The 56359-nt window shown below is 65.0% G+C and carries 50 protein-coding genes and 2 pseudogenes (2 of these 52 cut by a window edge); 26 read left to right on the top strand and 26 right to left on the bottom strand.

What is annotated here, in order from left to right:
• Positions 1 to 23 carry the final stretch of a quinoprotein relay system zinc metallohydrolase 2 gene (locus ACVIJ6_RS21185; protein ID WP_456774281.1) on the top strand. 904 nt of this gene lie to the left of the window's left edge, so the window shows 23 of its 927 coding nt (coding positions 905–927); the start codon falls outside the window, past its left edge; the stop codon is at positions 21 to 23.
• Positions 24 to 79: 56 nt separating this feature from the next.
• Positions 80 to 916, top strand: coding sequence for a quinoprotein dehydrogenase-associated SoxYZ-like carrier (locus ACVIJ6_RS21180; RefSeq protein WP_456774280.1), 837 nt, complete (start codon positions 80 to 82; stop codon positions 914 to 916).
• Positions 917 to 939: 23 nt separating this feature from the next.
• On the opposite strand, the gene ACVIJ6_RS21175 is transcribed toward ACVIJ6_RS21180, so the two are convergent.
• Complete coding sequence (locus tag ACVIJ6_RS21175; RefSeq protein WP_456774279.1) at positions 940 to 1299, bottom strand: hypothetical protein; 360 nt, start codon at positions 1297 to 1299, stop codon at positions 940 to 942.
• Positions 1300 to 1385: 86 nt separating this feature from the next.
• On the opposite strand from ACVIJ6_RS21175, the gene ACVIJ6_RS21170 reads away from it, so the two are divergent.
• From ACVIJ6_RS21170 to ACVIJ6_RS21155, 4 genes are read left to right on the top strand one after another with little or no spacing between them, the layout of a single operon-like run.
• Positions 1386 to 2381, top strand: a complete 996-nt coding sequence (locus ACVIJ6_RS21170; RefSeq protein WP_456774278.1) for an ABC transporter substrate-binding protein — start codon at positions 1386 to 1388, stop codon at positions 2379 to 2381.
• Positions 2381 to 3118, top strand: a complete 738-nt coding sequence (locus ACVIJ6_RS21165) for an ABC transporter permease (RefSeq protein WP_456774277.1) — start codon at positions 2381 to 2383, stop codon at positions 3116 to 3118. Before ACVIJ6_RS21170 ends, ACVIJ6_RS21165 begins: the two co-directional genes overlap by 1 nt.
• The gene (locus tag ACVIJ6_RS21160; RefSeq protein WP_456774276.1) at positions 3108 to 3818 is read left to right on the top strand and encodes an ABC transporter ATP-binding protein; all 711 of its coding nucleotides are present in this window, start codon (positions 3108 to 3110) and stop codon (positions 3816 to 3818) included. Before ACVIJ6_RS21165 ends, ACVIJ6_RS21160 begins: the two co-directional genes overlap by 11 nt.
• Positions 3819 to 3854: 36 nt before the next feature.
• Entirely contained in the window at positions 3855 to 4205 is a 351-nt protein-coding gene (locus ACVIJ6_RS21155) for a hypothetical protein (protein WP_456774275.1), read from the top strand.
• A gap of 22 nt (positions 4206 to 4227) precedes the next feature.
• On the opposite strand, the gene ACVIJ6_RS21150 is transcribed toward ACVIJ6_RS21155, so the two are convergent.
• Positions 4228 to 4440 carry a hypothetical protein gene (locus ACVIJ6_RS21150; protein WP_012045850.1) on the bottom strand — a complete coding sequence of 71 codons (213 nt, stop codon included), beginning with the start codon at positions 4438 to 4440 and terminating at the stop codon, positions 4228 to 4230.
• Positions 4441 to 4650: 210 nt separating this feature from the next.
• Here ACVIJ6_RS21150 and ACVIJ6_RS21145 point away from each other — a divergent pair, with 210 nt between their 5' ends.
• On the top strand, positions 4651 to 4959 hold the full coding sequence (locus tag ACVIJ6_RS21145; protein WP_012045851.1) for an EthD family reductase: 309 nt from the start codon (positions 4651 to 4653) through the stop codon (positions 4957 to 4959).
• A gap of 296 nt (positions 4960 to 5255) precedes the next feature.
• On the opposite strand, the gene pqqA is transcribed toward ACVIJ6_RS21145, so the two are convergent.
• Together pqqA and ACVIJ6_RS21135 are read right to left on the bottom strand one after the other, a co-directional pair.
• On the bottom strand, positions 5256 to 5336 hold the full coding sequence (gene pqqA, locus ACVIJ6_RS21140; RefSeq protein ID WP_009031067.1) for a pyrroloquinoline quinone precursor peptide PqqA: 81 nt from the start codon (positions 5334 to 5336) through the stop codon (positions 5256 to 5258).
• Between the two features lie 355 nt (positions 5337 to 5691).
• A complete protein-coding gene (locus ACVIJ6_RS21135; RefSeq protein ID WP_456774274.1) occupies positions 5692 to 6084 on the bottom strand; it encodes a hypothetical protein in 393 nt (130 codons plus the stop codon).
• A 263-nt stretch (positions 6085 to 6347) separates the two neighbouring features.
• Here ACVIJ6_RS21135 and ACVIJ6_RS21130 point away from each other — a divergent pair, with 263 nt between their 5' ends.
• The 3 genes from ACVIJ6_RS21130 to ACVIJ6_RS21120 are packed head-to-tail and all read left to right on the top strand — an operon-like array spanning position 6348 to position 9310.
• A complete protein-coding gene (locus ACVIJ6_RS21130) occupies positions 6348 to 8012 on the top strand; it encodes a methanol/ethanol family PQQ-dependent dehydrogenase (protein WP_456774273.1) in 1665 nt (554 codons plus the stop codon).
• 24 nt (positions 8013 to 8036) lie between these two features.
• Complete coding sequence (locus tag ACVIJ6_RS21125) at positions 8037 to 8375, top strand: c-type cytochrome (RefSeq protein WP_456774272.1); 339 nt, start codon at positions 8037 to 8039, stop codon at positions 8373 to 8375.
• Entirely contained in the window at positions 8372 to 9310 is a 939-nt protein-coding gene (locus ACVIJ6_RS21120) for a substrate-binding periplasmic protein (RefSeq protein WP_456774271.1), read from the top strand. The genes ACVIJ6_RS21125 and ACVIJ6_RS21120 overlap by 4 nt, the downstream gene beginning before the upstream one ends.
• Before the next feature lie 20 nt (positions 9311 to 9330).
• Here ACVIJ6_RS21120 and ACVIJ6_RS21115 read toward each other — a convergent pair whose 3' ends face one another.
• The gene (locus tag ACVIJ6_RS21115; protein ID WP_172235756.1) at positions 9331 to 10278 is read right to left on the bottom strand and encodes a helix-turn-helix domain-containing protein; all 948 of its coding nucleotides are present in this window, start codon (positions 10276 to 10278) and stop codon (positions 9331 to 9333) included.
• 406 nt (positions 10279 to 10684) lie between these two features.
• On the opposite strand from ACVIJ6_RS21115, the pseudogene xoxF5 reads away from it, so the two are divergent.
• The 6 genes and pseudogenes from xoxF5 (at position 10685) to ACVIJ6_RS21085 (ending at position 18021) form a co-directional block, all read left to right on the top strand.
• Positions 10685 to 12491, top strand: a pseudogene (xoxF5, locus tag ACVIJ6_RS21110) (lanthanide-dependent methanol dehydrogenase XoxF5).
• 129 nt (positions 12492 to 12620) lie between these two features.
• Entirely contained in the window at positions 12621 to 13100 is a 480-nt protein-coding gene (locus ACVIJ6_RS21105; protein WP_012045859.1) for a c-type cytochrome, methanol metabolism-related, read from the top strand.
• 66 nt (positions 13101 to 13166) lie between these two features.
• The gene (locus ACVIJ6_RS21100; RefSeq protein ID WP_012045860.1) at positions 13167 to 14276 is read left to right on the top strand and encodes an S-(hydroxymethyl)glutathione dehydrogenase/class III alcohol dehydrogenase; all 1110 of its coding nucleotides are present in this window, start codon (positions 13167 to 13169) and stop codon (positions 14274 to 14276) included.
• Between the two features lie 33 nt (positions 14277 to 14309).
• Positions 14310 to 14873: an S-(hydroxymethyl)glutathione synthase gene (gfa, locus tag ACVIJ6_RS21095; RefSeq protein ID WP_456774270.1), complete on the top strand. Its 564-nt coding sequence runs from the start codon at positions 14310 to 14312 to the stop codon at positions 14871 to 14873.
• A 359-nt stretch (positions 14874 to 15232) separates the two neighbouring features.
• Entirely contained in the window at positions 15233 to 15685 is a 453-nt protein-coding gene (locus tag ACVIJ6_RS21090) for a (2Fe-2S)-binding protein (RefSeq protein WP_012045862.1), read from the top strand.
• Between the two features lie 2 nt (positions 15686 to 15687).
• Positions 15688 to 18021, top strand: coding sequence for a molybdopterin cofactor-binding domain-containing protein (locus tag ACVIJ6_RS21085; protein ID WP_456774269.1), 2334 nt, complete (start codon positions 15688 to 15690; stop codon positions 18019 to 18021).
• A 71-nt stretch (positions 18022 to 18092) separates the two neighbouring features.
• Here ACVIJ6_RS21085 and ACVIJ6_RS21080 read toward each other — a convergent pair whose 3' ends face one another.
• Entirely contained in the window at positions 18093 to 18467 is a 375-nt protein-coding gene (locus ACVIJ6_RS21080; protein WP_456774268.1) for a transposase, read from the bottom strand.
• 307 nt (positions 18468 to 18774) lie between these two features.
• Here ACVIJ6_RS21080 and ACVIJ6_RS21075 point away from each other — a divergent pair, with 307 nt between their 5' ends.
• Positions 18775 to 19713 carry an acetamidase/formamidase family protein gene (locus tag ACVIJ6_RS21075; protein ID WP_456774267.1) on the top strand — a complete coding sequence of 313 codons (939 nt, stop codon included), beginning with the start codon at positions 18775 to 18777 and terminating at the stop codon, positions 19711 to 19713.
• An 8-nt stretch (positions 19714 to 19721) separates the two neighbouring features.
• On the opposite strand, the gene ccoG is transcribed toward ACVIJ6_RS21075, so the two are convergent.
• Entirely contained in the window at positions 19722 to 21227 is a 1506-nt protein-coding gene (ccoG, locus tag ACVIJ6_RS21070) for a cytochrome c oxidase accessory protein CcoG (protein ID WP_456774266.1), read from the bottom strand.
• Between the two features lie 456 nt (positions 21228 to 21683).
• Positions 21684 to 22481: a fumarylacetoacetate hydrolase family protein gene (locus ACVIJ6_RS21065; RefSeq protein ID WP_456774265.1), complete on the bottom strand. Its 798-nt coding sequence runs from the start codon at positions 22479 to 22481 to the stop codon at positions 21684 to 21686.
• Positions 22482 to 23569: 1088 nt separating this feature from the next.
• Here ACVIJ6_RS21065 and ACVIJ6_RS21060 point away from each other — a divergent pair.
• Complete coding sequence (locus ACVIJ6_RS21060; RefSeq protein WP_456774264.1) at positions 23570 to 24184, top strand: SOUL family heme-binding protein; 615 nt, start codon at positions 23570 to 23572, stop codon at positions 24182 to 24184.
• Positions 24185 to 24440: 256 nt separating this feature from the next.
• Here the strand turns inward: ACVIJ6_RS21060 and ACVIJ6_RS21055 are convergent, their stop codons facing one another.
• Together ACVIJ6_RS21055 and ACVIJ6_RS21050 are read right to left on the bottom strand one after the other, a co-directional pair.
• The gene (locus tag ACVIJ6_RS21055) at positions 24441 to 25217 is read right to left on the bottom strand and encodes a cyclase family protein (RefSeq protein WP_456774263.1); all 777 of its coding nucleotides are present in this window, start codon (positions 25215 to 25217) and stop codon (positions 24441 to 24443) included.
• Positions 25218 to 25276: 59 nt separating this feature from the next.
• Positions 25277 to 26266: a fumarylacetoacetate hydrolase family protein gene (locus tag ACVIJ6_RS21050; RefSeq protein WP_456774262.1), complete on the bottom strand. Its 990-nt coding sequence runs from the start codon at positions 26264 to 26266 to the stop codon at positions 25277 to 25279.
• Positions 26267 to 26362: 96 nt separating this feature from the next.
• On the opposite strand from ACVIJ6_RS21050, the gene ACVIJ6_RS21045 reads away from it, so the two are divergent.
• From ACVIJ6_RS21045 to ACVIJ6_RS21025, 5 genes and pseudogenes are all read left to right on the top strand, one after another.
• Positions 26363 to 27298, top strand: a complete 936-nt coding sequence (locus ACVIJ6_RS21045) for an ABC transporter substrate-binding protein (RefSeq protein WP_456774261.1) — start codon at positions 26363 to 26365, stop codon at positions 27296 to 27298.
• Entirely contained in the window at positions 27298 to 28005 is a 708-nt protein-coding gene (locus tag ACVIJ6_RS21040; protein ID WP_456774260.1) for a GntR family transcriptional regulator, read from the top strand. Before ACVIJ6_RS21045 ends, ACVIJ6_RS21040 begins: the two co-directional genes overlap by 1 nt.
• Before the next feature lie 201 nt (positions 28006 to 28206).
• Positions 28207 to 28675: pseudogene (locus tag ACVIJ6_RS21035) on the top strand (ATP-binding cassette domain-containing protein); the annotation flags it as partial.
• 332 nt (positions 28676 to 29007) lie between these two features.
• A complete protein-coding gene (locus tag ACVIJ6_RS21030) occupies positions 29008 to 29775 on the top strand; it encodes an ABC transporter permease (protein ID WP_456774259.1) in 768 nt (255 codons plus the stop codon).
• Positions 29772 to 30539 (top strand): ABC transporter permease, encoded by a 768-nt coding sequence (locus ACVIJ6_RS21025; RefSeq protein ID WP_456774258.1) that lies wholly within the window; start codon positions 29772 to 29774, stop codon positions 30537 to 30539. Before ACVIJ6_RS21030 ends, ACVIJ6_RS21025 begins: the two co-directional genes overlap by 4 nt.
• A gap of 6 nt (positions 30540 to 30545) precedes the next feature.
• Here the strand turns inward: ACVIJ6_RS21025 and ACVIJ6_RS21020 are convergent, their stop codons facing one another.
• From ACVIJ6_RS21020 to ACVIJ6_RS20970, 11 genes are all read right to left on the bottom strand, one after another.
• Positions 30546 to 31925 (bottom strand): FAD-dependent oxidoreductase, encoded by a 1380-nt coding sequence (locus ACVIJ6_RS21020; RefSeq protein ID WP_456774257.1) that lies wholly within the window; start codon positions 31923 to 31925, stop codon positions 30546 to 30548.
• A gap of 188 nt (positions 31926 to 32113) precedes the next feature.
• Complete coding sequence (locus ACVIJ6_RS21015) at positions 32114 to 32728, bottom strand: cysteine hydrolase (protein WP_456774256.1); 615 nt, start codon at positions 32726 to 32728, stop codon at positions 32114 to 32116.
• Positions 32725 to 34782, bottom strand: coding sequence for a hydantoinase/oxoprolinase family protein (locus ACVIJ6_RS21010; protein ID WP_456774255.1), 2058 nt, complete (start codon positions 34780 to 34782; stop codon positions 32725 to 32727). Before ACVIJ6_RS21010 ends, ACVIJ6_RS21015 begins: the two co-directional genes overlap by 4 nt.
• The gene (locus tag ACVIJ6_RS21005; protein WP_456774254.1) at positions 34779 to 36512 is read right to left on the bottom strand and encodes a hydantoinase B/oxoprolinase family protein; all 1734 of its coding nucleotides are present in this window, start codon (positions 36510 to 36512) and stop codon (positions 34779 to 34781) included. Before ACVIJ6_RS21005 ends, ACVIJ6_RS21010 begins: the two co-directional genes overlap by 4 nt.
• Entirely contained in the window at positions 36509 to 37387 is an 879-nt protein-coding gene (locus ACVIJ6_RS21000) for an isocitrate lyase/PEP mutase family protein (protein WP_456774253.1), read from the bottom strand. The genes ACVIJ6_RS21005 and ACVIJ6_RS21000 overlap by 4 nt, the downstream gene beginning before the upstream one ends.
• A gap of 43 nt (positions 37388 to 37430) precedes the next feature.
• Positions 37431 to 38132 (bottom strand): ABC transporter ATP-binding protein, encoded by a 702-nt coding sequence (locus ACVIJ6_RS20995; RefSeq protein ID WP_456774252.1) that lies wholly within the window; start codon positions 38130 to 38132, stop codon positions 37431 to 37433.
• Positions 38125 to 38868, bottom strand: coding sequence for an ABC transporter ATP-binding protein (locus ACVIJ6_RS20990; protein ID WP_456774251.1), 744 nt, complete (start codon positions 38866 to 38868; stop codon positions 38125 to 38127). Before ACVIJ6_RS20990 ends, ACVIJ6_RS20995 begins: the two co-directional genes overlap by 8 nt.
• Entirely contained in the window at positions 38868 to 39839 is a 972-nt protein-coding gene (locus tag ACVIJ6_RS20985; protein WP_456774250.1) for a branched-chain amino acid ABC transporter permease, read from the bottom strand. The genes ACVIJ6_RS20990 and ACVIJ6_RS20985 overlap by 1 nt, the downstream gene beginning before the upstream one ends.
• Positions 39836 to 40708, bottom strand: a complete 873-nt coding sequence (locus ACVIJ6_RS20980; protein WP_456774249.1) for a branched-chain amino acid ABC transporter permease — start codon at positions 40706 to 40708, stop codon at positions 39836 to 39838. Before ACVIJ6_RS20980 ends, ACVIJ6_RS20985 begins: the two co-directional genes overlap by 4 nt.
• A 301-nt stretch (positions 40709 to 41009) precedes the next feature.
• Positions 41010 to 42233 carry an ABC transporter substrate-binding protein gene (locus ACVIJ6_RS20975; RefSeq protein WP_012045885.1) on the bottom strand — a complete coding sequence of 408 codons (1224 nt, stop codon included), beginning with the start codon at positions 42231 to 42233 and terminating at the stop codon, positions 41010 to 41012.
• Entirely contained in the window at positions 42230 to 43054 is an 825-nt protein-coding gene (locus tag ACVIJ6_RS20970; protein ID WP_456774248.1) for a GntR family transcriptional regulator, read from the bottom strand. Before ACVIJ6_RS20970 ends, ACVIJ6_RS20975 begins: the two co-directional genes overlap by 4 nt.
• A gap of 156 nt (positions 43055 to 43210) precedes the next feature.
• Between ACVIJ6_RS20970 and ACVIJ6_RS20965 the strand changes: the two genes are divergently transcribed.
• From ACVIJ6_RS20965 to leuD, 3 genes are read left to right on the top strand one after another with little or no spacing between them, the layout of a single operon-like run.
• Positions 43211 to 45214, top strand: coding sequence for an oxidoreductase (locus tag ACVIJ6_RS20965; RefSeq protein ID WP_456774247.1), 2004 nt, complete (start codon positions 43211 to 43213; stop codon positions 45212 to 45214).
• 36 nt (positions 45215 to 45250) lie between these two features.
• Complete coding sequence (gene leuC, locus ACVIJ6_RS20960) at positions 45251 to 46672, top strand: 3-isopropylmalate dehydratase large subunit (RefSeq protein WP_456774246.1); 1422 nt, start codon at positions 45251 to 45253, stop codon at positions 46670 to 46672.
• Positions 46669 to 47289, top strand: a complete 621-nt coding sequence (gene leuD / locus ACVIJ6_RS20955) for a 3-isopropylmalate dehydratase small subunit (RefSeq protein WP_456774245.1) — start codon at positions 46669 to 46671, stop codon at positions 47287 to 47289. Before leuC ends, leuD begins: the two co-directional genes overlap by 4 nt.
• Positions 47290 to 47502: 213 nt before the next feature.
• Here leuD and ACVIJ6_RS20950 read toward each other — a convergent pair whose 3' ends face one another.
• The 5 genes from ACVIJ6_RS20950 to ACVIJ6_RS20930 all read right to left on the bottom strand — a co-directional run.
• Positions 47503 to 47778 carry a DUF892 family protein gene (locus ACVIJ6_RS20950; RefSeq protein ID WP_456774244.1) on the bottom strand — a complete coding sequence of 92 codons (276 nt, stop codon included), beginning with the start codon at positions 47776 to 47778 and terminating at the stop codon, positions 47503 to 47505.
• A 97-nt stretch (positions 47779 to 47875) separates the two neighbouring features.
• On the bottom strand, positions 47876 to 48103 hold the full coding sequence (locus ACVIJ6_RS20945; RefSeq protein ID WP_456774243.1) for a hypothetical protein: 228 nt from the start codon (positions 48101 to 48103) through the stop codon (positions 47876 to 47878).
• A gap of 272 nt (positions 48104 to 48375) precedes the next feature.
• On the bottom strand, positions 48376 to 52056 hold the full coding sequence (gene putA, locus ACVIJ6_RS20940) for a trifunctional transcriptional regulator/proline dehydrogenase/L-glutamate gamma-semialdehyde dehydrogenase (RefSeq protein WP_456774242.1): 3681 nt from the start codon (positions 52054 to 52056) through the stop codon (positions 48376 to 48378).
• Positions 52057 to 52273: 217 nt separating this feature from the next.
• A complete protein-coding gene (locus ACVIJ6_RS20935) occupies positions 52274 to 55429 on the bottom strand; it encodes a multidrug efflux RND transporter permease subunit (protein ID WP_456774241.1) in 3156 nt (1051 codons plus the stop codon).
• Between the two features lie 31 nt (positions 55430 to 55460).
• Positions 55461 to 56359: the 3' portion of an efflux RND transporter periplasmic adaptor subunit gene (locus tag ACVIJ6_RS20930; protein ID WP_456774240.1), read on the bottom strand. It continues 238 nt past the right edge of the window; 899 of the gene's 1137 nt are visible here — the last part of the coding sequence; its start codon lies beyond the right edge, outside the window; the stop codon is at positions 55461 to 55463.

Raw genomic sequence — 56359 nt, 5'->3', positions numbered from 1 at the left:
TCTCGGAAATGGAATGGGAATGAGGCCGAGGACGCGTTATGATCATTAGCTCAGCAGACCACTCTCGGAGGATTGTGCCATGATCGGGCTACGCCTGCCGTCCCTATCGTTTCTCAGCGCCGGGCTTCTTGGCGCAAGTCTCGCGTTCGCCTTCGCACCTGCGAAGGCCGCTGAGGGATACGATCCCTGGCCGGGGCTGGTCCAGGACGTCTTCAACAACAAGCCGATGCAGGACGGCGCCAATGTGCTGTCAATCGAGATGCCGGCCCGCGCCGAGGATGCCTCGGTGGTGCCGGTGACCCTTCGCAGCAAGCTGTCGCCTGCCGATGAGCGCCGCATCAAGACCATCACGCTGGTGATCGACCAGAACCCGGCACCGATGGCAGCCAAGTTCACCCTCGGCGCGGATGCCAATGTGACGGCGATCTCGACCCGCGTGCGCGTCAACAACTACACGGATGTGCATGCTGTGGCAGAGCTGACCGACGGCCAGCTCTATGTCGTCAAGACCTTCGTGAAGGCCTCCGGCGGCTGCTCGGCGCCGGCCGCGAAAAACCCGGACGAGGCCAAAGCCCGCATCGGGCAGATGCGCTACCGGCAGTTCACGCAAGCAGGCGACGGCGCCACGAGCGGCATCCGCGAAGCACAGATCATGGTCGGGCATCCCAACAATTCCGGGCTGCAGATGGACCAGCTGACGCAGCTCTACATCCCCGCCTTCTTCGTCGATCAGCTGACCCTGTCGCAGGATGGCAGCCTGGTGCTGTCGGTGGAGGGCGGCATCTCGATCTCGGAGGATCCCAACATCCGCTTCACCTATGTGTCGAACGGCGCCAAGCACTTCCGCGCCGAGGCCAGGGACACCCAAGGCCATGTGTTCGAGCATGAATGGCCGGCGGAGGGCTCAGGCACCTGATGGCATCGCATGGCCGCAAGGCGTCAGAAGCACCTCACCTCGGCTTCGGCCTGGGCACGGCGGAGATCGTTGAGCGCGTTGGCTGCCTGCTCAGAGGTGCGGAACTGGGTGCCAAGAGTGCTGTGCACCTGGGACATGCTGAGAACGGTCTCCGCGGTGACATAGCGCTCATAGGGAATGATCGACGCGATCACGTCGATAGAACAGGAGCACTGCGTGATCGATTGGCGGGATTCGCCATTGGCCTTCATGCAGCCGAACACATATTCGGCGCGCGCGGAGGTCGGATAGTCGTTGAGCTCGTCGGCGCGCGCCGGCCCGCTCACGCCAATCCACGCAAGACAAACGGCGACAATCGGTCCTACCTGAACAGCATAACGCATCACAGTCCTCCGCAGCATGGCAACCAAAGCTATGCTAAGGAAACCAGACTGAAAAGAACACATCTCGAGGAAATGCAGACGGGCTCATGAGGCGGATCAATCAATTGCGGATCAGTCATTTGTTGATCGCATTACTTGCCTGCGTCGGGCTGCAGGTCTCCGCAGGCTGCGCCACCGAGACCGTCAAGGTTGCAGTGCAAAAGACCGGAACCTTTGCCTGGGAGCTGGCCGTCATCCGAGCCCATCAACTGGACAAGCAGGCCGACATTTCGATCGATGCCGTGGAGCTTGCAAGTCCCGAAGCCGGCAAGATCGCGTTACGCGCCGGCAATGCCGACATCATGGTATCGGACTGGTTATGGGTGTCACGCGAGCGCGCACTCGGCGCGAAGCTGACCTTCACGCCCTATTCGAGTGCGCTCGGCGCCGTGATGGTACCGGCGAACTCGCCGATCAAGAATTTGTCCGATCTCAAGGGGCGCAAGCTGGCGGTGGCCGGCGGTCCGCTCGACAAGAGCTGGCTGTTGCTGCAGGCCACTCTCAAACGTGATGGCATCGATCTGAAGTCGCAGACCACGATCAGCTATGGCGCACCACCGCTGCTGGCCGCCAAACTGGCAGACGGCGAGATGGATGCGGGCTTGAACTACTGGAATTTCTGCGCCGCGCTGGAAGCCAAGGGCTTCCGCCGTCTGACCGGCGTCGAGGATCTCCTGGCTCCGTTCGGCGCCAAGGGCCGCACGGCCATGATCGGCTACGTCTTTGACGAGGACTGGGCCGGCAAGCATCGCGATCTCGTGGCCCGCTTCCTCTCCGTCACCACCAAGGCCAAGGAGATCCTGGCGGCGTCCGATGCCGACTGGCAGACGATCGCGCCGCTGACCGGCGCGCCTGATGAGACCACCTTGCGCGTCTATCGCGACCGCTACCGCGAAGGCATTCCACGCCGCCCCGTGGCCGACGAAGAGGCCGATGCCCGCATCCTCTATGGGGTGCTCGCCTCGATCGGCGGACGCGACCTGGTCGGCCCTTCTCCCGAGCTTAGTCCCGGCACCTATTACAGGGCGGATGCGAGGGATTAGTGCTGCGGCTGTTGTCTTTTGCGCTTCTGCTGGCCACCTGGTGGATCGCCGCCGCCATAGCAGGCAGCGTCAAGCTGCCATCGCCATCGGCCGTGCTGGCGGTCGCGATCGCAGAAGCGCAGTCCGGCGCCTTGTTGCTGCATCTCGGCGCCACGCTGGCCCGCGTCACCCTCGCCTTCACGCTGTCGATGGCGATCGGATCGGCGATCGGCTACTGGATGGGGCGCAGCCGGCTCGCCAACCGGCTCGGCGATCCCTGGCTGATCCTGCTGCTCAACCTGCCCGCCCTGGTGGTCATCGTGCTCGCTTACATTTGGGCGGGGCTGACCGAGGTCGCCGCCATCGCGGCGATCGCGATCAACAAGCTGCCGACCGCCGTGGTGACCTTGCGCGAGGGCGCCCGCGCGCTCGATCCAGCGCTCGATGAAATGGCCAAGGTCTTCGCCTTTCCGCGCGGCCGCATTCTGCGCCATGTCCTGCTGCCGCAGCTCGCCCCCTACATCGCGGCGGCGGCGCGCTCCGGCCTGTCGCTGGTGTGGAAGATCGTGCTGGTTGCCGAGCTGCTCGGACGGCCCAATGGCATCGGCTTCGAGATCGGCGTCGCGTTCCAGCTGTTCGACATTCCGCTGCTGCTCGCCTACTCCCTGAGCTTTGCCGCTGTAGTGCTGGTGATCGAAGCTGTCATTGTCCAGCCGTTTGAGCGGCGCGCATCAAGGTGGCGGCTCCGTGCAGCTTGATGTCGATATCAGCGCGAAGAGCTACACCAGCGCCAATGGCAAACGGCAGCAGGTGATCGCCGGAATGACGTTCACGCTGCGACGCGGCGAGGTCGGGGTCGTGGTCGGCCCATCCGGCTGCGGCAAGAGCACGATGCTGCGGATCCTCGCGGGCCTCGATTCCGATTATCAGGGCAAGGTATCGCAACCCGCCGGTGCGCGGCTCGCGATGGTGTTCCAGGAGCCTCGGCTGCTGCCGTGGCGATCGGTGGAGGACAATATCCGGCTGGCGGCGCCTGACGTTGCGGAGGACAGGCTGTCTGCCATCTTCGCAGTGCTCGAACTCGAGGGGCATCGCAGCCATTTTCCCGGCGAGCTGTCGCTCGGCCTCGCACGCCGGGCCGCGCTGGCACGGGCGTTCGCGGTCGAGCCGGATTTCCTGATTCTCGATGAGCCGCTGGCCTCGCTTGACGATGCCCTCGCCGCGCGGCTGCGCGAGGAAATTGCGACATTGGTGGCCTCGCGGCCGATGATCACGCTGCTGGTCACGCACAGCATGGATGATGCGGTACGGCTTGGGGATCGAATCTTCCTGCTGTCCTCACGACCGGCCCGGCTGCTCCACACGGTCCCGATCGCCGTGCCACGTGCGCAGCGCAGCAACGAACTCATTGCCGCGATCAAGGCCGATCTGGCGCGATTGGATTTTTCCGTGTCATAGTCATGGCAATGATCGCCATCGACCAGGGAAAACGCCATGAGAGCCGCAACTGCCGTCACGGCAATCACCATTCTGTCGAGCCTGCCGGTCGCGGTGCTCGCGCAGAGCAAGGGCATCCGGCTGTGGAATCTGACGACAGCAACGATGACCGGCTTCCAGCTTTCACCCGCGGGCGAGAACAAGTGGGGGCCGAATCAGACGCTGAACGACAAGGACAAGGAACTCGATCACGACGAGCGGCTGAAGCTGACCGGGGTCGAGCCGGGCCGCTATGATGCCAAGGTCAGCTATGCCGGCGACCGCCAATGCATCGTACGCGGCCTCGACATCAAAGCCGAAGCCGTGATCTCGGTGGCCGACAAGGACTTGAAGGAGTGCACGAAGTAGGCAGGCAACGCGCGAGCCGGCGTCAGGCCTTGTCGTTGCTGTGCGGGTACTCGCAGCGCCAGCGCACCGCGGTCCATTTCGGGTGTTCGCCGATCCATTGCGCGATATAGGGCGGCGCCTTCATCGCACATTGCTGCAGGGATGCGCCGCCGTCGGCGAAATGGAGATGTTGCTCTTCGCATGTCGTCGGCGAGAGCACCGCGCAGACGGTAATCACGAGATCTATCGGGCTCATGGCTCGGTCCTTCGATAAGCCTGATGCACACTACCTCAAAATACGACATCCGGCCGCATCGGTTTCTCTTTGCGCCACAATTTGTCGAGGGAACCGCGGCAGAAGCGACCTTCAAGCGGCGGATCCGGTCCCGGCGCTTGATCCGGGCGTGCGGATCGGCTGCAATGGCGACGGTCGATCGACCTCAAGAAACGATTTTGGAGGAAGCAGATGCCCAAGGTTCTCGTGCTCTACAAGACCCCGAAGAGCGCCGAAGCATTCGACAAGCACTACATGAATGTCCACGTACCGCTGGCGAAAAAGATTCCTGGCCTCAAGACCTACGACATCAGCCGCGGCCCGGTGAATGGACCGGCGGGAGCCACCAACATTCACCTCGTGGCGACGCTGACATTCGATTCGATGCAGGCGTTGCAGGCGGGCATGGGCTCCGCCGAGGGAAAGGCTGCCGCGGGAGATCTGCCTAATTTCGCCGATGGCGGCGTCGACCTTTACATCTTCGACACCCAAGACGTTTAGGCGAACCGAACAGGACATTTGGGCGAACGGAGATCGTCTGGGCGCTGGGCCGTTGATTGTTCTTCGGTCCAGATGCCCGTCCCAGCGGACCGGAGGAGGAGTTCAAAACTGCTGGGCCGGTCTCATGAACAGTCCCAGACCGCTGAGAGAGCTACAAGCCTGAGCAAACACAGGCCGAGTCCTTCACAAATTAAAGCAACAACAAACCAAGCCAATAACAGACCAAGGAAATCACGGATCCGCCAAGCCAGTCCGAAAGGGATACCACGTCCGGTGGCTTGGCGGGTCGCTAATCGTTACTTGCGCGCCGCGCAAGCATACATGTTGATCTCCATGCCAACGGGCACTTCGACGATCTTCGGGGTCTTCCAGGCCATTTCAAACTCCCAAGTTCAGACTGTCATTGACTGGCGCCTTGCTCGCGCCGGCGATTAAGCTAGGGTCGGGCCTGTCGGAACGCAAGGCGCCTGCAATCACAAGTCCTGAGCATATAAATCGACAGGCATCTTACTCGCCTCGTAGTTGTCTCGACATTGCCGGACAGCCGACATCGTGCCGGATTGTGGGCCGAAACGTGGTCGTACACGTCAAACATCGCAGTCACGCACAGCCATTCCGGGTTTCTACCGCCTGCGCGCGATATGCATTTCAGGGATCGAGCGGCGCCCCGGTTCAAGGCGCCGATCCCACGCTTGCTTCACCTGCCGCAGACGGCGGACCCCTCTCCTCCTCTCATGCCCCTCCTGGCTGCACGTAACAGAACACGTAACGATTGCGACTGAGGAAGATGATGCCGTGACCGGTCGGATTGCCCTTATCCCACTTCAATTTGTGGGCAGGGACTTCGATTTCGGTCCCGATATCGATGTGCGGTCGACCACGCGGCTCATCCGGACGGTCATCGGTGATGGTCACGTAGGTCTTGCCGTCACGCACATGGATCTCATCGGCGAAGTAGGCATCGGCTTCGCCACAACACGAGGCTGTCGGCACATCCGGTTGCATCAAAGCCTCGTACCACTGACGTAACGCGGGATCGACGGCTCCCCATTGGCCGAGATCACGTGCACTCGCACTCACCCAAAGGCACCAAAGCATTCCGAGCCAAAGGATGGTTCGTCTCATCCGCCTACTCCTCTGTTGCCCCGGCAGCGGTCAAGAAGCAATGTTCATGCCGCAGCGCAGCATCAGAGAGGTGCCAAGATGCAGCAATGTATTTGGTTGGACAAACAGCGGGTTACCTACGTCTTCCGGAGAGGATGAGGAGTGTTTCCCGATCTCTCGATGGCTACTGCCCACCTTTTCATATTGACGCTTCCCGATTTCGAGGGGAGTGTTGTTCCCGCAGCGTCAGAATAGGCGCGCATCAAAAATCTTGGAGGAAATGAATGAAGCGGATCGCGCTGGCCGCAGGCCTCGCCATCTTTGCATCACATGGTGCAAGCGCGCAGAGTGCCGATCAGTTGGTCAAGGGTGCCACTGATACGGCAAATGTCCTGAACTACGGGATGGGTTACAATCTGCAGCGGTTCAGCCCGCTCACGCAGATCAACAAAGACAACGCGAAGAACCTGGTTCCGGTGTGGAATTACAGCTTCGCCGATGACCGCAGCGAGGAGTCGCAGCCGCTCGTTTATCAGGGCGTGCTCTACGTCACGACTCACAACGCCACGATGGCCGTCGACGCCAAGACCGGCAAGCAGATCTGGAAGAGCAAGATCGATTATCCCGCCGAGACGCCGCGCGTCGTGTGCTGCGGCATCATCAACCGCGGTGCCGCCCTTTTCGACGGCAAGATCTTCCGCACAACGCTCGATGCCAATGTGATCGCGCTCGATGCCAAGACCGGCAAGGAGCTGTGGCGCCAGAAGGCCGCCGACATCAAGGAAGGCTATTCGATGACCGTGGCGCCGCTGGTGGCGGACGGCGTCGTGATCACGGGTATCTCCGGTGCCGAGTTCGGGACCCGCGGCTTCATCGATGGCTGGGATCCCGCCACGGGCAAGCATTTGTGGCGCACCCACACCGTTCCTACTCCGGACGAGCCCGGCGGCGACACCTGGAAGGGCGACACCTGGAAACTGGGCGGCGGCTCAACCTGGATCACCGGCTCATACGATCCCGAGCAGAACACCGTGTTCTGGGGCGTCGGCAACCCCGGCCCGTTCAACGCGGCGGTGCGGCCCGGCGACAATCTCTACACCTGCTCGGTGCTCGCGCTCGACCCCAAGACCGGGAAGATGAAGTGGCACTTCCAGTTCTCGCCGAACAATCCGTTCGATTATGACGCGGTCGCGGAGATGGTGCTCGCCGACATGAACGTCGAGGGCAAGCCGACCAAGGTACTGATGAATGCCAACCGCAACGGCTTCTTCTACGTGCTTGATCGCTCCAACGGCAAGCTGCTGGCTGCCAACCCCTATGTGAAAGTCAACTGGGCCTCCAGCATCGACCTGAAGACCGGCAAGCCGGTCGAGACCGATGTCACGCGTGATGCGCGCGAGGGCAAGAAGGTCACGGTCTATCCGTCGATCCTTGGCGGCAAGAACTGGCAGCCGATGTCGTTCAATCCGCAGACCGGATTGGCTTACGCCAACACCCTCGTCTTCGGCGGCCACTACAAGACCGAGCCTGCCACCTACAAGGCCGGCGAGTGGTATCTCGGCATGGATCTGACCGATCTTTGGGATTGGCCGGAAGGTCCGCGCGGCCAGCTCAAGGCCATCGATCCCATGACCGGCAAGACCAAATGGGAGCAGCCGAGCGACATTCCGCGCTTCTCGGGCGTGCTGTCGACGGCAGGCGGGGTCGTGTTCTCGGGCAAGCTGACGGGCGAGTTCGAGGCCTTTGATGCCGACAGCGGCAAGAAGCTGTGGCAGTTCCAAACCGGTTCGGGCATCGAGGGGCAGCCTGTCACCTGGCAGCAGGATGGCGTTCAGTACGTCGCCGTCACCTCCGGCTATGGCGGTGTCTATTCCCTGTTCTCCGGCGACGAGCGACTGGCCAATGTGCCGGCGGGCGGCTCGCTGTGGGTTTTCGCGGTCAAGAACTGAGTTTGGACGCCCGTGAGACAGAACATGTTCATGAGAACGGCGGCGACCTTCGCCGCCGTCGTGGCGACCTCGACCATCCTCTCGACCGCCGCCCTCGCCCAACAGGATGACAATGCTGCACACGGCCAAGTGGACCTCGGCAAGACGACATTCGCGCAGAAATGTTCGCATTGCCATGGCCCGAACATGGTGAACTCCGGCACGGTCACACCGGACTTGCGCCGGTTTCCTGACGACCAGCCGCGCTTCGTGACCACCGTGAAGCAAGGCAAGAACGGCCGCATGCCGCCATGGGGTGACATTCTCAGCGATGATGAGATCACCGCTTTGTGGGCCTATGTTTCGAGCCGGAGAGCGCAATGAAGCGCCGTCTCGCTTGTTGGGTTGCCGCCTGCATGATTTCAACAATGTCGACAGCGGCTTCGGCCGTTGACGACGTGCTGCGCATCTGTCTGGACGAAAATCTTCCACCGCTCTCGGCGCATCATCGCGGTCAGCCAGGCCGCGGTTTCGACATTCTCCTGGGGCAGAAGATCGCTGAACGTCTCGGCAAGAAGCTCGAGATCCAATGGTTCGAAAGCAAGCTCGACGAGGATTCCAGTCCGGCTCTGGAAGCCAATGCACTGCTTTCGGACGGCAGATGCGCGCTGCTCGGCAGCTATGCTTTCACCCAGGATGGGCTGGTCCAACCCGGCGTCAAAACGGCCAAGCTGCCGGATTTCGATGGTGCGACGCGTGACGATCGCCGGCGCCGCATCCCGCTGGGCGCCTTGATACCGAGCAAGCCCTATCTATTCTCCACACTGACGGTCGTTCTCGGACCTGCGGCAGCACAGCGCCGAATCAACGACATTGGAGATCTCGCTGGGCTGCGCCTCGGAATCGAGAGCGGCACATTGGCTGACGCGATCCTGATGACGTTCGACAAAGGACGGTTGATCGAGGACATCACCCATCTGATTCCGACGCGGGATGATTTGTTGGGGGCACTTGAACAGGGCAAGTTCGACGCAACGCTGATCGACAGTCGGCGCTTCGATGCCCATCGGGCCGCTCATCCCGAGACGAAGCTCGCCGGATCCGGCTACAACTATCCAATCGGCGTCAACCGCGGCTATGTCGCGCTGTCCGGTTCGTCAGATCTGCTGACAGCTGTAAACAAAGTATTGTCGGACCTCGAAGCCGCCGGAACTCTGGCCGATCTCGGTCGGTCAGCAGGATTGACCTACCTGCCCGCGCGCGAGCCGATCGTTCTCGGCGATACATTCCAAAAAATCATCCGGAGCGGGGCGCGCTGAAGCGCGTCGCGCCTGGACGCTCAACGCGCTGCCGTCTTGTGAACCGATGACGGCACGACGCCGAAATATTTGCGGAACACGCGGCTGAAATGGGACGAGCTCGAAAAGCCCCATGAGAACGCAACATCAGTGATGGTCTTGCCGCTCTGCGTTTCCAGCTCCTGCCGGCAATGTTGCAGCCGGGCTCGCCAGATGTAATCGCTGACCGTCATGCCGCGATCGCTGAAGACCATATGAAGGTAACGCTTGGTACAACCAAGAGCTGCTGAAATCTGGTCGATGCAAAGATCCGGATCGCGCAGATGCTCGCGAATGAAGGCTTGCGCCCGGATGTAAACGGCCTCGGGCCCCGCACGGTCCAACATCCGATCGGCTTCCCGCAACGGCAACAACAACAGATCGATGAGCGATTCAGCGACGCTGGCCGCCGAGTTGGGCGACAGCCGAGTCGCCTCGTCAAAAGCGGCATGCGTCACGTCATGCGCGATCCGGCCCGTTCCGCTGCGCGCCGACAATTTGTACGCGGGCATCTTTTCAGACCGGAAGCCGCGCTCCTGCAGCAACTCCTTCGGCACGATGACGACATCGTGGCGCGTCAGCGCGGGGCTGACGATCGTGTGCGGCGACGAGACATCATAGGCAAGACAGTCGCCCGGTCCGATCTCGATCTGCCGGCCATCCTGCTCGAAATAGGAGACGCCATAGGTCTGGAACAGGATCTTGATGTAGGGATGTGCCGTATCTCGCGCTCGCGCATAGGTATGTGCGATGCGGTGCTGGCTGGCCTCGATCTGACAGAGTTTCAGGCGCGAGACGGTGGTGAAATTGATGCGGCCTTCGAATGACGCCCCCTCCAACGGGTCGATATCGAAACGTCCGCAAAGATCGGTCAGTGCATCTGACCAACGTTGGATCTGGCTCTTCGGCGAGAACCCCGAAGTACTAAGCGAGCGGATCGTATCGGACATATTCATCCACCGATTCATGAGCGAAACGCAACGGGTCCGCCGCAGGACGGCAGACGAGATTGCAGCCAGATTACTCCCATTTTAAGGCCGCGCGAGCGTGCGCGGCAAATCGGTTCCAAAGATGTCCCCGGTGATCCTCCGCCTTCGTGTCTGCAAGGTCAAGGGAAACATCAACCCTCGGTGGAACAACGGTGCTGCAAATTGATGCTACGCAACAAGAATGGGCCTCATGTTGCGGGCCAGCAAAGCAAAATCTCCTTCAAAATCTTCTGTTGGCTTCACTCTTGAGCAAGCGCTTTTCTCTATTGGGCAAGTTTCCCGATCCGGAAGGGGATAATCAATGATGCCGAAAACGAATACTGGGCCGCGCAATGCGGAACCTCAGTTGAACCCGGGAGGAAAGACGATGCGAAAGGTACTACTCGCAACTTGTCTGACGTCAGTCGCGGCGCTTGCCGCGGGTGGCGCATGGGCCAGCGAAGAGCTGGTCAAGATGTCGGCCAACCCGAAGGACTGGGTGATGCCGGCAGGAGACTACGCCAATACGCGTTACTCCAAGCTCAACCAGATCACCGCCCAGAACGTCGGCAAGCTGCAGGTCGCGTGGACCTTCTCCACCGGCGTGCTGCGTGGCCACGAAGGCGGCCCGCTCATCGTGGGCAACATGATGTATGTGCATACGCCCGTTCCCGAACAAGGTGTATGCCATCGATCTGGCGCAGGACAACAAGATCGTCTGGCGGTACGAGCCGAAGCAGGATCCGAACGTCATTCCGGTGATGTGCTGCGATACGGTCAATCGCGGCGTCGCCTATGGTGACGGCAAGATCTTCCTGCACCAGGCCGACGACAAGCTGGTGGCGATCGACGCCAAGACCGGCCAGCACGTCTGGACCGCCATCAACGGCGATCCGAGCAAGGGCCAGACCGGCACCTCCGCGCCGCTCGTCGTCAAGGACAAGGTCCTGGTCGGCACCTCCGGCGGTGAGTTCGGCGTCCAGTGCAGCATGACCGCTTACGACATCAAGAGCGGCAAGCAGGTCTGGAAAGCCTACTCCGAAGGTCCGGATGACCAGATCCTGTTCGATGCCAACACCACCGCGCTCGGCAAGCCGGTGGGCAAGGACTCGAGCCTGAAGACCTGGCAGGGCGATCAGTGGAAGACCGGCGGCGGCTGCACCTGGGGCTGGATCTCCTATGATCCGCAGCTCGACATGGTGTATTACGGCTCGGGCAACCCGTCGACCTGGAATCCGAAGCAGCGTCCCGGTGACAACAAGTGGTCGATGACGATCTTCGCGCGTGCGGCCGATACCGGCGTGGCGAAGTGGGTCTATCAGATGACGCCCCACGATGAGTGGGACTATGACGGCGTCAACGAGATGATCCTGTCGGACCAGGCGATCAACGGCCAGCCGCGCAAGCTCCTGACCCACTTCGATCGTAACGGCCTCGCCTACACCCTCGATCGCACCAATGGCGAGTTGCTGGTCGCCGAGAAGTACGACCCGAAGGTGAACTGGACCACCGGCGTCGACATGGACAAGAACTCTGCGACCTACGGACGTCCGAAGGTGGTCGATCAATACTCGACCGACAAGCAGGGCGAAGACGTCAACACCAAGGGCATCTGCCCCGCCGCGCTCGGCACCAAGGACGAACAGCCCGCCGCCTACTCTCCGGACACGCAGCTGTTCTATGTGCCGACCAACCACGTCTGCATGGACTACGAGCCCTTCAAGGTGAGCTACACCGCAGGTCAGCCCTATGTCGGCGCGACGCTGTCGATGTATCCGCCTCCGGGTGAGAGCCATATGGGCAACTTCATCGCCTGGGACGGCAAGACCGGCAAGATCGCCTGGTCGAACAAGGAGCCGTTCTCGGTCTGGTCGGGTGCGCTCGCAACCGCTGGCGGCGTGGTGTTCTACGGAACGCTGGAAGGCTACCTCAAGGCTGTCGATGCCAAGACGGGCAAGGAACTCTACAAGTTCAAGACTCCGTCCGGCATCATCGGCAACGTCACGACCTATGAGAACGGCGGCAAGCAGTATGTCGCCGTGCTCTCGGGTGTCGGTGGCTGGGCCGGCATCGGTCTTGCGGCGGGCCTGACGGATCCGACCGCCGGTCTCGGTGCGGTCGGTGGCTACGCAGCGCTGAGCAACTACACCGCGCTCGGCGGCACGCTCACCGTGTTCTCGCTCCCGCAACAGTGAGCTGACGGTCTGCTTCCGGCGCATGGACATGTCCATGCGCCGGTTCGCTACCCCCAAAATTAAGGGAAGACGCCCTTGCGTAAGATCTGGTTTGCGGCCGCCACGGCTTTGAGCCTGGCAGCCGGCGGAATGACTGTCGTCGAAAAAGCCTGGGCGGAAGCCCCGGGCGACGCGACGGCCGTGAAGTCCGAAGATGGGAAGTATTTCGATAAGGATGGGAATCCGACCTACAAGGTGACCGCCGACGGATCGGTCGATTGGTACACCTACTCCGGATACCGCCGCTACCACTCCGAATGCCACGTCTGTCACGGGCCCGACGGCATGGGATCGACTTATGCGCCTGCGCTGAAGGATTCGGTCAAGAACATGAGTTATGGCGATTTCCTTGGCGTCGTCGCGAGCGGCCGCAAGAACATCAGCACGGCCCAGGAGAACGTCATGCCCGCGTTCGGCGACAACCCGAACGTGGCCTGCTACATGGACGATCTCTACATCTACCTGCGCGCCCGCAGCAATGACGCGGTGGGTCGCGTTCGCCCGGCCAAGCACGAGGACAAGCCGCCAGCCTATACGGAAGCGGAAAACTCCTGCATGGGCAAGAAATGACTGACGACGGGGTCCGCGAGCTGGGCAGCATCGCGGGCTCAAGAGAATGAAACAGGAGTTTAAGACATGAAGACGCGCGCCGCGGTCGCTTTCGAAGCCAAGAAACCGCTGGAGATCGTCGAGGTTGACCTCGAAGGACCGAAGGCCGGTGAAGTGCTGGTCGAAATCAAGGCGACCGGCATCTGCCACACGGATGCCTATACGCTGGATGGTTTCGACAGCGAAGGCATCTTCCCGTCGATCCTCGGCCATGAGGGCGCCGGCATCGTGCGCGAGGTCGGTCCCGGCGTGACCTCGGTCAAGCCTGGCGATCATGTCATTCCGCTGTACACACCGGAGTGCCGCCAGTGCAAGAGCTGCCTCAGCCGCAAGACCAATCTCTGCACCGCAATTCGCGCGACGCAGGGCAAGGGCTTGATGCCGGACGGCACCTCGCGCTTCAGCTACAAGGGTCAGACCATCTACCATTACATGGGCTGCTCGACCTTCTCCAACTTCACGGTGCTGCCGGAGATTGCGGTGGCGAAGATCCGCGAGGACGCGCCGTTCGACAAGAGCTGCTATATCGGCTGCGGCGTCACCACCGGTGTCGGTGCGGTCGTCAACACGGCGAAGGTGGAGCCGGGCTCGAACGTGATCGTGTTCGGTCTCGGTGGCATCGGCCTCAACGTCATCCAGGGCGCGAAGATGGCGGGTGCCGACAAGATCATCGGCGTCGACCTCAATGACGGCAAGGAAGAATGGGGCCGTCGCTTCGGCATGACCCACTTCGTCAACCCGAAGAAGGTCACCGGCGACATTGTTCAGCATCTGGTCGCGCTCACCGATGGCGGCGCCGACTACACCTTCGACTGCACCGGCAACACCACCGTGATGCGCCAAGCGCTCGAAGCCTGCCACCGCGGCTGGGGCGAATCGATCATCATCGGCGTCGCCGAGGCTGGCAAGGAAATCTCCACCCGCCCATTCCAGCTCGTCACCGGGCGCGTCTGGAAGGGCACTGCGTTCGGCGGCGCGCGTGGGCGCACCGACGTCCCCAAGATCGTCGACTGGTACATGAACGGGAAGATCGAAATCGACCCGATGATCACCCACACGCTCAAGCTCGAAGAGATCAATAAAGGCTTCGACCTGATGCATGAGGGCAAATCGATCCGTTCCGTCGTCGTGTTCTGACCCCAAGCACGCAAACATGAGGAGGATTACGCCATGACTGTCCACATCCATCCATCCGTTGATAACGGCGTCAAACAGGGAAGCGGCCACTTCGCCGGCGGCACGCTGGTCTGCAAGTGCCACGACCGGCCGGTGAAGGTCGCCGTTAAGGGCGACGTCGCCCACAACCACGCCTGCGGCTGCACCAAGTGCTGGAAGCCTTCGGGCGCAACCTTCTCCGTCGTCGCTGTCGTGCCTCGGCAGAACGTCACGGTTCTGGAGAACGGCGACAAGCTCAAGATCGTCGATCCCTCCGCCGTCATCCAGCGCTATGCCTGCACCGGCTGCGGCACGCACATGTACGGGCGGATCGAGAATACGGGTCATCCGTTCTACGGCCTCGACTTCATCCATCCCGAACTGTTCCAGGAGCAGGGTTCGGCAGCGCCGGGCTTTGCCGCCTTCGTCTCGTCGGTGATCGAGTCGGGCGTGAAGCCGGAGCAGATGGGCGAGATTCGGGCTCGGCTGAAGGAACTGGGGCTGGAGCCCTATGACTGCCTGTCGCCGGCTCTCATGGATGCGATTGCCACCCATGTGGCGAAAGCAAAGGCGGCCTGACGGCCGCAACAGACCAAGCGTATGAACTGAAGCGTTCCTTCCTGAAGACTTGGTGCCTCGCCTGCCCCACGCCGGCGAGGCATTTTTTTCTGCCGTCGTTTTGAACCCGCGACCGCGCCTTGCGGCGATACATCGCTTGATGTTCCACGTTTGCATTGCAGCGCGCTGCACACCCTGCCGCCGCCTGCTCTGATAACACACGCGCCTGTGTAGACCGACGCCCATCCCGGTCTGCTATCATGAGTCGTTCTCCGACAATTCTCAATCAAACCGGCGCGCGCAGCAGGGACATGTGGTCCCGCGCGCGTCCACCAGAGATCAGAACTGACGACCATTGGTCCGACAGAGCGAGGGCGAACATGATCAAGGTGAAAATCAATGGGCAGGAGCAGAGCTGGGATGGCGATCCGAGCCTGCCGCTGCTGTGGTATCTGCGCGATGAGCTGGGCCTGACCGGCAGCAAATATGGCTGCGGCCAGGCGCTGTGCGGTGCCTGCACCGTGATGGTCGACAAGGAAGCTGCGCGCGCCTGCATCACTGCGATTTCGGACGTGGCGGGGCGCGAGGTCACGACCATCGAAGGCCTGCATCCGACCGGCGACCATCCGGTGCAGAAGGCGTGGCGACAGGTCAACGTGCCGCAATGCGGCTTCTGCCAGGCCGGGCAGATCATGCAGGCGGCCGCGCTGCTCAACCAGAATCCGAAGCCGTCGCATGACCAGATCAGGGACGCGATGTCCGGCAACATCTGTCGCTGCGGCTGCTATCAGCGCATCGAAAACGCGGTTCATCTTGCCTCGACGGGAGTGTGATCATGACCATCATCGCAAATCCCGACAGCGCAACATCCGCCTCGCGCCGCGGCTTCGAGCGGCATCTGAAGGTCGAGAACGTTTCCCGCCGCGCCATCCTGCAGACGCTGGGCCTGGCCGGCGGCTTCGTGCTCGCCGCCCCCCTGCTGTCGCGGCCGGCCTTCGCCGCCTATGAGACCGGCGCCGGCAAGATGCCGCATGGCACGGTGGTCGATCCCAAGATCTTCGTGTCGATCGCGCCTGACGGCATCGTCTCCATCCTCGCACATCGCTCCGAGATGGGCACCGGCGTGCGCACCAGCCTGCCGCTGATCGTGGCGGAGGAAATGGAGGCCGACTGGACGAAAGTGCGCGTCGTGCAGGCGCCCGGCGACGAAGTGAAGTTCGGCAACCAGGACACCGACGGCTCGCGCAGCACGCGGCATTACCTGCTACCGATGCGCCAGATCGGCGCCATGGCGCGCGCGATGCTCGAAGCCGCCGCCGCCAAGCGGCTCGGCGTGCCCGCAAGCGAGGTGAAGGCCGTCAACCACGAGGTCGTGCACAGCGGCAGCGGCAAGCGCCTCGGCTTCGGAGAACTTGCAGCCGACGCGGCCAATCAGCCGGTCCCCGCCGTCGACAGCGTGCAGCTGAAGTCGCCGAAGGACTTTCGCTATCTCGGCAAGGGTCAGGTCAGCATCGTCGATCTGCACGACATCACCGTCGGCAAGGCGCGTTACGGCGCCGATGTCCGCCTGCCTGGCATGAAATACGCCGTCATCGCCCGGCCGCCGGTGACCGGCGGCAAGGTGAAGTCGTTCGACTCGGCCGATGCCTTGAAGGTCCCTGGCGTCGAACAGGTCCTCGAGGTCAAGGGCTGGCCGTGGCCGTCGAAGTTCCAGCCGCTCGGCGGCGTCGCTGTGATCGCGCGCAACACCGGGGCTGCGATCAAGGGCCGCGACGCGCTCAAAGTGGAGTGGGACGACGGCCCCAATGCGGCCTACGATTCAGTCGCCTATCGCGCCGAGCTTGAATCCGCCGCGCGCCAGCCGGGTCTCGTCGTGCGCCAGGAGGGTGATGTCGAGGCCGCGCTGAAGTCGGCCGACAAAGTCATCACCGGCGAGTACTACCTGCCGCACTTCGCCCATGCCAGCATGGAGCCACCGGTGGCGGTGGCCGACGTCAAGGGCGACAAGGCCGAGATCTGGGCGCCAGTGCAGAGCCCCGGCGGCACCCGCGAGGACGTCGCCAAGACGCTGCAGATTCCGCCGGAGAACGTGACCGTCAACGTCACCTTGCTCGGCGGCGGGTTCGGGCGCAAATCGAAATGCGACTTCGCGCTCGAAGCGGCCCTGCTCTCCAAGACTTTGGGCGTGCCGGTCAAGGTGCAGTGGACGCGTGACGACGACATCCAGCACGACTTCCTGCACACGGTCTCGGTCGAGCGGATCGAGGCCGGGCTCGACAAGAGCGGCAAGGTCGTCGCCTGGCGTCATCGCAGCGTCGCGCCGACGATCCTGTCGACCTTCGCCGCCGGGGCCGACCACGCCGCGCCGTTCGAGCTCGGCATGGGCCTTGTCGACATGCCGTTCGAGATCGCCAACATTCAATGCGAGAACCCGGCCGCCAAGGCGATGACCCGCATCGGCTGGTTCCGCTCGGTCTCGAACATCCCGCGGGCCTTCGCCGTGCAGTCGATGGTCGGCGAGCTCGCGCACGCCACCGGCCGCGACCAGAAGGACATGCTGCTGGAGCTGATCGGCACGCCGCGGGTCGTCAAACTCGCCTCGGTGAAGGATCTCTGGAATTACGGCGAGCCCTATGAGAGCTATCCGATCGATACCGGGCGGCTGCGCCGCGTCGTCGAGTTCGTCGCCGAGAAGGGCAATTGGGGCCGCTCGCTTCCCAAGGGCCATGGCCTCGGCATCGCCGCGCATCGCAGCTTCGTCAGCTACATCGCCACCATCGTGGAGGTGTCGGTCGACGATAAGGGCAAGCTGACGGTGCACCAGGTCGACAGCGCCATCGACTGCGGTACCTTCGTCAATCCCGAGCGCATCCAGTCGCAGCTCGAGGGGGCGGCAATCATGGGGCTCAGCCTCGCCAAATATGGCGAGGTCAGCTTCAAGAACGGCCGGGTGCAGCAGCGCAATTTCGACGACCATCCGGTGGTCCGGATCGACGAGGCGCCGGTGGTCACCAACGTGCACATCGTGCCCGCCGATGCCGACACGCCGCCGAGCGGCGTCGGCGAGCCGGGCGTGCCGCCGTTCGCGCCGGCGCTCGCCAACGCGATCTTTGCCGCCACCGGCAAGCGTCTGCGCGCGCTGCCGATCGGCAATCAGCTCGCCACGTGAGCTGATCGACCTCACAATCTCATCGGCCGGAGCGATCCGGCCGATAATCCCAGCAGTAGAGCCACGAAAGATCAGCGCCCGTAGCGCACCGAGGCATAGCGGCCAATGACGGCGCCGCGCGCCTGTCCCGGCGCACCGGCCACGCCGTGAGGCGTACTGCCGCAATCCTGGCGCAGCGGCCGCGGGGCAGGGTTGTCGGCGCGTGCCGAGGTCGGCCGGGCGTCGACGAGCTTGGTCACCAGCGCGCGCAGTCGCTGGTTCTCGATCTCCAGCTCCTTCAAACGACGCAGGGCAGGACTGCTGAGGCGGCCATAGCGCTGGCGCCAGCGATAGAAGGTGCGCAGCGAGACGCCCGCCGTGCTGCAAATTTCGGCAATCGGCACGCCCGACTCCGCCTCGCCCAGCAGAACCAGAATCTCGTGCGCGGTGTGCTGACAACGTCGCATGCTCAGGCCCCCCTGCGCTGCCGTTGGCGGCATTCTCGCATGGATTCCATGAGCTTGATAGGCGCCCCGCGCATCCGCCTCGCGACCGCCCGACGTGTCCGCGCGTCGCGACGGCGACGAGGCGGGACAGCATGAGCTCGTCGCGCCCCGACAGCGGCTCCATGACCATTGGCAAAATTGACACGAGCGAAGGGAACCGAGCTGATCTGCCGGGACGCTGAGCAAGGCTGAACAGTTTTTGGCATTGCCGGCCGCGACATCCTGCCTTGAAATCGCAGCGCAGACCCGCGCCCCACGGAGGCAGCCCATGTCCAGACGCCACGAAATTCCCGCCACGCATGAGAGCATGGTGTGGGGCTATTTCGACAGCACGACGCCACCGGTGCTCGAAATCGCCTCCGGCGACACCGTGACGCTGCACTCCTTTCCGGCCGGTGGCAAGGAGACCCTTCCCGAGGACCGCAGCATCGTTCCCCCCGCCTATCTCACCGCGCTCGACACCCTGATCCAGGGGCCGGGCCCGCATTTCATCACCGGCCCCGTCCATGTGAAGGGTGCGCAGCCCGGTGATACGCTCCAGGTCGACATCCTCGACGTCAAGGTCAGCCAGGACTGGGGCTTCGTCTCGATTCTGCCTTTGCTCGGCACCCTGCCCGACGAGTTCACCGACTACGAGACGATCCACCCGAAGGTCGATCACGCGCGCCAGGTCTGCATCATGCCCTGGGGCACCGAGATCGCGCTCGATCCGTTCTTCGGCATCATCGCGACCGCGCCGCCGTCGGCCTGGGGGCGATGCGGCTCGCCGGTGCCGCGCAGCTTCGGCGGCAACATGGACAACAAGGAGCTGCGGCCAGGCACGACGCTGTATCTGCCGGTGTTCAACGAGGGCGCATTGTTCTTCGCCGGCGACGGCCATGGCGTGCAGGGCGACGGCGAGGTCTGCATCACCGCGCTCGAGACCGGCGTCACCGGCACCTTCCGGCTCACCGTGCGCAAGGACATGGACATCACCTGGCCCTTCGCCGAGAACGCGACGCACCTAATGTCGATCGGCCTCGACGAGGATCTCGACGACGCCGCCAAGCAGGCGGTGCGCGAGATGGTCAAGCATGTCTGCGCCCGCACCAACCTGTCGCGCAATCAGGCCTATATGCTGTGCTCGCTGGCCGGCAATCTGCGCGTGACCCAACTGGTCGACGGCAACAAGGGCATCCACATGCTGCTGCCGAAGGCCTATCTCTAGTCCCTCCTCTACCGGTCGATGAAGCGGTCGTGCGCGGTCAGCACGACCTGCCCGTTGGCATCGACCGCCTCGAAGGTGACGTCGACCTCGCGCGGCTCGGGCATGGTCAGCGTCACGCGCAGGGTCTCGGAGCCGTCAGGCTCGACCGTGATCGCATCCGCCGTCGCGTGTCCGACAATCGCGAGCGTCGCATCGACACCGCTGATGCCGAGCGTGAAACTCTGCACGGCCACCGACTTGTTGAGCAGCTTGACCGTGTAGGCGTTGCGCACCGACCCATCCGACAGCCGCACCGACATCGGATCGCGATCGTGCTGCACCGAGAGCACGGCGGTGGTCTTGGTCACGAACGACACCGCGATGATGCCGGCCAGCGCGACGCAGGCGAGCGCGAGCCCGACCGTCTTCGGCCGCAGCAGCCGCGACACACGCGGCTGGCCCGCGCGGCCGCGCTCGATATTGTCCCAGCTTTCGTAGTCGATCAGGCCGCGCGGACGGTCGAGCCTTGCCATCACGCCATCGCAGGCATCGACGCAGAGGCCGCAATTGATGCAGGCGAAATTCGGCCCCTGGCGAATGTCGATGCCGATCGGGCAGACCGCGACGCAGGCGCCGCAATCGACGCAGTCGCCGGCCGGCAGCCCCTGCGAGCGGGCCTCGGCGGCCTTCTTCACCGACATCCGGGTCTCGCCGCGATAGTCGCGGTAATTCACGGTGAAGGCTTCGGGATCCCAGATCGCGCCCTGCAGGCGCGGCCACGGGCACATGAAGGTGCAGACCTGCTCGCGCGCAAAGCCGGCCAGGCCATAGGTCGTGCCGGCGAACACCAGCGTCCAGGTCAGCGCGGTCGGCGACATCTCGCCATGGATGACATCGCGCACCAGCTCCGGCGCGTCGGTGAAGTAGAAGATCAAGGTGCCGCCGGTGCCGAGCGCGATCGCGATCCACAAGGCGTGCTTGGTGGCGATCTGCACGACCCGCTTCGCGCTGAACGGCGCGCCGATATTCTTCAGCCGCTGCCGGCGATCGCCTTCGACCAGCCGCTCGACCAGCAGGAACAGATCGGTCCACACCGTCTGCGGGCAGGCGAAGCCGCACCACAGGCGGCCGGCCAGCGCATTCACCAGGACGAGGATCAACGTCGCCAGCAGCATCGCCGCCGTGATGAGATAGAGATCCTGCGGCCAGATCTCGGCGGGGCCGAGATAGAGCCGGCCATGCGCGAAGTCGAGCAGCACGGCCTGATCCGGCGCATTCGGCCCACGGTTCCAGCGCAGGAACGGCGTGACGTAGTAAACCCCGAGCGTGAGCGCGAGGATCAGCCATTTCAGGCGGCGGATCGGTCCCTTGACGCCCTGCGGAACCACGGGACCGCCCGCCATGCGCGGCGATCGCTGGGGAATACGCGCCTGCGCCTTGGCCCTGCCCTGGACTTGGTCCCGAACCTGGCCTTGGATCTGCCCCTGCGCGGCGCGGCGCGCCCTGGCGTGATCGATCTCGATGGTGATGGCCACGTCTGCCCTCGTTCGCTTGCCTGTTGCAGGCGACGATAGGCGGCGGTGTCCGAAGGCTCTTTGTCGGGCCACAACTTTGCGAACATGTGGCAGCGGCTGTTTGCGCGGGAACAACGATGGCCGGCACGCAACAGGCGATGAGGGGCACGGCACCGCGAGTGCCACGGCGGCAGGCGCACCATCCGGCGGGATGATCGTGCCTGCCGCCCTCTCAGGTAGCCTCGAAGCGCTCGCATGCTGCCGCGCCGGAACCTCTGGCCATCCTTCGAGACGCGCGCCTTCGGCGCGCTCCTCAGGATGAAGGCGGAATGTGCTGCGAATCTTTCTCTCCTCATGGTGAGGAGCGCCGCTTGCGGTGCGTTCAGGCGATGCTTTCGCATCGCCGTGAGAACCATGAGGCTCGTATCGAACGGTGGCGGAGTGCATCCACATCGCCCCGCCTTTGGCGCCCCGCCCTCAGACGATCTTGATCGACATGTCGGGCAAGCCCTCCAGCTTGCAAAAGAGCACGTCGCCCTTGACGACCGGGCCGACATTCTCCGGCGTGCCGGAATAGATGATGTCGCCCGCCTTGAGCTCGAACGCCTCGGAGAGTTTCGCGATCTGCTCGGCGACGCTCCAGATCATCTTGGTAAGATCGGAGTTCTGCCGGACGGTGCCGTTGACCGCGAGCGAGATCGCGCCCTTGGTAAAATGACCGACCTTGGTTACCGGATGGATCGGACCGATCACGGCGGCATGGTCGAAACTCTTGCCGATCTCCCACGGCTTCTTCTCCGCGGCCATGCCGTTCTGCAGGTCGCGCCGGGTCATGTCGAGGCCGAGCGCGTAGCCATAGACGTGGTCGAGTGCAGACTCGACCGGGATGTTGGTGCCGCCCGATTTCAGCGCCGCGACCAGTTCGACCTCGTGGTGATAGTTCCTGGTCAGCGACGGATAGGGATGATCGGCAACCTCGCCGATCGCGACATTCTGGATCGCATCGGTCGGCTTCTGGAAGAAGAACGGCGGCTCGCGGCTGGGGTCGGAGCCGCGCTCGATCGCATGCGCCGCATAGTTGCGGCCGATGCAGTAGATGCGGCGGACCGGGAACACGCTTTGCCCGCCGACAATCGGAATGGTCACGGCCGGCACCGTGAAGATCGGCTTCGGCCCGGCCTGTGCGGCGGCAGGACGCGTGTCCGCCATCAGCGCAGCCGCAGCAACCGCGCTGCCGGCGCCGACGAGAAGATGGCGGCGTGAGGTGTCAGTCATGGGGGTTCCTCCTGAGTCAGCCGTTGCATCGGCGGCCTGTTTGTCGTCAGCGCCGCGTTCGGCGCTCTCGACTGCTAAGCATATCCATTATGCCAGCACCACCGATCGCGCACGCGCCGTCGCTCTCGCGGCGCAGCATGCGCCCGAAGCGATGATCGCCCCCCCTCGGCTCGCGGCGCGAGGGCGCAGGGAAGACCGGACCTCGACTGAGGCCCGTGGCCCGCCTGCGGAAAAAAATGCAGGCGGCAGGTACCACAGGTTCAGCCGGACAGACCCGGCCTTCCCTGCGCGATGGTCTTCACGGCTGCTCCGAGCTCTCCCCGGGGACCGGCTTTCTTGCCCCCGTCACCTGAGCGACACGTCATGTCCCTCAGGCTTGGCGCCAGCATCGGGGCGCCAGGACCACACGGCTTGACCGTCCGCGAATTGCCAGTCGTCTTGCGCAACAGCGCCTGACAGACCCGCGGCCACCGCTCCCCGCCGCTCCGTATCGTGACGACGCGCACGTCCCTCTGCATGAGGCGGGATGGAGGAAGCAGAGCATCATTTCTGTAAATACGAAATCGCGAAATTTTCGCGCTGGCATCTGGACAGGGGTGATCGTGCTGAGCGCGCTGCGGAATTATCGCTTTCGGCGCATTCACTGATGCGCGCTTCCAAGAGCCTGCGACGGCGGCTCGGCGGTGCAGTTGGTCTTCGCGGCTCGACTGAGTCGCCCGTCGGGTCGGTCACCGCAAGCAGCAAGCGAACACGGAGCCCATAGATATGTTGCGCGCGAATTGCAGCCTTTGCCGCGACACCCTGGCCTCATGGTTCGAGACGCGCGGCCGTATCGACCGCTCGATGAGCTTGACCAGCTGCGCGGCGCTCCTCACCATGAGGAGCAGCGTGGAGCAATCACGTTCGACCCGCCGCAACAGAATCGGACCTCATGCTGAGGAGCCCGCCGCAGACGGGCGTCTCGAAGGGCGGAAGCGGGCGACGCACTCACCACCTGATCCGCGGGACCTCCCGCCTCGTTTCCTCGTTGACACCCAACCGAACGGCGCAACGCCATGACCGAGCCGACACCACCAAGGAGACGCCGCATGCTGATCTGGCTGGCCGGCCTTGCCGTGCTCGTGATCGCCGGCGCCGCCATTGCCGCGGGGCCGCTGATGAGCCAAGTCGAACATCCCAAATACGACACCGTCAGCCGCGACGGCGAGTTCGAGATCCGCGCTTATGCGCCGATGATCATTGCGGAGGCCGAGGTGCAGGGCGCACGCAAGCCGGCCATCGAGGAGGGCTTTCGCATCATCGGCGGCTACATCTTCGGTGCCAATCAGGGCAAGATGAAGATCGCAATGACCGCGCCGGTGCAGCAACAGGCTGCGGCGTCGCCGGCACCGGGGGACGAGACCGGCAGCGATCGCTGGAAGGTCAGCTTCGTGATGCCGTCGAGCTGGTCGCTCGACACCCTGCCGCCGCCGGCCGACACGCGCATCAAGCTGAGCTCGCTGCCGGCACAGCGCATGGTCGCGATCACATTCTCGGGCTCCTACTCCGACGGCATCATCGCCGAGAAGACCCGCGAGCTGCGCGGCTATGCGCAGCGCAAGGGCCTGACCGTCACCGGATCGCCACTGCTCGCGTTCTACAACCCGCCCTGGACGTTGCCGATGCTGCGGCGGAACGAGGTGATGCTGGCGTGCGGTTGTTAGGACGTTCCGAACGACTCAAATTTCAGTCAGCATTTTAGCTGTTCGGTCTCTCTTTGCGTGTTCACGCGGCCGCGATGAGCAACCCTGCCAGTCTGTTTCTCTGTCATGCCCGGGCTTGTCCCGGCCATGACGACGTTGAGACAGAGGAGCGAAAGCTCGGACGGTCAAATACGATCGCCGGGGCGCAAGCGGAGAAGCGCTCGCAATGCGCTCCTCATCAAACACGCTGGCGGTCCGCGTCACTCAGGTCGCCTGCTCACGCATCGATGATCGCCACCGCCCGCGTCCAGCCGGCCGACGCCCGCTCGATCTTCACCGGGAAGCACGACACGGTGAAGCCGGTCGATGGCAGCTGCTCCAGATTATGCAGCTTCTCCAGGTGGCAATAGCCGATGTGGCGGCCGGCTTTGTGGCCTTCCCAGATGATGCTGGCGTCATGGGTCTCGGCATAGGTCTTGGCAGTGAACACGAACGGCGCATCCCAGCTCCAGCCGTCGGTGCCGGTGAGGCGGACGCCGCGCTCGAGCAGATACATCGTCGCCTCATAGCCCATGCCGCAGCCTGAATTGACGTAATTGGCCTGGCCGAAGCGGGCACCGGCGGCGGTGTTGACGACGACGATTTCGAGCGGCGACAGCGTGTGCCCAATCCGCTTCAACTCCTCCTCGACATCCTTCGCGGTCACCACATAGCCGTCGGGGAAGTGCCGGAAGTCGAGCTTCACGCCGGGCTGCAGGCACCATTCCAGCGGCACCTCGTCGATGGTCCAGGCGCGCTCGCCGCGATTCATCGTCGGATGAAAGTGCCAGGGGGCATCGAGATGCGTGCCGTTATGGGTCGAGAGGTTGACCTGCTCGACCGCCCATCCCTGCCCGTCCGGCAGATCCTCGGCCTTCAACCCGTCGAAGAATTGCAGCATGCGCGGCAGTCCCTGCTGGTGGTCGATATAGGTGATGGTCGGATGGTTGCCCGGCGGGTCGGCCGGCACGTCGTTCTGCAAGGGCACGGAAATGTCGATCAGCTTGCGGGCCATGGGCGGTCCTCTCCCGTTGTTGTTGTCGTGATCGGCTCGACGGCGTCGTGATAGCAGGGTCAGACGTCCTGCCGCTCGACCCTGTTCTTCAGCACACCTATTTTCTCGACCTCGAGCTCGATCTCGTCGCCATGCTCGAGATACCAGCCGAGCTCGAGGCCACAACCATTGCCGACGGTGCCCGAACCGATGAACTCGCCCGGCATCAACGTCTCGTCCTTGCTGATATAGGCGATCAGCTCCTCGAACGAGAACAGCATGCCCTCGCTGACGCCGCGCGAGCGCACCTCGCCATTGACGCGCGCCTCCATCTTGAGGCGGTAGGGATCGCCGATCTCGTCCGGCGTCACGATCCACGGTCCCATGACGTTGCCACCATCGAAGCTTTTGCCCTTGGAAGGGCCGAGCCGCCCCTCCATCTCGACCCGCTGGGTGTCGCGTGCGGAGAAATCGTTGAAGATCGTGAAGCCGAAGATGTGGTCGCGCGCCTTCGCCGCCGGAATGTCCTTGCCCCGCCCCTTGGTGATGATGCCGAACTCCAGCTCATAGTCCATCACCTTGCTGTAGCGCGGCCATTTCACGGTCGTATTGGGTCCGCGCACGCTGAAGCGGTTGGTGATGTAGAAGATCGGCACCTTTCGATAGACGTCCGGCAACTCTCCCAGCGGCTCCGCATCGATGCGCGCGAGTTCGTCCGCATCGCCGCGCTGGCGCGCCGCAAGCTTCAACTGGCCGCGCGGCGCCTGCAGGATGTGCAGCGGGAACGACATGCCGTCGCGCATCTGCCGCGGCTCCGACACCGGCGCGAGAAGCTCGGTGCTGGCGACGTCGCGCGACAGGCCCTCATCATTGCCATACCGCTCGACCAGCGCGCGTGCGGCATCGAGCCCGCCCTCACCGGCATCGATCAGCGACAGCATCGAAGCGAAGGCCGGATTGGCCGTTCCGGTCCGCCCGGCGGCCGCGGCGAGATCAAAGAGCTTGGTATCGCCGGCATGGACCACGCCGATCCGCTCCCCGCCCTCGGTTCGAAATGTCGCAAGTTTCACGCCGGCCTCCCCTTGTGTTCTATCTAAAAATATACAAACATAGAAAATATCGATAAACAAGAGGCGTTCGAATGGACGCCCGGGGAGGAGTCAACAATGCGTCATCGGCTCACGGGTGCTGTTGTCGGCTCGGTGCTGACCGCGTTCGCACTGACATCAGCGGCACTTGCCGAGAAGATCCAGATCGGCTGCACGGCCACTTCGGACTGCGCATCGGCGATGATCGCGGTCGACGAGGGCATCTTCAAGAAGCATGGGCTCGACGCCGAGATGGTGCTGATCGGGATCAATTCGAACATCCCCGCTGCCATCCTGTCCAACTCGATCCAGATCGGCGGGCCGACCTCCACGGTCTTCCTGCAGGCCGCCGATGGCGGGCTCGACCTCGTCGCGGTGTCCGGCGCGTCGATCATGAACAAGACCTCCAACGACGCCATCGCCGCCTTCGTGCGCAACGGCATCACCATCAACAGCCCGCAGGACTTCAAGGGCAGGAAAGTCGGCGCGCCCGGCATCGGCGCCTTCCTGCACGTGCTGTTCGTGAAATGGCTGGTGGAGAAAGGCGTCGACCCCAAGAGCGTCAACTTCGTCGAGGTCACATTCCCGACCATGGCCGACACAATCAAGTCGGGCGGTGTCGACGCCGTGCTGACCGCCGAACCGTTCGTGATGCGCATGAGCAACGCCAATCTCGGCACCGTCGGCACGCGTTACGCGGCCGAGCTTGCCCGCACCGAGCCGATCATCTTCTACGCAGCGTCGCGCGAATGGGCCGAGAAGAACCCGGAGACGGTGAAGAAATTCCGCGCGGCCATCGCCGAGGCGGCCCCGATCGTCAACAATGATCGTGATAAAGCCTCGGCCGCAATCGCCAAGTTCACCAAGCAGCCGCTCGATCTGGTCAAGCTGACGACGCCCAATCAGTCCGAGCCGGTGCTGAAGCCCGAGCAACTCGCTTGGTGGATCGACGTGATGTCCGCGCAGAAGATGCTGCAGAGCAAGCTCGACCTCAAGAAGCTGATCCTCGACTGATGACGGCCTCGCTTCCGATCCCGCAGACCGAGTCGGCGAGCGGCGACACGCTCAGCGAGCGCGCCGCCGCGCTGATCGAGCGCGATATCGTCGCCGGACTGCTCGCACCGGGCTCGCGGCTCGGCATCGTCGAACTCGCCAAGCGCTACGAGATCGGGCCGACGCCGCTGCGCGAGGGACTGTCGCGGCTGGTGTCGCGCGGCCTGATCGTCGGCATCGGGCAGCGCGGCTTTCGCGTCGCCGAGGTCAGCCGTGATGATCTCGTCGACATCACACGGATGCGCACGGTGGTCGAGAAGGAGGCGCTGCGGCTGGCGATGCTGAATGGCGGCGACCCGTGGGAGGCCAGCATCGTCGCCGCACTACATCAGATGCGCCGCTACATCCAGCGCATGCAAAGCGAGTTCAGCGAAGGTACGCCGGAGTTCGACCGGTTACATAAGGCCTTTCACACCGCGCTGCTGTCCGCCTGCGGCTCGCGCCGTCTGCTCGCGGCCCATTCCGATCTCTACGACCAGGCCTACCGCTATCGTCGCGTCATGATGCGCAGCTTCGACGATGGCCGCGGCTTCATCCGGGAGCACGAGGCGCTGGCCGACCTCGTCCTCGCACGCGATGCCCCCGCCGCGCAAGCGCGGCTCGAGGCCCATCTGCGCTCCACTGTCGCCATCGTCTATCCAGAACCGCAGCAGAGAACTGGCATATGATGACAAAAGGCCGGCAACGCTGGGACATCTGCCAATTGGTTGCTCGTCATGCCCGGGCTCCATCCCGGACATCCACGCCGACCCAGGACTTCGAAAGACGTGGATGGCCGGGACGAAGCCCGGCCATGACGGCGCGGGGCGTGTCGGCCACAGGTTGCCGTCCTCCCATGCGCTCGCCCCATCAACCGAAGGGAGCCTGAGATGGCAGAGCCTGCCCTCGCCTTGGTGCAATCGTCTCCCGCGCCTGCGCGCGCGCAGATCACGTTCGACAAGGTCGCGCTGGTGCTCGGCGGCAAGGCGATCATCGACACCATCAGCCTGGAGGTCACGGCCGGCGAGATCCTGTGCGTGGTCGGCGCTTCCGGCTGCGGCAAGACGACGGCCCTGCGGCTCGCCGCCGGCCTCTATCAGCCGACCGGCGGCGCAGTGCGCTTCGAGGGCGAGGTCATGCGCGCTCCCCCGGCGCGAGATCGCCGTCGTGTTCCAGGATTACGGCAAGGCGCTGCTGCCGTGGCGCACGGCGGCCGGCAACGTCTCGCTGGCGCTGGAGACGATCGGCATGCCCTCGGCGCAGCGCGCGGCGCGCATCGCCGAGCTGCTGGCCAAGGTGGGGCTCGCCGGCCATGCGGCGAAGTATCCGACGGAGATGTCCGGCGGCATGCAGCAGCGGCTGCAGATCGCGCGCTGCCTCGCGCAAGACCCCAAGGCGCTGCTGATGGACGAGCCGTTCGGCGCGCTGGATGCGATGACACGGCAAGGACTGCAGGACGAACTGCTGGCGCTGGTCGCGTCGACCGGCGCCACGGTCGTCTTCGTGACGCATGATCTCGAAGAGGCGATCTATCTCGGCGACCGGGTCGTGGGGCTGTTGCCGCATCCTGGCCGCGTCGGCCTGGAGCTGACAATCGACCTGCCGCGGCCGCGCGATCAATTGGCGACGCGGGAGCATCCGGAATTCCTGCGGCTGCGGCGTGCGCTGTTCGACTTCATCAAGGCGAGCGAATGAGCATGCGGGAGCGCATCAAGCCCCTGCTGTTGCCGATCGCGGCGCTGCTGGTCTTCGAGGCCTGGATGCGGCTCGCCGCCGTGCAAAGCGACTCGCTGGCGCCACCGAGCGCGATCGCGCTCGCGCTGGCGGGCGCGCTGGCCGACGGCTCGCTGCTCGCGGCGACGCGTGACACGCTGGCCTCGGCCTTCGCCGGTCTCGCGATCGGGGGCGCCATCGGCCTTGTGCTGGGCGTCGTGCTGGGGCTCTCGCACGTTCTCAGCCGGCTGATGGAAGTGACGATCGAAGCCATCCGGCCGATCCCGTCGGTGGCGCTGCTGCCGATCGCCCTGATCGCGCTCGGCTTCGGCTATCGCATGGAGATCGCGATCGTGGCTTTTGCCTGCGTCTGGCCGGTGCTGATCGTGACGCGTGCCGCGGTCGGCAGCATCGAGCCGCGGCTGATCGAGGTGGCGCGCGTGCTGCGGCTGACGCAGCTCGATCGCATCAGGAAAATCGTGCTTCCCGCCGCCCTGCCCCGAATCGTCCTGGCGTTTCGGCTCGCCGCCGGCATCGCGCTGATCGTCGCGGTCACGGTGGAGATCGCGATCAACCCGCTCGGCCTCGGCGCCGGCATCATGACGGCGCAGCAGGCGCTGCGGCCGGACCTGATGCTGGCCTATCTGGTGTGGATCGGCGTCACCGGATTCGCGCTCAATGCCGCTTTGACGGCTGCGCAGCAGACTCTCTTCGGCCGCGCCGCATTGACGGATGACAACGCATGAGATGGTCCGTGATTGCCTGGCGTTGCGCCAGCTTCGTGGTCGCCGCCAGCGTCATCGCGCTGTGGCAGCTCGCGGCCGATCAACGCCTGATCTCGCCGGTGTTCCTGCCCGGTCCCGACCGCGCCTCGGCGTCGCTGCTGCGCGGCTTCACGAACGGCGATCTCCTGACCAAGCTCACGGGCACGCTGACACACATGGCCTATGGCTGGCTGCTCGCGTCGATCGCCGGCATCGCGCTCGGCGCGATGATCGGCTCATCGAAGGCGATGCGCATCTATGTCGCGCCGACGCTCGAGCTGCTGCGGCCGCTGCCGGTGTCGGCGATCATTCCGGTCGCGATCGCGGCGTTCGGCCTGAACCAGAGCATGGCGCTGTTCGTGATCGCGTTCGGCTCGCTGTGGCCGATGCTGCTCGGAACCATCCACGGCTTCGCCGCGGTCGAGCCGCGGCTCTATGAGGTCGCGCGGGTACTGCACATGTCGCGGCTCGCGGTGATCCTCAAGATCGCGCTGCCGTCGGCGGCCCCCGACATTCTCGCCGGCATGCGGCTCAGCCTGACCGTCGCGCTGATCCTCGCCGTCGTCTGCGAGATGCTCGCCGGCCTCGACGGCCTCGGCCAATGGGTGCTGCTCTCGGCGCGCGCCTTCCGCTCGGCCGATTTGTTCGCCGGCGTGATGCTGCTCGGTATCATCGGCTATATCACCGCGCTCGCGATGGGCGCCGCGGAGAGCCGGCTGCTGCGCTGGCAGGCCGCGCGACGGTGACTGAGCTCAGCGCGCCAGCCCGGCGACGCGGCCAAGCGCGACAGCGGTGAGCAGGCCGTTGCCGGAGAGATAGCCCGAGGCGTCGGCGCCGGAGACGCCACAGGCGGCGCCGCCGGCGGCAAACAGGTTGTCGATGACGCCGCCGTCCCTGCGCACGACGCGCGCACGATCGTCGATGACGAGGCCGCCTTGGGTATGGAACAGCGCGCCGGTGACTTTCACCGCGCGATAGGGCGGCGCGAGCTGCGGGACGCCGGCGAAGCTGCGGCCGAAGCGATCGGCCCGCGCCTGCGACTTGGCCGCGGCGACCTCGTCGCAGGTCGCGGCGAGCGCCTCGGCCGGCACGCGCATGGCGACCGCGAGATCAGCGATGTCCGCCGCCTCCAGCACCGCACCATGCGCGAGCGCGTTGCGAAAATCCTCGAACTGCGCGGCGATGCCGGCGATGCGCGCATCGAAGATGGTCCAGGCGACGCCGTCAGGCTGCGCCAGAACATTCGACGCCTGCTCGGAATAGCCGGAGGCCTCGTTGGAGAAGCGCTCTCCCCTCGCATTCACCTGGAAGCCGCCTTCGGTGATGGTCGCCCAGCTGATGAGGATACCCGCGGGATGCGCCACGGAGCCGTGGCCCTGATGGCCGCCGAGATCGCGCGTCGCCGCGCCGAGCTGCCCGCCCCACACCAGCGCATCGCCCTGGTTGCCGACATGACCGAAATAGGCGGCCGAAGCCATCTCCGGGATGTGCCGCGCGACCAGCGCCGGATTGCCGCCATAGCCGCTGCAGGCGAGGATCAGGCGGCGGCAACCGATCTCGTCCGTTGTACCGTCGGGCCGCGTGCAACGCACGCCGATGATCCGTTGCGTGGGATCAACCAGCAGCGTCGTCGCATGCGCCTCGCAGAGAATATCGATGCCGGCCGCTTCGGCGGCCGTGCGCAGCCTGTCGATGAGTTCGCGTCCCGCGCGGCTCGGCAGGCCGTGCATGCGCAACGCGGAATGTCCGGGATAGGTGAAATTGTCGACCAGCGAGAACGGCAATTGATGGCCGTCGGCGAGCCATTCCAGCGTCGGTCCGATCGTGGTGGTGACCAGCTTCACCAGCGCAGGGTCCGGCTCATCATGCGCCTTACGGAGGATGTCGGCGGTGAACAATGCAGGGCTGTCGTCGATCCCCAGCGCGGCCTGCCAGCGCGTGCCGGCCGCCGGGATCAGTCCCGCGGACAGCGCCGTCGAGCCCTGCGGAACGCTGTCGCGCTCCAGCACCAGCACGCTCTCCCCGCTCTCGACCGCCGACAGCGCCGCGACGAGGCCGGCCGCGCCCGCGCCGATGATCAGGCAGTCGACCTGAACCTCCGGAATGCTTTCGACGACTTCGATGGTGCTCATGACCAACTCTCACCGCGCCCGCGCGCCGTCCTTCGAGACGCTCGCCTGCGGCGAGCTCCTCAGGACGAGGATCTTTGTTGTGGCCCAGCTCTCTCCCCTCATGGCGAGGAGCGCCGCGCGCGGCGCGTTCCGGCGATGCTCTCGCATCGCCTTGAGAACCATGAGGCGCCAAAGGACTGCGCGCGCCCTCATGAGGCCGCCAGCTCCGTCATCGCTTCCGCGATCGACACCACACGGCACACCGGCTTCAGCGCCGCAATCGCGGTGGCGTGCGTCTCCGCGGTGAACGCCGCGCAGCCGTCGTCCAGCACCACCGTCTCGAAGTCACGGATATGCGCATCACGCACCGTCGAGGCGACGCCGCCATTGGTGACGATGCCGGCGACGTAGAGCTTTTCGATGCGGCACTTGCGCAGCACCCATTCCAGCCGCGTCATATAGAACGCCGAATAGGCGATCTTCTCGATCGTGAGATCGGCCGGCTGCAGCGTGTCGACCAGCTGATGGCCCCAGGCGCCCGGCAGGAAATCGCCCTTGGCGAGAAACGGCCGCAGCTGCTTCAGATGCGGCGATATCAGGGGCTCGCCGTCCTTGCCCGGCACCAGGGTGAACTGCGTCGAGATGATGAAGCCGCCTTTGCTCCGCATCAGATCGGCGAACGGCTTGATCCGTGGCGGCAGCGCAGCGATATCAGCCGCCGTCTGTCCGGCGCGGCCATAGGCGCCCTTCGGATCAAGGAAGTCGTTCTGCAGATCGACGATCAAGAGCGCACTCTGCGCCGCCGGGATGGGGTGATCGCTCATATCAGCTCCACGATGACGTTACCGAACGCATCCACCCGCGCCTTGAAGCCGGGCGCGATCACCGTCGTCGCATCCGGCTGCTCCAGGATCGCGGGTCCAGCGATGTCGCTGCCGACCGGCAGATCGAGCCGCGCATAGATTGCCGTGCTCCACCATTTGCCGTCGAACCAGACCTCGCGGCTGCCGCGATCAGCCTTGGCGAGATCGGCGCTGTGATCCGGCGCGAGCGCCGAAAGATCGAAACGCGGTCGCACGCCGATCGCCGCGGTGCGCAGGTTGACGATCTTGATCGGCACGCCCGGCAACAGCCGGCTGAAGCTCTTCTGATAGGCGGTCTCGAACGCCTTGCGCACATCGTCGACGGTCAGCGCGATGGCACCGTCACTGATATCGGCCGGCAGAGTGGCGCGGATGGTGTGGGTCTGGCCGACATAATGCATGTCGAGCTCGAACATGACGTCGATGCGCTCGACCGCGAGCCGCGCGTCCTTCACCACGGCCTGTGCATGCTCGGCTTCGGACAGCATCCAGCCCGTCAGCGCCGCGATGTCGAGGCCGTCGACGAACAGATTGAGCGTCTGCACTTGGTCGTGACGGATGTCGGCGATGACGCAGCCGAGCGCCGAGGTGACGCCGGGATAGCGCGGCACCAGCGCCGCCTTCAGCCCGACATCCTTGATCAGCGCCGAGACGTGCAGCGCGCCGCCACCGCCGAACGGCACCGCCGCGAAGCGCGCCGGATCATGGCCGCGCTCGATCGACATCAGCCGGATCGCGCCCGCCATCTTGCTGTCGGCGATGCGCACGATCGCCTCCGCCGCTTCCATCACGCCGAGACCCAAGGGCTCGCCGACATGGCGCGCGATGGCGCGCTTGGCCGCCTCGACGTCGAGCGCCTTCAGCTTGCCGCCGATCGGCCTCTCCGCATTGATGCGGCCGAGCACGACATTGGCATCGGTCAGCGTCGGCCGCTCATTGCCGCCGCCATAGCACACCGGGCCGGGTCGCGAGCCCGCGCTCTCCGGGCCGACCTGCAGCAGGCCGCCGGCATCCACATGCGCGATCGAGCCGCCACCGGCGCCGATCGTGGTGATCTCGATCATCGGCGTGCGCACGACCAAGCCAAAATCGATCGTGGTCTGCGCCGCCAGCGAGGTCGCGCCATCCACCACCAGCGACACGTCGAACGAGGTGCCGCCGAGATCGCCGGTGATGACGTTCGGGAAGCCGGCGGCCTTGGCGATCTCGGCCGCGGCGATCACGCCGGCCGCCGGGCCCGACAGCGCGGTGCGGATCGGGAAGCGCCGCGCCGCATCCGTCGACATCACGCCGCCATTGGACTGCACGATGTGGAAACGGCCATCGAACGCCTCGCCCGCCAGCGCGTTCTGCAGCTTCTGCAGATACGAGCCGACCACCGGCTGCAGATAAGCGTTGAGCGCGGTCGTCGATGTCCGCTCGAACTCGCGAATCTCAGGCAGGATCTGGCTCGAGCAGGCGACATTGTCGTTCGGCCAGATCGCCTGCACGGCCTCCAGTGCGCGGCGCTCATTCTCGGGATTGGCGAAGGCGTTGATGAACACGATGGCCAGCGCCTGTGCCCCCCTTGCGAGCAGCGCGCGTGCGGTCGCCTCGACTTGCGCGACATCGACGGCGGTACGAATGGAGCCGTCGGACAGCACGCGCTCGTCGACCTCGACGCGCATGTCGCGCTCGACCACGGGGACGAAATCGCCCCACAGGCCCCAGGTGTTGCGGCGGTCGCGCCGGCGCATCTCCAGCACGTCGCGGAAGCCACGCGTGGTGATCAGGCCGATGCGCGCGCCCTTGCGCTCCAGCAGCGCATTGGTCCCGACGGTGGTGCCATGCACGATCGAGGTGAGATGCGAGACCGCGCCGAACCCTTGCAGGCCTTCGAGGAAGCCTGTCGCCTCGTCACCGCGGTTCGACGGCACCTTGTTGGTGCGGAAGGTCCGCTTGGCCTCGTCGAAATAAAAGAGATCGGTGAAGGTGCCGCCGACATCGACGCCGACGATGCTGCCGAGCTTGCTCATGCCGCACCTCCCGCGCGCAGCGTGCGCGTGGCAGCTTCATCGACCACGCCATCAGCTGCTACCGCGACCTTGTAGACCTCGCGCGCCTGCGCCGGCGAGACGAAGCCGAGCGCGACGTCGTGGGCGACCGCCGATGCGGGCCGGATGTCCGGCGGCCCCCAACCGCCACCTCCGGGCGTCTCCAGCCGCAAGCGCTTGCCCGCCTTGAGATGCAGATCGGTGATCTTGGAGACCATCGGCGGGCTCGCCTCGCCATCATCCGTCTGCCAGGTGAAGCGATTGAGCGCGGCGCTGCCGCCACCGGCAACGCCGAACGGCGCCGCCTTGCCGCGCTCGCCGAGCAGCGCCACATCGGCATCGGCCAGCAGCTCGACTTCGTAGATCGCGCCGACGCCGCCGCGATGGGTGCCGGCGCCGGCGGAGTCCGGGCGCAGCGCCCATTGCGTGAACATCACAGGATAGGCCGCTTCAAGAATTTCGACCGGAGGAATGGTCGCCGTGGAGATCGGATTGTTGGCATGGTTGAGGCCATCGGTCGCCGGATTGCCGCCGAGGCCGCCGCCGAAGAACGAGAACATCACAAAGCGGCTGTTGTCCCTGCGATGACCGGCGATCGACAATGCGTTGATGGTGCCGAACGGCGCGGCCGTGGCGCGCGCCGGGTCGGCCTTGGCGAGCGCGCCGAGCACGACGCCGATCAGGCGCAGGATGGTCTCGGTATAGCCCGCGACCGGCTTCGGCGGCCCGGCCGCCAGCAGCGAGCCGTCGGTGATCTCGAACGCGATCGGCCGGAGGCAGCCGGCATTGGCGGGCACTTCGGTGAACACATGCTTCAGCGCGACATAGCAGGCCGCGATCGTGGTCGAGCGCGAGATGTTGATCGGGCCCTTGCAGGCGCCGGACGAACGGGTGAAGTCGAGCGTCATCGTGTCGCCGGCAATGGTGACGTCGAGCGCCACCGTCAGCGGTTCGTCGATGATGCCGTCATTGTCGAGCACGTCCTCGAACGAATAGGCGCCGTCGGGCAGCGAGGCGATGGCTGCGCGCATCAATGTCTCGGCGCGGTCGGAGAACGCCTCGAAGGCGTCGGCCACGGTCGTATCGCCATAATCGTCGAGCAATGCGCGCAATCTGCTCTCGCCGAGATCGAGCGCGTTGAGCTGGCCGTTGAGGTCGCCCCAGTTCGACATCGGCACCCGTGAATTGGCTTCGATGATGCTGATAATGTCATGGTTCATGCGCCCCGCCGCGATCAGCTTCACCGGCGGAATGCGCATGCCTTCCTGAAAGCTCTCGACCGCCTTCGGATTATACCCGCCGGCGACGTTGCCGCCGATGTCGAGCCAGTGGCCAACCGAGGCGATCCAGCAAAAGACCTTGCCGTTGCGGAACACCGGACGCACCAGACGAAAGTCGTTGAGATGCGTGCCGCCGTCATAGGGGTCGTTGAAGATGAAGGTGTCGCCTTCCTCCAAGCCGCCCTCCTTTTCGACCTTGGCGATGACGGCGCGCACGGCGAAGGCCATCGCGCCGACGAAGATCGGCAGGCCGCCCTGCCCCTGCACCAAGGTGTCGCCGGTGGTCGCATGGTAGATGCCGTGGCAGGCATCACGCGCTTCCGCGATGGTCGGGTTGAAGGCCGAGCGATAGAGCGTCGCGTCCATCTCGTCGGCGATCTGCTCCAGCCGGCCCTTGAGCACCGCAAGCGTGATTGGATCCAAGGTCGTCATGCCCGTGCCTCCTCGTCATCAGCCGCGTAGCGCGCACCGTTGGCCAGGATGTCCGCGGTGCCGAGCATCGCGTTGAGGCCGGCGAAGTCGAGCATGCGATCGGCGAACGGCTTGGTCGTGCCGGCCTGCGCCAGCGACTGGTAGTAGGCGCGCGCGGCAAAAGCGAGCGCGCGCACGATGCCGCCGGGGAAGATCACGAGCTTGAAGCCGAGCGCGCCGAGTTCGGACGCCGCATGGATCGGCGTCGAGCCGCCTTCGACCATGTTGGCGAGCAGCGGCCGCTTCGACGCCAACCGGCCGGCGATCGCCGACAGCTGCTCGCTGCTCTTCGGCGCCTCGACGAACAGCACGTCGGCGCCCGCCTCGGCATAGCGCTCGGCGCGCGCGATCGCCGCCTCCATGCCCTCGATCGCCAGCGCGTCGGTGCGCGCGACGATCAAGGTGTCGGCAGATTGCCGCGCGTCGAGCGCCGCCTTGATCTTGCCGACCATCTCGCCGGCGCTGATGACCGTCTTGTCGGTGAGATGACCACAGCGCTTCGGCGTGGTCTGATCCTCGAGCTGGATTGCCGAGGCGCCCATGCGCTCGAACAGCCGCACAGTGCGCTGCACGTTCAGCGCATTGCCGAAGCCGGTATCGGCGTCGACGACAACAGGCAGATCGACCCGGTCGCGGATCATGGCGATGGCGTCGGCGACCTCCATCATCGACACCAGCCCGATATCGGGACGCCCGAGCTTGGTATAGGCGATGCCGGCGCCGGTGAGATACAGCGCCTTGAAGCCGGCCTCGGCGGCGATGCTCGCGGTCAGCGCGTCATAGACGCCGGGCGCGATCGTCGTCTCGGCTGATGCCAGAGTGGATCTCAGGCTCATTGTGGTTTCCTTGTTCTACTCAGTTCTGCCGACGCGACGATCTCTAGAGACCGAGATAAGCGCGCTTCAGCTCGGTATTGGATTTCAACTCGGCAGCCTGGCCGGAGAGCGTGATGATCCCGTTCTCCATGATGTAGGCCCGGCCGGCCAATTCGAGCGACTGCACGACGTTCTGCTCGACCAGCATGATGGCAAGGCCTGACGCGGCGAGCCGCGCGATCAGCGCGAACATCTCCTCCACCATCAGCGGCGACAGGCCGAGCGATGGCTCGTCGAGGATCAGGAGCTTCGGCTCACCCATCAGGCCGCGGCCGATCGCCAGCATTTGCTGCTCGCCGCCGGACAGCGTGCCGGCATATTGCCGCGCGCGCTGCGTCAGCTTCGGAAAAATCTCATAGACCTGATCGAGCTTTGCGGCGCGGCCGCGCCGCGGCCGGCAATAGGCGCCGAGCTCGAGATTTTCGCGCACCGACAGATTGGGGAAGATCTTGCGCCCCTCGGGCACATGGATCAGTCCGGCGGTGACGATCTCGGGCGCAGCGGCGTGCTCCAGCGCCGCACCATTGAAACGGATCGTGCCTGATGTCGCCGGCACCACGCCCGACAGCACCTTGTTCAAGGTGGTCTTGCCGACGCCGTTGGAGCCGAGCACGGCGACGACCTCGCCGGCGTTGACGTCGAGACTGACGCCGCGCAGTACTTCCGTTCCGCCATAGCCGGCGCGGAGATCGCGGATCTCAAGCATGGGCCTGCTCCGCGCGCAGCCGCTCGGCGGCGCCATGGCCGAGATAGGCCTCGATCACCTGCGGATCCTCGCACACCGTCTTGGGCTCGCCCTGCGCGATCATCCGTCCTTGCGACAGCACGTAGACGGTGTCGCAGAGATTCATCACCGCCTGCATGATGTGCTCGATCATCAGGATGGTGACGCCCTGGTCGCGGATGTCGCGCACCAGCGGCAGCACGTCGCGGATCTCCGAGGGGTTGAGGCCGGCCAGCACCTCGTCGAGCAGCAGCAGCTTCGGCTTGGTCGCCAGCGCGCGCGCCACTTCGAGCCGCTTGCGGCCGGCGACGGTGAGATCGGACGAGGCCTTGGTGAGATCAGCCCCAAGGCCGACGCGCTTGGCGATATCAGCCGCCTGCCGCATCGCCTCATTGGCATCATGCGTGTGCAGATAGGCGCCGACGGCGATGTTCTCCTGCACGTTCAGGCCTTCGAACGGCTGCACGATCTGGAAGGTGCGCGCGATGCCCGCGCGCGCGCGTACGTGCGGCGCAAGCCGCGTGATGTCGCGTCCGTCATAGCTGACGCTGCCGCCGTCGGGCTGCAGGAAGCCCGCGATCATCGCAAACAGCGTGGTCTTGCCGGCGCCGTTTGGCCCGATCAGGCCGGTGATCGAGCCCTTGGCGACCGACAGCGACGCCTGGTCGACCGCGACGAGACCGGAAAAGCGCTTGGTGAGGGACTTGACCTCGAGCATCACGCCTCCTTCGTTCGTGCAGGCGCACGCAGGCCGAGGCTCTTCATCAGCATGACCAGGCCATTCGGCGAGAACGCGACCGACAGCACGAGGATGACGCCAAACACGAGCAGGTCCATGCCGGGAATGCCTCCCGACACGCTCTTGGTGAGTTCGCCGAGACCGAGCAGCACGATCGCGCCGAGCAACGGACCGAGCACCGTGCCGGAGCCGCCGACGATGGCCGCGAACAGCGCCTCGATCGAGATCCACGACCCGAAGGCGACATTGGCATCGATGAACAGATAGTTCTGCGCGTAGAGGCAGCCGGCCGCTGCGGTGAGCGTACCGGAGATCGCGATCGCCTTCATCTTGACCGCGAACACGTCGACGCCGAGCGCCTGCGCCGCCTGCTCGTTCTCGCGCAGCGCCACGAGATAGGCGCCGAAGCGCGAATGCTCCAGCCACCAGCTGACGACGAGCCCGATGGCGACGAAGCCGATGGTGATCAGCAGGAAATAGCGCCGGTCGGCGAATTGCAGGTAAGGCAGGCCGGTCTGCAGCTTCAGCAGGATGCCGGCGGCGCCGCCGGTGAAGTTCCAGCTGTTGGCGAGGATGCGCGCGACCTCGGCAAATGCCAGCGTGATCAGCGCGAAGTACGAGCCTTTCAGGCCGGAGCGGAAGCTGAGGAAGCCGATGAACGCCCCGACCAGCGCACCGAGTGCAATGCCGATCACCAGCGCGATCCAGGCGTTGACGCCGAAGCGGGTCTGCAGCACCGCCATCGCATAGGCGCCGGCGCCGAAGAAGGCGGCGTGGCCGAACGACGACAGCCCGGCATAGCCGCCGAGGATGTTCCAGCCCTGCGCCGCGAGCGCAATGATCATCATGAAGATCATCAGGTTCAACAGCGCGCCGGACAGGCCGGCAAAGGCGATCGCGACGAGCGCGGCGACGATGATCGCGAGCGTCGCCAGGCGGGGCTTGGTCATGCGCGCGCTCCGAACAGGCCGGTCGGGCGCACCAGCAGGGTCACGATGAAGATCAGGAAGATGCCGATCTGGCCGAGGCTGTCGCCGAGAAAGAGACTCGAGGCAGCTTCGACGACGCCGATCAGCAGGCCGCCGATCAGCGCGCCGGGGATCGAGCCCATGCCGCCGAGCACGACGATGGTGAAGGCGACCAGCACGAAGGCCGCGCCGGTCTTCGGGCTGACATAGAAGGACGGCATCAGCAGGCCTGCGGCCACAGCGAGACAGGCGCAGCCGATCGCGAAGGTCATCGCATAGACATGCGGCACGCTGATGCCGACCAGGCTGGCGCCGAGCTTCTCTTTGGCGACCGCGCGGATCGCCTTGCCGATGTCGGTCTGGTGCAGCACCAGCCAGAGCAGAATTGTGGTCGCGATGGTGACGCCGAAGCCGACCACCCGCGGGAACGACAGCAGCAGCGGCCCGAGCTCGACCACGCGGAACGAATAGTCGGTGGTGATGGTGCGGGTGTCCGATTGGAACACGGCGAGCAGCGCGTTCTCGATGATGATGGACAGACCGAGCGTGACCAGCAGGATGCCATTGTCCTTGCCGTGGCTGGCCGGGCCGATGATGAAGCGCTGCAGGCCATAGCCGAACGCGAACATCAGCGGCGCGACAAACAGGATCGCGAGATAGGGATCGAGCCCGTAGCGCGCGCAGGCGAGCCACACCATGAACATCGCCACCGTCAGCAGCGCGCCGTGGGCGAAATTCACGATGTGCAGCACGCCATAGATCAAGGTGAGGCCAAGCGCGATCAATGCATAGATCGCGCCCAGCATCAGCCCGTTCAACAGCGCCTCCACGACGATCTGGGGCGAGTACATGACATCCTCAATTTCAGCAGATGCGAAATGCGGTCTGCCTGGTACGCGACCCTATTCGCCGCTTGCTCTCTGTTCGCCTCTCCCCGCTTGCGGGGAGAGGCCGGATTGCATCGTCAGATGCAATCCGGGTGAGGGGGACTCTCCACGCGCACCTTGCTTGCGGAGAGTCCCCCTCACCCCAACCCTCTCCCCGCAAGCGGGGCGAGGGGGCGCACCGCACCTGGTGCGCATGCTCGAATCCAACGTGCGAAACACCGGGCCTCAGTGCCTCGACCTCGCCCCATCCGTGCAATGCACCCGATCAGCCGTTGATCGGGAACACCGGCTTGGCCTCGGCGTATTCGGCCGGGTAGATCACCTTGATGTCCTTGCCCTGCACCTGCGTGTTCAGCGGCAAGGCGCTCGCATTCTGGCCCTTGGCGTCGAACTTGGTCTTGCCGTAGGGCATGATGCCGCTGTCGAACTCGTTCGCTGCCAGCGCCTCGATGATCTTGGCGCGATCGGCGCTGCCGGCCTTCTCGACGGCCTGGGCGAACACCTTCACCAGCGAGTAGTTGATCGGCGTGTTGTAGGCGTAGAACTTGCCGGCCGCGGTCACGGTCTCGCGCAGCTTCGCGGTGATCGGGCTCTTCGGATCACCCCAATGGTTGCAGTCCATCACGCCCTGGGCGGCCTCGGGGAACTCGTTGACGAAGCGATAGCTGGAGGCAGCGCCGCCGAACACCGCGTAGATGCCTTTCGGACGCACACGCTGCTGCTGCAGGGTGCGGGCCATCAGCACGAACTCGTTGAAATAATGCGACGGCACGATCAGGTCGGGATTGAGCGCGCGCAGCCGCAGCACGACGTTGGTCATGTCGCGCGCCGGCGTTGGATGGGCGATGGTCTCGACGATCTGGAAGCCGAGTGGCGGCAGCTTCTCCTGCATGATCTTGGCAAGGCCGGAGCCGAACAGGCCGTCCTCATGCACGATCGCCACCGTCTTGATCGGCTTGCCGGCGTCGTCATTGAGCTTGACGAGGTTCTTCAGCGCGACCGCGGTGGCCATGCTGAAATTCGGGTTGAAGCGGAAGGTGTTCTTCAGGCCGCGCTCGGTGATCGTATCGGCCACGGCGCAATCGACCACGAACGGCAGATCGTAGCGCGCGGCGGTCTGCGTCGCGGTCAGCGCTATGCCTGAGGCAAAGCCGCCGAGCACGGCAGCGACGCCGGCCGATTGCAGCTCCTCGGTCGCCTGCGCGCCGGCCTCGGCATTGGAGCGGCTGTCACCGACGACCAGTTCGAGCTTGGCGCCGCCCAGCGCCTTGATGCCGCCGGCGTCGTTGATCTCCTTGATCGCGAACTCGGCGCCGATCTTGGCAAGATCGCCGTCGAGCGCGAAGGCGCCGGAGATCGGCTGCAGCAGACCGACCTTCACCGGCGCCGGCTCGGCGCGGAGCAAACCGGGCGCCGCCAGCATCGAGGTGAGCGCGACGCCGCTCTTGAGCACGGTGCGCCGTGACATGGACTTCGATATGCGCGTCATGACTTCCCCACTTTCCTGACTGGCGGCCGCCGGCGCGGGCGCTCCCTGCGGTACACCTCGGCAGTCGGGCTCCAGTGCCGGTGCCCTTCGTCACCCGTCCGTTCGAGGTTCATCTGCAATGTGTAGCGATCCGGCCGATAGAGCGCCTGCAAATGCTCCATCGGCTGGCCGTCCTTGCCGTAAACCGTGCGACGCAAGGCGACCAGCGGCATGCCGACATCGATGTCGAGCGCCTCGGCCACGTCAGGCCCCGACAGCACGGCGCTGATCTCCTGGCGCGCCGACGCGCTGGTCAGCCCTGAGCGCTCGATCAACTCCAACAGCGGCACGCGCGCAAGATCCTCGCGTGAATAGAGGCGGCCGATGCGCTCCGGGACATGCGCGATAAGATAGGAGAACGGCACGCCATCGACCAGGCGGACGCGCACCGAGCGCTGCGACCGCTCGTCGGATGCGAGTTGCAGCGCCTCGCGGATCTGGTCGGGCGGCGCGACATAGTCGAACGACAGCAGCTGCACGTCGGTGGTGCGGCCCATCTCGATCAGATGCGCGAATATGTTGGCGACGTCGGCGAGCACCGTGCGCACCTTCGAGGCCGGACGATGCACGAAGGTGCCGAGCCCGCTCTTCTTCTGGATCAGGTCCTCTGACGCGAGCAAATCGAGCGCCTGGCGGATGGTGACGCGGGAGACATTGTGCTCCTCGGCCAGCGCGAACTCGCCGGGCAGCCGCTCGCCGTCCGCAAGCTCGCCGGATGCGATCTTGTCCTTCAGCAGCAGGTAGATCCGTCGTGCCTTCAGTGGCTCGGACGCGGCGCGCAAGGCAGGGGCCCCAGTGATTTCGAGCTATCTTGCTTTCAATACATGAGGTGTATAGAAAATACGACAGCTTAGGTCAACTGGCTCGGCCGGCGCGATCGAAGCAAGGATCGAGCCATCCATCGAGCCATGGATTGAGCGCGGGGAGGATCACGCGATTTGTCGCAGCATCAGCCATTTGCACAGGCGCTGAGCCCGCTCGACGTCGGCCCCCTGCGCTTCCGCAACCGCATCTTCGTTCCCGCACACACGACGAATTTCGGTGAGCACCATCTGCCGAGCGCGCAGCACCTCGCCTATCACCGCGCCCGCGCGCGCGGCGGCGTCGGTGCGAATATCTTCGAATCCATCCGCGTGCACGCCAATTCGCTCGGCCGGCCGCAGGCGGTGTGCGGCTTCGACCCTGCCTGCATCGATCCGTTCCGCCGCATCACCGATGCGGTGAAGGCGGAGGGCGCGGTGATGCTCGGCCAGATCATCCATCTCGGACGGCAGGTCGAAGGCGATTTCGAGCGCACCGTGGCATGGGGCGCCTCGCCGATCCCGTGGTCGATCTCGGCGCTGCCGCCACGTCCCATGGACGAATTTGACATGGAGGAAGTGATCGAGGGTCACCTCGTGACGGCGCGCAACCTGGTCGCGGCCGGCTTCGACGGCATCGAGCTGCAGATGGCGCATGGTCATCTGCTACAGCAGTTCCTGTCGCCGCTCTCCAACAAACGAAATGATGAGTATGGCGGCGCGCTGGAGAACCGGCTGCGCTTTCCGGCCCGCGTGCTGGCGGCGCTGCGCGCCGAGCTCGGGGCCGGCTTCTGCCTCGGCATCCGCATCAGCGGCGAGGAATATGCCGAGGGCGGGCTCGGCATCGACGAGGCCGAGCGGATCGTGCCGATTCTGGCGCGGCAGACGAGGATCGACTTCGTCAACGTCTCGCACTCGGCCTATATCGCGAGCTATTCGCTGGCGACGCAGATGGCCGACATGGCGTTCGACCCGGCGCCGTTCCGCAGCCTGCCCGCGCGCATCCGCGCCCAGCTACGGACACAGGGGTTTGACACGCCGGTCTTTGCCGTGTGCCGATTTACGGGACTCGACGAGGCCGATGCCATGATCGCGGCCGGCCACGCAGACGCCGTCGGCATGGCGCGCGCGCATCTCGCCGAGCCGGCGATCGTGCGGAAATCGGTCGAGGGCCGCCTCGACGAGATCCGCCGCTGCATCGGCTGCAACCAGGGCTGCGCCGGCATGCTGGAGCGGAACCTGCCGATCCGTTGCCTGATCAATCCGATCGCCGGGCTCGAAGTCAGCTTCGACGAGCCCGAAGCGCTGCCGCGTAGCGCGCGCAAACAGTTCCTCGTCGTCGGCGGCGGCCCGGCGGGCCTCGAAGCCGCGCGCGTCGCGGCTGCGCTCGGGCATGATGTCACGCTGTGGGAGCGCAGCGATCAGCTCGGCGGCCAGTTGCGCACGGCCTGGCTGATGCCGAAGCGCGCGAATTTCGAGTCGTTCGTCGCGTTCCAGATTGCGGCACTCGCGCGGCTCGGCGTCACCACGATCTTCAACAAGGAGGCCAGCGCAGCCGAGATCGCGGCATTTGGCGCCGATCGCATCATCCTGGCGACCGGCTCGACGACGACGCCAATGCCGGTCCCCGGCAACGGGCCGGTCTTCACCCTGGCCGACGCGCTGCGTGCGCCGGACAGGCTCGGCGCATCGGTGGCGGTGTTCGACCGCACCGGCGAATGGGGCACGTTGGCGGCGCTGGAGCATTTCGCCGACCTCGGCAAGACCGTGACCTTGTTCGTTCCGGCCACGAGCTACGCCTGGCGCACCACGATCTATTCGACGCTCGCCAACGGCCGCCGCCTGCGCGAGCGCAAGGTGAGGATCGCGACCTTGCGCGCGGTCCGCTCGTACGATGGCGAGACCCTGGAGGTCGAGGATCTCTCCACCGGCGACATCGAACGGATGACAGGGTTCTCGGCACTGATTGCCGTCGATCACAACAGCGCCGACCAGACGCTCTATCTAGCGCTGCGCCGGGCCGGGCTTCCGGTGATGCAGGCCGGCGACAACAATGCGCCGCGCACGGCGCTGGAGGCGACGTATCAGGGCCACATGGCGGCACGGGCCCCCTTCCCTGCAGCCTCGGGACTCACGACATGAGGGTAGAGCGTTGATATCGACTGAGGACGTTCAGGGATGACGGATGTAGCGCGGCGGCCGCGAACGCTGTTCGACAAAGTCTGGGATGCCCATGCGGTGACGCGCCGCGAAGACGGCGCGGATCTCCTGTTCATCGACCGCCACCTCGTGCATGAGGGATCTTTCCACGCCTTCAACAAGCTGAAGGAGAGGCGCGCGCAGGTGCGCAGGCCCGATCTCACCATCGGCGTCGCCGATCACTACGTACCGACGCGGACCCGCACGCTCAGCGAGATCGCGCCTGATATCGCGGGCATGATCCGTCAGCTCGACGACAATTGCCGCGCCAATGATATCCGCCTGTTCGGCTTCGACGATCCTCGCCAGGGCATCGTTCATGTGATCGGGCCCGAACAGGGCCTCACTCTGCCTGGTCTCACGATGGTGTGTGGCGACAGTCACACCTCGACGCATGGGGCGTTCGGCGCACTCGCCTTCGGCATCGGCGCCTCGGAGGTTGCGCATGTGCTGCTGACGCAATGCCTGTGGCAGAAGAGGCCGAAGCAGATGCGCATCACGATCGACGGTGCCCTTGCATCAGGGATCACCGCCAAGGATATCGCTCTCGCGATCATCGCCAGGATCGGCGCCGATGGCGCCCGCGGCCATGCCATCGAATATGCCGGAACCGCCATCGGCGCGCTGTCGATGGAGGGACGGTTGACGCTCTGCAATCTCGCGATCGAGAGCGGCGCGCGTTGCGGGATGATCGCGCCCGACGAGACAACCTTCGCCTATGTGACGGGGCGGCCGTTCGCGCCCAAGGGCGATCTCCTCGATCGCGCCATCGCGAATTGGCGCGAGCTCGCGACCGACGCCGATGCCGCGTTTGATCGCGAGATCAGGCTCGATGGCACGCAGGTCGCGCCGACGGTCACCTGGGGCATCAGTCCGGAGGACGCGCTGCCGATCAGCGCGGACGTGCCCGATCCGGCCGCCCTCGATGACCCTGCGCAAGCGAGCCATGTGCGCGAGGCGCTCGACTATATGGGGCTCAAGGCGGGCCAGGCGCTCGACAGCATCAAGATCGACCGCGTCTTCATCGGCTCCTGCACCAACAGCCGCATCGAGGATCTGCGCGCGGCCGCCGCCATCCTCGCCGGCCGCACCGCCCGGGTGCCAGGGCTGGTGTCGCCAGGCTCGCACCTCGTCAAGCAGCAGGCCGAGCAGGAAGGCCTCGACCGGATCTTCCGCGCCGCAGGCCTCGACTGGGTCGGTTCCGGCTGCTCGATGTGCGTCGGCATGAATGGCGACCTCGTGCCGGCCGGCGAGCGCTGCGCGTCGACCACCAACCGCAACTTCAAGGGCCGGCAAGGTCCCGGCGCGCGCACGCATCTGATGTCGCCGGCGATGGTGGCGGCCGCAGCCGTGACCGGCCAGCTGACCGACGTGCGGAACTTTCTGAGGGGCGATCGATGAGACCGTTCGACATCATCACGACGACCGCCTGCGCGCTGCCGCTTGCTAGCATCGACACCGATCAGTTGATCCCGGCGCGTTTCATGAAGCGCTCTCGCGCCGACGGTTACGGTCAATACCTGCTCCACGACATGCGCTTCGACGAGGCGGGTCAGGCCAGAGCCGATTTCCCGCTCAACGCCGCCAGCGCTGTCGGAGCCGAGGTGCTGGTGACACGGCGCAATTTCGGCGCCGGCTCCTCGCGCGAAGCCGCGGTCTATGCGCTGGTCGATTTCGGCTTCCGCTGCGTGATCGCGCCGAGCTTCGGCGACATCTTCGCCTCGAACGCCGTCAACAACGGCCTGCTGCCGGCGACGGTCAGCGAGACCGACGCGGAGGAGATCCTGTCCCTGCTGCCATCGACGGGAGCGGCGATCACGATTGATCTCAGAGATGGTCTCATCCGGCTCGGCAATCGCACGTTCTCGTTCAGCGTCGATCCGATCTGGCGCACCAAGCTGCTGAACGGCTGGGACGACCTCGATCTCACGGTCTCCCTGTCTGACGATATCACCGGCTTCGAAGCGCGCGACGTTCGTCAACGGCCCTGGGCCGCTCTTGGAACCCGGCGCGACTGACGCGGACTGACAGAGGCCAGACTGAGAAAGAAAGAAGCCGCCTGCACAGGAAGCACAGGCGGCCCAAGTCCAGGGAGGAAACGCCCCAAGAAGGGCTAAATCTTGTTTATCCGATTTTGTGAGTCGTGGGTATCCGGATGTTACCGGAGGTTGCCGCGACGGATTCTCACCCTTCCGGCCGGTACCGGACTGCCATCAGGCCGCCTGGCGCTCCTAGTGCTGGACGAATTGCAGCGTGACCTTCTCAACATTGGCGTCGACCCACTCGGCCATGCGCATCTCCTCCTGCAGCGATTGTTCGAGCAGCCCGCGGGCTTCGCTGGCGCTGGCCGCACCACACAGCGCCAGCAGCGACTTGTAGGCGGCGATCTCGAAATTCTCGAACGCATTGTTGGCAAAGGTGTTCTTCAGGATCTCGTCGCCTGACATCGCATGTCCCGAGGGATCGCGCGAGACGATCGAGAGGCAAGCAGCAGGAGCAGAGGACATCGCGGCGCATCGCCGATCCCGTCGCGGCGCCAAAGGATGGGACCTCCTCGCCGGCGCCAAACACGACCGCCGCGGCCAAGATCAACGCGATATCAGATCAACGCCACATCGTCGGCGTGACGAGATGTCGTTTCTGGATCGCATCGCGGCGGTCGGCAGCGTCGGCGGCAAGCCCCGTGCCGGCTTCGGGTTCGATCGTGGGGGCTTTGTCGAGCCGGATCACGGCAGGTCCGGCGATACGCCCGGCCCCGTTCGGCTCACCGCCCGCGGCGCGCGCGCCAAGGGAACCGGTATGATCGTTCAGCTTGTCAACGGGGTCGTGCATCTGGCAGCTCCGAGCCCTGAAGCGACGTTACTAATCCTCTCGGCAGATTAGGCGATATCAACTGCGTTAATCCATGCGCGATGTCGCCGCGCTTAACCGATTCGACCGCGCCGCAGCAGAGCATGCGGCTCCATGCCATCGCTTCGTGGCTGCCTGATGACGACGCGCCGCGATCACCAGACCGTGTCTGCGACGTGCTTGCCTGTTCGCCGCTCATGCCTCTCACGCCCCCGGATCACTCCAGGCGCGAGGCGCAACGCGCTGCTCCTATATCATCCGATCGACATCAGGCTGGCATTGCCGCCAGCGGCAGCCGTGTTGGTCGACACGCACACTTCTCTGACGAGTCTGTCGAGCTCATAGTCTCCATCCACCGCACGCTTGATGATCACCGGGATAATAGGCCCGGGCCGCTCGGCCAGCTCTCTGGTCAGCGCGAGCAGTTCCGGGGTCGCGCCGTCGAACAGGACGGCTTGGATGTCGCCGACGTCGCGCCAGGACTCCACAAGCCGAATCCGCGCAAGGTGCGACGGCCCGAGCCCGCCGATCATCGCGCGCACAGATCTTGACGCCTCGGCGACGACCTGATTGCCCGTCGCCAGAATGGCACCGCATTGAAGCAGCAGCGCCTCCTCGCTCTGCGCCAGCGCAAGCACGGCCCCGCGCGGTACGAGGCGATACATGTTGTGTTCACCCACCGGTCCCGGCAGCTCGATCGCCGCGCCGGCGAGCGAGCGCGACAGATGGGCCTCGCAGCGGGCCGCCAATTCGGCGCGCCCCTGGCTGCGCAGCCATGCGACATAGGCCTGCGCGGCCCCGTCAGGGCGGCCGGCCATGCCACGGACCGGATCAGCCGGTGCGGCCGACAGCCCCCGCAGGTACAAGGGGCCGCCCGCTTTCGGGCCGGTGCCCGACAGGCCGGCGCCGCCGAACGGCTGAACGCCGACCACCGCGCCGATGATATTGCGATTGACGTAGATGTTCCCGGCGCGGATGCCAGCGGACAATTGCGCGATCGTCTCCGCGATGCGCGAATGGATGCCGAATGTCAGACCATAGCCGGTGGCATTGATCGCTCCGACGAGATCAGCGAGCTCCTCGCGCCGATAGCGCAGCACGTGGAGAACGGGACCGAACACTTCGCGCTCGACCTCGGCAATCTCGTCGATCTCGATGAGGGTTGGCGCGACGAACGTCCCGGTCGCCGTGCCCGGCGGCAAGATCAGTTCATCCACCACATGACCACGATCGCGCATCATCGCCACGTGGGCGGCAATATTGTCCCGCGCCTCTGTGCTGATGACGGGCCCGATATCGGTCGACAGCAGCGCCGGATTGCCGACCTCGAGTTCGCGCATGGCGCCGCGCAGCATGGCAAGGACGCGATCCGCAACGTCCTCCTGCAGGCAGAGGATGCGCAAGGCGGAGCAGCGCTGACCGGCCGAATCAAAGGCGGATGCGATGACGTCGCCGACGACCTGCTCCGCAAGTGCGGAGGAGTCCGCGATCAGCACGTTCTGCCCGCCGGTCTCGGCGATCAGCGGAACGGGCTGGCCGTCAACGGTGACGCGCGTGGCCAATTGCGTCTGGATCAGACGTGCGACGTCGGTCGAGCCGGTGAAGATGACGCCCTGCACGCGCGGGTCTGCGACCAGCGCCGCGCCGACCTGTCCATCACCGGGCAGCAATTGCAGGACGCCCGGCGGCAGGCCGGCCTCGCACAGGATGCGCACGGCTTCGGCGGCGATCAGCGGCGTCTCCTCGGCCGGCTTCGCCAGCACCGGATTGCCGGCCGCGAGCGCAGCCGCGACCTGGCCGGTGAAGATCGCGAGCGGAAAGTTCCACGGGCTGATGCAGACCACGGGCCCGAGCGCCGGGCGCGCGCGCGCATCGCTTGGCGTTTCGATATCGTCGGAATAATAGCGCAGGAAATCGACCGCCTCGCGCACCTCCGCAACGGCATTTGCATAGGATTTGCCGGCTTCGCGCACGATGAGACCGATCAGAATGCGCCGCTGCGCCTCCATCACGGCCGCCGCTGCGCGCAAAGAGATGGCGCGCTCCCGCGCGCTGGTCGCAGCCCATCCCGGCGCCGCCGCCACCGCATTGGACAGAGCCGCCTCGATCTCGCGCGCCGTCGCATCCCGGACAGCACCGACGACGTCACGATGATCCGCGGGATTGCGGATGGAGCGTGCGCATTCCTCGCTTGTTGCCGTCGACGGCAACGCCCGCCATGGCGCGCCGGCGCTGCGCGTCAGGTCTGCGCCAAGCCGCGCGAGCTCGCTTTCGTCGGCGAGATCGAGCCCGGCGGAGTTCGGCCGCTGCGAGCCGAACAAATCCCGCGGCGCGCGAATCCTCTCATGGGCTGCGCCCGGACGCGACGCGGATCGCACCAGTTGCACGGGATCCGCGATCAAGTCCTCGATCGCCACCGAGGGATCGGCGATGCGGTTGACGAAGGAGGTGTTCGCACCGTTCTCGAGCAGGCGGCGAACAAGATAGGCCAGCAATGTCTCATGCGAGCCGACCGGAGCATAGATCCGGCAGGGCCGCGCCAGCTTTCCGGGACCGACGATTTCCTCGTAAAGCGGCTCGCCCATGCCGTGAAGGCACTGGAACTCATACTGGCCCTGATAGAAGTTTGGTCCGGCCATTTCGATGACCGAGGCCAATGTGCGCGCGTTGTGGGTGGCGAATTGCGGAAACACCGCGTCGGGCGCGCGCAGCAGCTTCCGGGCGCAGGCCAAGTAGGACACGTCGGTATGGGCCTTGCGCGTGAACACCGGAAAGTCCTCGAGGCCATCGACCTGCGCGCGCTTGATCTCGCTGTCCCAATAGGCGCCCTTGACCAGCCGCACCATCAGCCGCCGTTGCGAGCGGCGCGCCAGATCGATGATCCAATCGACGACAAAGGCGCAGCGTTTCTGATAGGCCTGGACGACGAAGCCGATGCCGTTCCAGCCGGCAAGATCCGGGTCGAAACAGAGCGCCTCGAGCAGGTCGAGCGACAGATCGAGGCGATCGGCCTCTTCGGCGTCGATGTTGAGCCCGATGTCGTGCTGCCGGGCCAGCAACACCAGCTGCTTGAGACACGGCAGCAACTCGCCCAGCACGCGGTCCCGCTTCATCCGGCTGTAGCGCGGGTGAAGCGCCGACAGCTTGATCGAGATTCCCGGCCCCTCATAGATGCCCCGCCCGGCCGAATGGCGTCCGATGGCCTGGATCGCGGTCTGGTAAGCGGCGAAGTAGCGGGCCGCATCGGCCGCAGTGGTCGCAGCCTCTCCAAGCATATCGTAGGAGTAGCGGAACCCCCGCGCCTCCCAGCGCTGGCCGTTCGAGAGCGCGTCCTCAATGGTTTGCCCCGCCACGAACTGCTCGCCCAACAGCCGCATTGCAAGCGTGACGCCCTGGCGGATGATCGGCTCACCGCCGCGCGCGATCAGCCGCGTGAGCGCCGAGGCAAGGCTGTCCTCGCTGGCGGCAGCCGTGAGCTTGCCGGTGACGATCAAGCCCCAGGTCGCGGCGTTCACGAGCAGAGACGGACTATGTCCGATGTGCGCGCGCCAATCGCCGGTCGCGATCTTGTCGCGGATCAGCGCATCGCGCGTCGCCGTATCCGGAATCCGCAGCAGCGCCTCGGCCAGACACATCAGCGCGACGCCCTCCTGGCTGGAGAGCGCATATTCATGGATCAGGCCCTCGACCCCGCCCGATGGCGCCTTGCTTCGCAAGCGAACGACGAGATCCCGCGCCAGGGCGGCCGCTCGCTCCAACGCCGCTCCGGACAACGCCGCGAGATCGAGCAGCGGCCGCACGCAATCCGGCTCGTTCCGGCGATGGGCCGAACTGATCGCAGCCCGCAGCTCGCTGTGGGTGCGAAGATCAGCGTTGAATGCGGCAAACGGCGGCGGCACAGGGCCAGGGCCAGCGGCGGTTTCCGCGAGCGGCATGGCGCGTTCTCCCGGTGAATGCAGATGCCGATGATAACAGCAAACGCCTGACCGCGCTGCTGGCCTCGAAGACGGCCGAAACAAGGTCCGTCAGCGGGCCTCGCCGCTGGGGGCGGTCGCGCGCAAACCGATCGTGATGGCCCATCAGGCCATCACGAAAGGCAGATCTTCCCTGCGATCACCCGCCCCGACCTCTTCCCCGGTACACGCCGCCCGATCAAACGCCGCCGGACTGCGTGGATTTGGCGGTAAGCCGCACGTCTGCGGCATCAGACATCGCTGTCTTGGGCGAGACCAGGCGCAGCACGACGACGAAGAACACCGGCACCCAGAAAACCGCCAGGACGGTCGCGGTGATCATGCCCCCGAGCACCCCGGTGCCGAGCGCCTGCTGACTGGCTGCGCTCGCTCCGCTGGCGATGACCAGCGGCACCACGCCGAGAATGAAAGCGAGCGACGTCATGACGATCGGCCTGAAGCGCAGTTCGCATGCGGTGATGGTGGCTTCGACCAGAGGCACCCCGCGCGCCAGCAGATCCTTGGCGAACTCGATGATGAGAATGGCGTTCTTTGCGGACAGACCAATGATGGTGATGATGCCGACCGTAAAGTAGACGTCGTTCGGCAGCCCACGCGACCAGGCCGCGGCCACCGAGCCAATGAGCCCGAGCGGCACCGCCAACATCACTGCGAACGGGATCGACCAGCTTTCATACAGCGCCGCAAGACACAGAAACACGAACAGGATCGACAGGCCGAGCAGGAATACGGCCTGAGAGCCCGCCAGCTTCTCCTGCAGCGACTGCCCGGTCCAGGCATGACCGAATCCTTTTGGCAGCGTCTGCATCAGCCGCTCCATTTCGGCGATCGCATCGCCCGACGTATAACCCGGTGCCGGATTTCCGGTAATTCGCACCGAAGGATAACCGTCGAAGCCGACGACCTGGGTCGGCCCCACGTCCCAGACGACTTTCGCGAAAGACGAGAACGGGACCATCTCGCCTGCGGAGTTCCGAACGCTGTAGGTCAGGAGATCCTCAGGCTTCAGACGCTTGCCGTCCTCGACCTGCACGATCACCCGCTGCATCCGGCCGCGGTTCAGGAAGTCGTTGATGTAGTTCGAGCCCAGGCTGGTCGACAAGGTCGCGTTCATCGAGGCAAAAGTGACCCCCAACGCCGCGGCCTTGACGCGATCGATCTCGAGACGGACCAGCGGCGCGGGCGGCAGACCCTCGACGCTGAGCGGGCCGAGCACGGGTGATGAGGCAGCCGCCTTGAACAGCGTATCCTTGGCCGCCATCAGGGCGTCGTAGCCACGCTGCGATCGGTCCTGCAGGCGGAAGCTGAAGCCGCTGGTGTTGCCGAGATTGTCGACAGGTGGCGGCGCGAGCACCGACACCTGGGCATCGCGGATTTTCGCAAGTTCGGGGTTCAAACGGGCGATCAGGGCATCTGCGCTCTCGTTTCGGCCGCGCTCGGACCAGTCCCTGAGCGTCACGAAGGCCTGCGCGGTGTTGGCGCCCTGACCAAAGAAGCTGAAGCCGGTGATAAAGGAGACCTTGTCGATGCCAGGAGTCGCCGTGAGCTTCTCGCTGGCGGCGTGGACCGCATCCAGCGTGCGGTTCGCGCTGGCGTCTGCCGGCGTCAGGACGTCAACCATCACGAAGCCCTGGTCATCGACGGGGAGGAATCCGCCCGGCAAGCGCCAGAACGCATAGCCCAGGCCGGCCAACAACAGCAGATACAACAGCATGAACCGGCCGCCGCGGACGACGACCCAGCGCGTCGCAGTGGAGTATTGGCTGGTCACCCGCGCAAACCACCGATTGAACCAACCGAAGAAGCCACGGGTCGCGTGTCCATGCCCCTTCTCGATCGGCTTGAGCAGGGTCGCACACAGCGCCGGCGTCAACGACAGCGCCAGGAATGACGAGAAGCCGATCGATATGACCATCGCCGCCGAGAACTGCTGGTACATGATGCCGACAGATCCGGGAAAGAAGGCCATCGGCACGAACACCGCCATCAGCACGAGCGTGATGCCGATGACCGCGCCGGTGATCTGCTCCATCGCCTTGTCCGTCGCGGCCCGCGGGTGCAGCCCCTCCTCGGCCATGATGCGTTCGACGTTTTCGACCACGACGATGGCATCGTCGACCAGAATGCCGATGGCCAGCACCATGCCGAACATGGTCAGCACGTTGATCGAGAAGCCGAGCCCGAGCAGCACGGCGCAGGTTCCGAGCAACGCGATCGGGACCACGATCGTCGGGATCAGCGTGTAGCGAATGTTCTGCAGAAACAGGAACATCACCAGAAAGACCAGCGCCACGGCCTCAGCCAGAGTGAGCAGCACCTTCTTCACCGAGGCGGCGATCACCGGCGTCACGTCGTAGGACACTTCGTATTTGACTCCCGGCGGGAAGAACGCAGCGAGCTCCTCCATACGGGCCTTGACGGCCGCCGCGGTCGCGAGTGCATTGCCCGACGGCGCCAGTTGCACCGCGACGGCAGCCGCCGGACGTCCATTGAGCCAGGATGAGAAGGCATAGGAGAGACCTGCCACCTCGATGCGGGCAACATCGGACAGGCGCACGGTCGAGCCGTTCAGATTGGCTCGCAGCACAATCTCACCGAACTCCTCGGGGGATTCGAGCTGCCCCTTCACGAGCACCATATTCTGCAAGCGCTGCTGTGTCGGCGCCGGCGGGGCTCCGAGGGCTCCGGACGCAACCTGCGCGTTCTGTGCGGCGATCGCGGCATCGACGTCCGCGGGCGTCAGACCGAGCCCGAGCAGCTTGTCTGGATCGAGCCATATGCGCATCGCGCGCTCGGTTGCGAACAGGCGCGCGCGGCCGACGCCGGGCAGTCGGCGCAGCTCTGGCAGCACATAGCGGGTGGCGATGTCGCCCAGGCCGATCTCGTCGAGGCTACCGTCGCTCGAGGTCAGGGTGACGAACTGGAGGATGGCGCTGCTCGCTTCGAGAATGGCGATGCCTTGCTTTCGAACCGCCTCGGGCAGGCGTGGCTCGACCCGCTTGATACGATTCTGGACGTCGACCGACGCCTGCTCGATGTCTGTGCCCGGCTTGAACGATGCAAAGATCTCGACGTCACCCGTGGTGTCACTGGTGGACTCGTAATTCAGGATCCCCGCCGCTCCGTTCAGTTCCTCCTCGATCAGCCGGGTCACGCTGTAATAGAGGTTCTCGGTCGACGCGCCGGGATAGGTCGTGGAGATCGAGATCGATGGCGGGGCAATGATCGGGTATTGCGCAACCGGCAGGAACGGGATTGCGAGCACACCGCCAAGGCAAATGAAGATCGCCACGACCCACGCGAAAATCGGGCGGGCAATAAAGAAACGCGACATCGGATACGGTCTCCGGAGCCTGTTGCGGCCGTCAATTGGATGAGTTCGGAGCGGCGATCCGCCAGGCGACCGGCTTCACCATTTCACCTGGAGAGAACTTCTGAAAGCCGTCGACCACGATGCGCCATCCAGGCTTCAGACCGTCCTCGATCATGACGCCCGCATCGACAGAGCGGCCAACCCGCACCGGCTGGAGTGTCGCCCTCTGCTGATCGTTGATCACGAACACCGCGCTCCCACCGGCCGGCGTACGCTGGATCGCCTGCGACGGAACAACGATGCCATTGGCGTCGATCGCCTCCTCGATCTGAACCCGCACATACATTCCGGGCAGCAGGTCCGCGTCCGGATTCGGGAATTCCCCGCGCAAATTGACCTTCGACGTGCTGGGATCGACGCTCACGTCGGAAAATAACAGGCGCCCACTATGCTTATAGACCGATCCATCATCAAGAACGAGCCGCACGCGCGCGGCTTCGGACGACACCTTTTTCAATCTGCCATCAGCAAGGTCGCGCTTGAGCTGAGCAAGCTCGCCGGCAGACTGCGTGAAGTCCGCATAGATCGGATCAAGCTGCTGAACCGTTGCCAGATGCGCCGCATCCGTTGGACTGACAAGCGCCCCTTCGGTCACCAATGCACGTCCGATCCGCCCCTTGATCGGGGCTCTGACCGTCGCCCATTCAAGATTGAGCTGGGCTTGTTCCACGACGGCTTTCTGTGCCGCCACTTCAGCCTCCGCCTGGCGCTCGGCTGCCAGCGCGAGCTCATATTGAGCCTGCGACGTCGACTGGCTCGTCAATAGCGACTTGAGCCGGTCTTCCTGTCGTTCGGCCTGATAAAGCACGGCTTCAGCCTTTGCCAATGCGGCCCGGGCCTTGTCGAGCTCGACTTGGAACGGGGCCGGATCAATCCGATAGAGTACCGTCC

This window comes from Bradyrhizobium sp. USDA 4369 (genome assembly GCF_054056435.1).
The sequence above is the reverse complement of the archived record's forward strand: the minus strand, read 5'-3'. Positions and strand labels throughout refer to the sequence as shown.

Bases quoted from the DNA above. Each gene is read 5' to 3' on its own strand.
- ACVIJ6_RS21060 (WP_456774264.1), top strand. From the start codon at position 23,570: ATGCTGATCTGGCTGGCCGGCCTTGCCGTGCTCGTGATCGCCGGCGCC.
- ACVIJ6_RS21000 (WP_456774253.1), bottom strand. From the start codon at position 37,387: ATGAGCCTGAGATCCACTCTGGCATCAGCCGAGACGACGATCGCGCCC.
- ACVIJ6_RS20985 (WP_456774250.1), bottom strand. From the start codon at position 39,839: ATGACCAAGCCCCGCCTGGCGACGCTCGCGATCATCGTCGCCGCGCTC.
- gfa (WP_456774270.1), top strand. From the start codon at position 14,310: ATGACTGTCCACATCCATCCATCCGTTGATAACGGCGTCAAACAGGGA.
- ACVIJ6_RS21130 (WP_456774273.1), top strand. From the start codon at position 6,348: ATGAAGCGGATCGCGCTGGCCGCAGGCCTCGCCATCTTTGCATCACAT.
- ACVIJ6_RS20945 (WP_456774243.1), bottom strand. From the start codon at position 48,103: ATGCACGACCCCGTTGACAAGCTGAACGATCATACCGGTTCCCTTGGC.
- ACVIJ6_RS20995 (WP_456774252.1), bottom strand. From the start codon at position 38,132: ATGCTTGAGATCCGCGATCTCCGCGCCGGCTATGGCGGAACGGAAGTA.
- ACVIJ6_RS21055 (WP_456774263.1), bottom strand. From the start codon at position 25,217: ATGGCCCGCAAGCTGATCGACATTTCCGTGCCCTTGCAGAACGACGTG.
- ACVIJ6_RS21125 (WP_456774272.1), top strand. From the start codon at position 8,037: ATGTTCATGAGAACGGCGGCGACCTTCGCCGCCGTCGTGGCGACCTCG.
- ACVIJ6_RS20990 (WP_456774251.1), bottom strand. From the start codon at position 38,868: ATGCTCGAGGTCAAGTCCCTCACCAAGCGCTTTTCCGGTCTCGTCGCG.
- ACVIJ6_RS21015 (WP_456774256.1), bottom strand. From the start codon at position 32,728: ATGAGCGATCACCCCATCCCGGCGGCGCAGAGTGCGCTCTTGATCGTC.
- ACVIJ6_RS20935 (WP_456774241.1), bottom strand. From the start codon at position 55,429: ATGTCGCGTTTCTTTATTGCCCGCCCGATTTTCGCGTGGGTCGTGGCG.
- ACVIJ6_RS21010 (WP_456774255.1), bottom strand. From the start codon at position 34,782: ATGAGCAAGCTCGGCAGCATCGTCGGCGTCGATGTCGGCGGCACCTTC.
- ACVIJ6_RS21090 (WP_012045862.1), top strand. From the start codon at position 15,233: ATGATCAAGGTGAAAATCAATGGGCAGGAGCAGAGCTGGGATGGCGAT.
- ACVIJ6_RS21100 (WP_012045860.1), top strand. From the start codon at position 13,167: ATGAAGACGCGCGCCGCGGTCGCTTTCGAAGCCAAGAAACCGCTGGAG.
- ACVIJ6_RS21040 (WP_456774260.1), top strand. From the start codon at position 27,298: ATGACGGCCTCGCTTCCGATCCCGCAGACCGAGTCGGCGAGCGGCGAC.
- ACVIJ6_RS21115 (WP_172235756.1), bottom strand. From the start codon at position 10,278: ATGTCCGATACGATCCGCTCGCTTAGTACTTCGGGGTTCTCGCCGAAG.
- ACVIJ6_RS20950 (WP_456774244.1), bottom strand. From the start codon at position 47,778: ATGTCCTCTGCTCCTGCTGCTTGCCTCTCGATCGTCTCGCGCGATCCC.
- pqqA (WP_009031067.1), bottom strand. From the start codon at position 5,336: ATGGCCTGGAAGACCCCGAAGATCGTCGAAGTGCCCGTTGGCATGGAG.
- ACVIJ6_RS21030 (WP_456774259.1), top strand. From the start codon at position 29,008: ATGAGCATGCGGGAGCGCATCAAGCCCCTGCTGTTGCCGATCGCGGCG.
- ACVIJ6_RS21120 (WP_456774271.1), top strand. From the start codon at position 8,372: ATGAAGCGCCGTCTCGCTTGTTGGGTTGCCGCCTGCATGATTTCAACA.
- ACVIJ6_RS21005 (WP_456774254.1), bottom strand. From the start codon at position 36,512: ATGACGACCTTGGATCCAATCACGCTTGCGGTGCTCAAGGGCCGGCTG.
- ACVIJ6_RS21025 (WP_456774258.1), top strand. From the start codon at position 29,772: ATGAGATGGTCCGTGATTGCCTGGCGTTGCGCCAGCTTCGTGGTCGCC.
- ACVIJ6_RS21135 (WP_456774274.1), bottom strand. From the start codon at position 6,084: ATGAGACGAACCATCCTTTGGCTCGGAATGCTTTGGTGCCTTTGGGTG.
- ACVIJ6_RS21180 (WP_456774280.1), top strand. From the start codon at position 80: ATGATCGGGCTACGCCTGCCGTCCCTATCGTTTCTCAGCGCCGGGCTT.
- ACVIJ6_RS21075 (WP_456774267.1), top strand. From the start codon at position 18,775: ATGTCCAGACGCCACGAAATTCCCGCCACGCATGAGAGCATGGTGTGG.
- ACVIJ6_RS21045 (WP_456774261.1), top strand. From the start codon at position 26,363: ATGCGTCATCGGCTCACGGGTGCTGTTGTCGGCTCGGTGCTGACCGCG.
- leuD (WP_456774245.1), top strand. From the start codon at position 46,669: ATGAGACCGTTCGACATCATCACGACGACCGCCTGCGCGCTGCCGCTT.
- ACVIJ6_RS21170 (WP_456774278.1), top strand. From the start codon at position 1,386: ATGAGGCGGATCAATCAATTGCGGATCAGTCATTTGTTGATCGCATTA.
- ACVIJ6_RS21085 (WP_456774269.1), top strand. From the start codon at position 15,688: ATGACCATCATCGCAAATCCCGACAGCGCAACATCCGCCTCGCGCCGC.
- ACVIJ6_RS20975 (WP_012045885.1), bottom strand. From the start codon at position 42,233: ATGACGCGCATATCGAAGTCCATGTCACGGCGCACCGTGCTCAAGAGC.
- ACVIJ6_RS21145 (WP_012045851.1), top strand. From the start codon at position 4,651: ATGCCCAAGGTTCTCGTGCTCTACAAGACCCCGAAGAGCGCCGAAGCA.
- ACVIJ6_RS21080 (WP_456774268.1), bottom strand. From the start codon at position 18,467: ATGCGACGTTGTCAGCACACCGCGCACGAGATTCTGGTTCTGCTGGGC.
- ACVIJ6_RS21150 (WP_012045850.1), bottom strand. From the start codon at position 4,440: ATGAGCCCGATAGATCTCGTGATTACCGTCTGCGCGGTGCTCTCGCCG.
- ACVIJ6_RS21020 (WP_456774257.1), bottom strand. From the start codon at position 31,925: ATGAGCACCATCGAAGTCGTCGAAAGCATTCCGGAGGTTCAGGTCGAC.
- ACVIJ6_RS21155 (WP_456774275.1), top strand. From the start codon at position 3,855: ATGAGAGCCGCAACTGCCGTCACGGCAATCACCATTCTGTCGAGCCTG.
- ACVIJ6_RS21175 (WP_456774279.1), bottom strand. From the start codon at position 1,299: ATGCGTTATGCTGTTCAGGTAGGACCGATTGTCGCCGTTTGTCTTGCG.
- putA (WP_456774242.1), bottom strand. From the start codon at position 52,056: ATGCCGCTCGCGGAAACCGCCGCTGGCCCTGGCCCTGTGCCGCCGCCG.
- ACVIJ6_RS21065 (WP_456774265.1), bottom strand. From the start codon at position 22,481: ATGACTGACACCTCACGCCGCCATCTTCTCGTCGGCGCCGGCAGCGCG.
- ACVIJ6_RS21105 (WP_012045859.1), top strand. From the start codon at position 12,621: ATGACTGTCGTCGAAAAAGCCTGGGCGGAAGCCCCGGGCGACGCGACG.
- ACVIJ6_RS20980 (WP_456774249.1), bottom strand. From the start codon at position 40,708: ATGTACTCGCCCCAGATCGTCGTGGAGGCGCTGTTGAACGGGCTGATG.
- leuC (WP_456774246.1), top strand. From the start codon at position 45,251: ATGACGGATGTAGCGCGGCGGCCGCGAACGCTGTTCGACAAAGTCTGG.